This window comes from Anaerolinea thermolimosa (genome assembly GCF_001050195.2).
Lineage (GTDB): Bacteria > Chloroflexota > Anaerolineae > Anaerolineales > Anaerolineaceae > Anaerolinea > Anaerolinea thermolimosa.
Genome location: NZ_DF967965.1, coordinates 2,143,205 through 2,200,441 on the forward strand (window position 1 = coordinate 2,143,205; position 57,237 = coordinate 2,200,441).

Here is a 57,237-nt window from a genome sequence, read left to right on the forward strand (position 1 = left end):
GTATCATCGGTCAATAGCCGGGGCGTGGTGGGCATCTCCGGGCGGGTCATCGATCAGGAAGATGTCTTTCGCGCACTGGATGCCGCTCAGGCCGTGGCCATCCCGCACAACCGGGAAATTATCCACGTCATCCAGCGCAATTTCGTGGTAGACGGTCAGGATGGCATACACATGCCCATTGGCATGCATGGATACCGGCTGGAAGTGGAAGCCCACATCATTACCGCTTCAGCCTCCACCATCGAAAACCTGCGTCAGTGCGTCCAGGCTTCCGGTGTTGAAGTAGTACAGTTTGTCCTCAACCCCCTTGCCTCTGCTGAAGTGGTTCTCTCTGATACAGAGCGCCAGATGGGAGTTGTGGTGTGCGATATTGGTGGAGGCACAACCGATATGGCCATTTACATTGATGGCGATATCTGGCACACCATGGTGCTCGGGATCGGGGGAAATCATATCACCTCAGATATTGCCCACGGTCTGCGCCTCTCCATTTCTCAGGCCGAAGAGGTGAAAAAACAGTACGGTCACGCCATCCAGAGGGAAGTGGGAGAAAACGAGACCTTTTCCACCCGCATATTTGGAGAAGACCACCCGGTGGAGGTTCGCCGCCGTGATCTGGCCATGATCATCGAAGCCCGCGTTGAAGAAATTTTCGATCTGATTTTACAGGAAATCAAACGCTCCGGGTACGATGGTCTTCTACCAGCCGGGATGGTCTTAACCGGCGGGAGCAGCCAGTTGTCTGGCATTCGCACTCTGGCAAGTGAAGTCCTGGGCTTACCGGTTCGGGTTGCCCGCCCGGAAAACCTGGTGGGGCTGACCGACCAGCTTCATTCGCCAGCCTATTCAACCAGCGTGGGCCTGCTCAACTGGGCCATGATGATGAGCGAAGCCGCCCCTTCGGTGGGGCATCGCCCGCGCAAGAAAGGAGGTTCCGTTTGGGGAGATCAATTCATCAACTTCCTGAAGCGGCTTTTACCGTAATTCGACCAAAGGACGATCTAAAGGAAAATCGGTTTCTATTGTAAAATTACCGAGGAGGCACATACCATGGACATGAATCAACCACTACCCGAATCATTCGCCCGCATCAAAGTCATCGGGGTCGGCGGAGGTGGCTGCAATGCTGTCAACCGCATGATCGAAGAAGGCTTGCAGGGCATAGAGTTCATCACGGTCAACACCGACGGACAGGCGTTGCAGCTCTCGAAAGCTCAAACGCGTGTACGCATCGGAGAAAAGGTCACCCGCGGCCTTGGCGCTGGAGGTAACCCCGAAATGGGGCGCAAAGCCGCCGAGGAATCCGCCGAAGAGCTGTACGAAGTGCTCAAGGGCAGCGACATGGTGTTCGTCACAGCTGGCATGGGTGGAGGCACAGGCACCGGAGCGGCTCCCATTGTGGCACAGATCGCGAAGGAAGTCGGCGCTTTAACCATCGGGGTGGTCACCCGCCCCTTCACCTTTGAAGGGGCTCGCCGCGCCAAAGCCAGCGAAGAGGGCATCATGCGCCTGAAAGAACACGCCGACACACTGATCGTCATCCCCAACGATCGGTTGCTCCAAATGGTGGATAAACGCGCCAGTCTTCAGGACGCCTTCCGCCTGGCAGATGACGTTCTGCGCCAGGGCATTCAGGGCATCTCCGAACTCATCACCGTTCCCGGCTTAATTAATCTGGACTTCGCCGATGTGCGCTCTATTATGTCCGAAGGCGGCGCTGCCCTCATGGCCGTAGGCCATGCCTCCGGGGAAGAGCGCGCCCGGGTTGCGGCAGAAATGGCCATTTCCAGCCACCTGCTCGATATCACCATCGATGGAGCCCGCGGTATCCTCTTCAACGTCACCGGCGGTCCCGATCTCACCCTCTTCGAGGTCAACCAGGCCGCGGCCATCATTAAGGAGACGGCACATCCCGATGTTAACCTGATCTTCGGCGCAGTGATCGATCCAAAGATCGGAGATGAGATTCGCATTACAGTAATCGCCACGGGTTTTGATAGTAGCGGGGTCCGGCCAGCTGACCGGCCGATCAAGCTCGAGGATATGCAGACCCCGCAGCGTCTCCGCTCGAACACCGGAACTCCACAGCCAGCCGAACGTCCTTCGGCTACCACTCCCCCTGCCAATCAGGCCCAATCTGATTTCCAGCGAGTGGTCAATACCGACGACTTCGATATTCCGGCCTTCCTGCGGAACCGCAAGCGGTAACGCAGCTCATTGAGCGGTAGGGGGCCGCCGGGAACAGGTTCTGTCCGTGGTACCCTTCTCCCTTCCGGGGAAAATCAACGGGTAAAGTGCCTTACCCGTCTTTCCCATTTAACTGTAACTAGCCACCCCCTGAGTTATTGTCAGGGGGTGGCTTTTCTCTGGCCGGGTGTTTCATCCCGCCAGATTGAATGGCTCAGCCCAGTCGGTTGATTTTTCTTTAAGCCATTCTTTTCTTCTGGCGCCAACCTCTTTCAGGCATCCCTACATCTGGGAAATTCCACCCCGGCTGCGTATTTTTCCCTTTATATACCCGGCCTTTTTGGGTTCTCTATGGACTCATTTCAGCTCAGTCCGCCCCTCTGAAGCCACAGGAAATCTCAACCAAATATTAAGGTTAAGAATGCACAAAACCGCTTGAACCGATCGATCTTTTGTGCTAGAATAACTTCACGTCGTATATATACGGCTTCTCGCAAATACTACCGCCAGATATGGGGGTAGTGGTTTTTTCTCTCGACCCAAAACCGCTATACACCAGGAGGAAATAAATGCGGTGTCCTTACTGCCAGGGTGAAGATTCGAAAGTGCTGGATACCTCGCATGATAACCGCGGTATCGTTCGCCGCCGTCGCGAATGTACTACCTGTCATCAACGTTTCACCACCGTAGAACGCCCTCTGCTGGCGACCCCATTGATCATAAAAAAAGACGGTTCGCGTGAGGAATTCGACCGGGAAAAGCTGCTACGCGGCATTCGTATTGCCTGTGCTAAACGTCCCGTGCCAGCCTCAGCTATTGAGCGCCTGGTTGGAGAGATCGAATCGTCACTTCAACGCATGGGGCGCGCTGAGGTCAGTTCACGTGTCATCGGCGATATGGTCATCAATGGGCTGAAAGAGCTGGATCACATCGCGTACATCCGTTATGGGATTGTTTATTTACAGCTGGATGATCTCCGCGCCATCCGCAACGAGATCGACCGATTACTCAAAGATGAGGAGACAAGCAATGGAAACAAGCGAACAATCTGATCTATTACGTAGTGGCCTGATTCCCATCCCCCCTCTCCCGCCCGATCTTCCAGCGGTTGAGCTAACCGAAAATGCCCGACAGGTACTTATCCGACGGTATGTCCGCCGTAATGACGACGGTTCGCTGGCCGAAACCGTGGAAGAAATGTTCTGGCGGGTCGCTTATAACATTGCCCGCATTGAAGAAACCTGGGGCAACCCCGATATTCTTGAACGCGCTCGCGCCTTTTATCTTCTGCTCACCAGCAAAAAATTCTTTCCCAATTCTCCCACCTTCACCGGTGCCGGCACACCCCTCGGCCAGCTGGCAGCCTGCTTTGTTTTACCCATCGTTGATGACATGGGCCGTGACCCGGCAGGCATTTTTCAAACCCTGCGTGATGCTGCCCTCATCCAGCAAACGGGTGGAGGCAATGGGTTCTCATTCTCTCGCCTGCGCCCCAAAGGCTCAGTCGTTAAAACTTCTTCGGGCCAGGCAACCGGCCCGGTGGGCTTTTTAAGGGTCTACGATCATGCATTCGGAGAAATCGCCCAGGGTGGCACGCGTCGCGGAGCCAACATGGGAGTTTTACGGGTTGACCATCCAGATATTGAAGAATTTATCACCTGCAAGACCGATGAAAATGCCATCACCAACTTTAACATTTCAGTTGGAATCACCGATGCTTTTATGCGGGCTGTACGAGATGACACCGAATGGGAATTGCGTTTCCCTGACGTGACCGATCCAAGATACCGTACTTTCAGAGGCACACTGGAACAGGCCGAAGCCGCCGGATTGCCCATCCGCACATACCGGAAAGTACGCGCCCGCGATTTATTTAATAAAATTGTACGCCAGGCTCATCATAACGGTGAACCGGGCGTTCTTTTCCTCGATGCTGCTAACCGTTCCAACCCTGTTCCCCACCTTTACCCGCTGGAGGCGACGAACCCGTGCGGAGAACAATGGCTTGGCCCGTATGAAAACTGCTGCCTTGGCTCCATTAACCTGGCCCAGCACCTCGGCAAGAACGGCAGTGTGGACTGGGAAACCCTGCGGCAATCGGTCGTTCTGGCTACCATCTTCCTCGATGACGTGGTGGAGGCCAACGCTTATGTGCCTGCTGTTCCTCAATTGAAAGAAGCCGCTCACCGTGCCCGGCGCATCGGGCTGGGTATTATGGGGCTGGCCGATTTGATGTACCACTGCGGAATCCGCTATGGTTCTCTGGAAGGCCAGGAATTTGGCGCTCAGGTGATGGAGTTCGTGCGCTACCATTCCATGAAAACTTCTATCGAACTGGCCCAGCAACGGGGAGCCTTCCCTGCCATCCGCGGCTCCATTTATGACCCCGATCATCTCATTTGGACCCCTCCACAATCCATTGTTCCCTACACTCATGACTACGGCCGTCCATCAGTGGACTGGGAGTCGATCGTGCAGGGCATTCGTACATACGGCATTCGTAACGCTGCCCAGACCACCATCGCCCCTACCGGCACCATTGCCACCGTGGCCGGTTGCGAAGGGTACGGGTGCGAACCAGTTTTTGCCCTGGCGTATATCCGCCATGTCAACGACAACGGAAAAGACCTGCAATTACTCTACGCCTCTCCAGCCTTTGAGGAGGCCATTCAAAAAGCCGGCATTGACCCTGAAACCCGCGAAGAAATTCTCGAACAAATTATGACCGAAGGAACCTGCCAGCACGTCACGGCGCTCCCGGCTCACATCCGCGAAGTTTTTGTCGTCTCCAGCGACATCACTGCGGAAGAACATGTGCGCATGCAGGCCGCACTTCAGGCTTTCGTCGATAACAGCCTCTCAAAAACAATTAACTTCCCCCCTGAAGCCACCGAAGAAGATGTGGCCACCGCCTACATGCTGGCCTGGGAACTGGGCTGCAAGGGCATTACGGTATATGTTACTGGCTCACGCGAAAAGGTCGTGCTGGAAACACGCGCAACAGCCAGTAAAAAACAGGAAAAAGAATCCCCTGCTCCCCAGCAGCTGCCGATCTGGCATGAGAGTAAAAAACCCCGCCCCCAAATTTTACCGGGATACACCCTCCATGTAGACACCCCGCTTGGAAAAACCTTTGTGACAGTCAATGAAAACGGAGGGGGGCAACCTTTCGAGGTCTTCCTCAATTCGGCCAAAGCTGGTTCCGATATTGCCGCCGTCACCGAGGCCATTGGCAGGCTGATCAGTTACATACTGCGGATGGCTTCTCCAGTAGAACCGGTGGAACGCCTGCGTGAGGTGGTGCGCCAGCTCAGCGGCATTGGCGGCGGGCGCTCCCTCGGATTTGGCCCTAACCGCGTTCGTTCTTTGCCGGACGGCATTGCCCAGGCACTGGAAAAATATCTGGACTTATGGAAAGAACGGCGCGAGGCAGGCGCTACCCATCCACCCATGGCCCATGGCAATGGAAGCGAACACCACCCCGGCCAGACACCCGCCGCGCAACCCCCTTTGCTCACCCCGCTGGGAGATCTTTGCCCGGAATGTGGGCAGGCCTCGGTGGTCAACGAAGAGGGATGCCGAAAATGTTATTCCTGTGGCTATAGCGAGTGTTGATCCGGCTTCGATAAGCTGACCGTCCTGTATCCCTCAAAAACTGCCAGCACTCAAGGAATTGGGGTTGCTGGCAGTTTTATGTGGCTAACACGATTCTCACTTTTCTATCTGAAGAATTTTTTATGCCTTTCCAGGCACCGCGTCCGGTTGGTTAACTCTATGAGGTAACTCATGGCTTCTTCTTATTGAAACCATTTTGTAAGTATCCTATACTAAAGCAAAGACCACAGAGGGTGGCCTGAGAGTTCTTCAACCATGGCCATTCAACCTAAAACGATCAAAAAACGGGCAGGCAGCGCTCACCGGGTGAAATCTCCCAGGGAGCGTACCCTCCAGGCGGCCATCATCACCGGATTATGTGCTATCCTTGCCGTGGTGGTTGGTTTTTTTCTCGATCTCTTTTACTCACGCCCCAAGCCCATTCTTATTCTAACCCCCACCCAGGCACAAGCATCTACCTCCTTGCCCCAGCCGGATGGAATGCTCCACACAGATACTCCACCATGGCTTCCTGCCAATTCCCTGACCCAATCCTCTACACGCCCCGCTCTGAAGACACCTTCCCTTCCAGCCAGCCATCCCATCAGGATCTTACAGCAATTTCAGGGGCCGGGATCTTCTGCCGAGGGAATCGCCTGGGATGGTGAGACATTGTGGATCTCAGAGCCGACTACCATTTTCAACCTTAATGAAAACGGAAAAATTCTCAGTGCCCGGCCTGCCCCGGAGGTTACCCCTGGAGGCATGACCTGGGATGGTGCCCATCTCTGGTTATACACCACCAACTATTCTTTTATGTACGAGCTGGATACCGGAGGTCCAACCATTCGCTCCCTCCGATCCATCAAAGCCCCGACCATCGTCATCGGGGGTAGCATTACACATGATCTGGCATGGGATGGCGAACACTTCTGGTATGCCAATCAGTACAATCTCTATGAATTTTCCACCACAGGTGAGGTTATCCAAAATCTGGCATTCCCGCAGAATATTACCGGCCTCGATTGGGACGGCAGTCACCTCTGGCTGGCATTCAGTCATCCCATGCAAGAGGATTCTTTTCAGGTGATCGATCCATCCGGTGAGACACTGGGTACCTTCGAGGCGCCGGTCAAAAACATCACCGGGATGACCTGGGGTAAAGGAACTTCGTTATGGGTCATCGCCCATGAAGATCCCGGCTTTGTCACCCAGATCTATGAACTTGATACCACCGCCGCCCTCCGAATGATCCCCCGTCCCATCGACCGGGCGTGGGAAGCCCGCCTGATCTCTGCTGAACGACGGGAAACCCTTCCGGTTTTCTCGGCCAGTGGTCAACCCGGCCGGCTAAAAGCTCCCGACAATGGGCTGGTCTTCTATATAGTGCAGGTCGAAATATACAACCCGCATCCCGGAGCTGTCATGGATCCAACCGCTTTAGAATTAGTTGATGACCAAAACCGGTCTTTTTCACCCGTTGGGATTCAAGACCCCCTCTCCGGGAATTACTACTGGGGCAATTCAGGCCAGACCTGTAATGTGTTAGTTGTTTAGATTCTAGCACAACTCCCCCAAAGTGTCCAAGAGTAATTCGAAGGTGATGTAAACATACGAATTTTTCATTTTGTGGTATAATTAATATAAAGATAATAAATATTTTGCCGAAGTCACAGAAATAAAATAAGTAGTTATTGCCACAGTTATAGAGGGAAAATTTATCCCTGCCCGCACTGGATAGCCCGAAGATTAAAATAACATTAGAGCTTTGTTAAAACCGCTGGTAATAGGATGATCAAAGTGGGTAGCTACGTTCTATATTAATAGAGGGATAAATCAAAAAAGGGGGGAATATGTCTAAAAATTAGTTAACCTGGAGGTGATTATGTTAGTGATTATCTTACTCAGTATTTCTCTTGCGCTTACTTTTTTCAACCTGGGGTATTTCTTGGGGGCAAATCGCTCGAAACTATTCAAATAAGTTATTAAATTCCAAATTATTTCAAGGGGCAAGCAGAAAGGGGTTAGTTATGAGGTACACATGCAGTTACAACCCATTTACAATGATACTAAATTCAGGCAGAAACTTCGGTTTCCGAGATTAAATATCAGTACAACGCTTACCGACATGGATTTTGTAATAGAAAAATCAAATATCCTTTTTGTTTTTGGGGAAGTAAAAGAAACTGGAAAAGATTTAGCCTGGGGGCAAAAAATACTTTATGAGAGAGTGATAGATGCCATTAATTACAATCCTGAAAAACGGGCAATCTTCCTTCAGGTCTGGCATCATAATCCACCACCAGATGATATCCTACTTGAAGACACAGTGGTGGTAAAAGCATATAGTAGATGTGGCTGGCAGTCTTTTGACCCCCCCATAAATACGGTTGCGTTTATAGAGTATTTGCTGGAAGATACCATAAAAGAAGAAAACAAAAGAAGGCTCAGCCTCCAGACAGAGATTGTTATGCATCCTGTTTAAAGGGGAGGGTTTTATGACTTATCGATGTGCAATATGTGGCAATTACATAAAGCAAGTCAGGTATGACCTTTGCCCGGCATGTTTTAAGAATTATGGAATAACAGACACCTGGGTAAGAGAATTAATTAGAAATGAGAGGCATCTGGAAACAATAGAGAGCCACGAAATTCCTTTTACAGACCTCTTCCCAAATGTACAAAGGAAAGTGGATGAATGTTAACGTTTTGTTAACGTTTTATAAGAATCGCTGAATAGAGGCCAGGTTATCCCTATATATATGATAGAGGGAGAAGAAAAACTAAATTTAGATTTTCGGGACTTTTCAAAAATCAGTTAGCCCATTTTCCCACTTTCTTCTGATTTTTATGCCTTCAGAGGGGGATGCAGAAGGCACGTCAGAAAGACGTAAAAACAGCCGTGGATGGTACGGACGGGATTAAAACCTTCCCGTGAAACCGGTTACATACCAGACCTCATACTTTTTGTCTGGCGGACACACCCGATAATAAACAGCAGACGCAATACAGCCAGCATCGTAGAAAATGGGGGGTTAGACTCCCCCCGCCCGGCTTCTTAAGAGATAGGGGTTAATCCAGCGTCCACCTTGAAGCCCTGCACGCACCGGCCAACAGCCCAGTTTACCTGGTGAGGTACGGTTACCCCTAGCGGTTATACTGCACCGCCCTTTCTCAAAGGTAAGTCGTGGAGGAGTTAACAACATCATACAGAAAACTAACGAAAAACTAACCAGCGGAATTTTATAGTTTTTCAGCCTTTGGCTTCTTCTGTATGGTGCAGGCAACCCCTCTACGATGGGAGACCTGTATCTATTTACTGAAATTAAGCAATTTCGGTAAATAGATTAGGCTCAAACCTGAAAAATTCTTAACGCATTTGCTAACGCAAATGCTAATTTTGCTGATTTTCGCAGAAAAATTAATTAATCTCTCTTTTTTACTTTAAATCTTAATAGACCCTGGCTTTACTACAGGTCAATTGGGGGGATTCTGTCTTAAATCAAAAAGAGGTAAAGACATCATTTTTAAGCGACTTATCCCTATATAGTAATAGGGGAAGAAATCATTTGAAGAGGTAAACATTTATGAATCTCAGGCAAAAAGCATTTGTAGATACTTACATAGCTGGATTACTGGGGGAAAAGCTTTCTGCTCCTCAGGCGTATCTCAAAGTATATCGGACGAAGAGTCTGAAGGTAGCGGGGCGTGAAAGTCATCGGATATTACAGCGGCCTGAGGTAAAGGAATACATCCAGCAGAAGATGAGTGAGCTGGCGATGAGCGGGAATGAAGTACTGGTGAGGCTGGCGGAGATAGCCAGAAATGGGACAAACACAGAGAAGTTAAAGGCGCTGGAATTAATTGGGAAAGTACACGGGTTATTCACGGAGAGAGTAGATGTCACCAGTGGGGGAGAGAAGCTGAGTTTCAAGGAATTTATTCAAAGTTATGGCAACATCCGACTACCAGGATAAGAGCTTTGAAGCTTTCTGTGAGCAATTCCTCAAAATTGTGGATAAGCAAAACCGGGTAATTCCCCTCAGGCTGAATGCTATCCAGAAAAAGCTGATTGGAGAGCTAACGGGAAGGGATATTATTCTGAAGCCGAGGCAGACAGGAATTACCACCCTCATCCAGGCCTTTATCTTCCGAAGTATGCTGGAGGAAAATACCAGAGCCGTCACTCTCACCCATCTGGATTCGAGCACGGAAAATATTCGTAAAATTCAGGATACCTTTTATCAACATTTCCCTTTCAGTGATTTAAAGCGGGGGAGCAACAATCAGGTTACGGTAACCTATCCGTTATTTAATTCAAGTCATACTACCAGTACGGCAGGCAGTCTGGATTTTGGCAGAGGGGGGACATTCACCATCTTTCATGGGAGTGAGGTAGCTTTCTGGAAAGACCCTGAGAAAATCATCAGCGGGGTAGCTCAATCAAGCAGGTGGATTATTCTGGAGAGCACTCCGAATGGGGCACAGGGCTGGTTTTATGAGAAATGTCTGGAGGCTTTATCCGGTAGAGGGGGGTGGAGACTGCATTTTTTCCCCTGGTATGAATTTGAGGAATACAGGGATATACCGGACTTCAAAGAGCGGAAGCTTCAGGAATTGGGGAGGTTTTTCTATCAGGAATATCCTGAAACGGTAGAGGAGTGTTTTTTGAGCAGTGGGGAGGGGTATTTTGATACGCTGGACTTATCCAGGACATTTACAGCCCCAGCTAACAACCAGTTTGTGTACGGGCATGTTTATTCAGCCGGACTGGATTTTGGGCAATCGAATGATTTCACCTTTTTAACGGTGATAGACCGCACAGAAAACTGTCAGGTGGATTATCTGCACTTGAATAAACTTCCCTGGAGTCAGCAGAGGCATGAAATTATCAAGATGTATCGAAAGTGGCATCTGACCTCAATACGGGCGGAAGAAAATTCGATAGGCAACGTCAACATTGAAGAATTAGAGAATGCCGGTTTAAGGATAGAGCGTTTTACCACCACCAACAGAAGCAAAAATCAAATTATGCAACGGCTTTATGATGCTCTGGAGAATGGACTGAAGCTGATAGACTGGCCGGTACAGAAGATGGAATTGAGAAACATGGTATCGAAACAAACAAAGTCCGGTCTGTGGACGATTGAAGCGGCTTCCGGTCATGATGATACGGTGATGGGACTGGCGTTAGCCGTGAGTGCAAAAATAAATTCAGAAAGAAGAGCGAGGAGTTGGAATTAATGATGAATGATTTAGAGATTGCGTATGAAAGTCTGAAAAACAAAATTCCTCTGTACAACCAGCTGTACCATTATGCGGAAGGTCATCCAGGGTTGAAGTACTCCACCGAGCGTCTGAATCGGGCATTTGGACGGCTGGCCTATTTTGCACAGGACTGGGGGCATTTAGTCATTCGGGTTATTCTGGACAGGTTGATTTTAAAGGGTTTTGATGCCGGAGATGAATCTGTAAATGGACTGTTAGATGAGTTGTTTCTCTCCACCGGAATGAATTTAGAAGCCAGGAATATCCATGAATCCTTACTGGTGACGGGGGAAGCTTTTCTCATGGTTGATTTTGTGGACGGGAAGCCTGAAGTCTACGCCAATGACCCACGTATGTGTGAGATGATTTACGATGCAGAGAGGCCGAGGGTCAAAAAATTTGCATTAAAAAAGTGGGAAGATGGGGGAAAGTACTTTATCAACCTGTATTATCCAGACCGGATAGAGAAGTATCAGGCAGATGCGGATTATCCAGGGAGTTACCGGCTCAAAGAAACCCTTTCCAACCCCCTGAATGAGATACCGGTTTTTCACTTTAAAAATTCCAGCCACAAGATACAGGGGGAATTGAGCGAAGCCACCCTGTCCATTCTGGATGCCATTAACAAGCTTTTCAGTGATTTGATGGTAGCGGCTGAATTTGAAGCTTTCAAGATGCGGGTTTTTATTGCTCAATCTGACCCTGGAGACATTCAGGTGGGGCCGGACATGAAAATCTGGCTTCCTGCTACTGAGGGAGAAGGCCAGGGGGCGCAGGTACTGGAATTAGGTGGGAGCAGTCTGAAAAACTTTTTGGAGCCACTGGAGAGCCTGGCAACCATACTGGCAACAACTACGGGGACACCCAAGCATTACTTACTTCCCTCAGGAAGCAACCTCTCTGGAGAAGCTCTGATGATACAGGAGAGCCCGCTGGTGAAAAAGGTGAATATGAAGCAGGAATTATACAGTCCGGTTTGGCAGGAAGTAGCCGCATTTTTACTCCGACTGCTGGGGATAAATTACAACCAATCCGAGATTAGTTGTGTCTGGGAGAATCCAGAAACGATGCTTCCGGTGACAGAAGCACAGACGATTCAAATTCTGGCCAGTGCTGGAATACCATTGATTTCCGCTTTACGCTGGATGGGAAAAGATGAAGCGGAAATCAGGCGGGTAGCGGATGAAAAGAATCAGGAAGATTTGCAGAATCAAAATGTTTTAGCCCAGTCTTTATTGAGATTTAATCAGCAATGACCTACCAGGAAAGAGTTAAAGAGCACATTCTGAAATGGCTGAATCAATTACAAAGGGCTGAGAAAGAGGAGATGCTTTATCTGGTGTCTCGATGGCAGGAAGTAGAAAAAGTCCTCTCTGAAATGATTCTTGATTTAGCTCAAAAAGAGGGATTAAGCCGAAACCAACTCTATCGTCTGGAAGAATATCAGAAGTTTTTGAATGAATTACAGCGGCAGATAAAATATTTTTCTCTGGATGTGGGGCAGAAAATCATTCAACAGCAGAAGTGGATAGGTGGCTTTGAAATTATTCCTGGAGGTTTATCCCTGAGGCAGGGAAATTTGTGGATTGGATTATCCAGAGAAGGTACACCCATTTATGAATTGTTGAAAGAGAGCTATCCAGAAACGGTTATCCGCATCACGAATACCTTACTGGAGGGAATCAGTCTGGGGTATGCCCCTGAAAAAACGGCCAGACTGATGAGAGAAGATTTAGCAGGGAATTTAAGCAGGGCATTGAGGATAGCCCGCACGGAGCAGATGAATACCTTTCGTGAGGTATCCAGGATGCAGATGGAGCAGGCGGGGGTGGATAGCTGGGAATGGCTGGCTGAAGAGGATGCCTGTGATTTTTGTCTTTCTCAGGCAGGGAAGCGATTTCCCACTGAGCAGGGGATGGAAACTCACCCCAATTGTCGTTGTGCCATGTTACCTGTAATTGAAAAAAGGAGCGATTCCAATGGATGAATTTGAGAATTGGTTGGAAAACCAGGATGAGACCGTAAAAATGCTGATTCAGGAGCGATTCACCAGGCTTGAAAACACGGTAAAAGCTACCCGACAGGAGCGCGATACTCTGTCCAGGGAGTTGAAAGAGTTGAGTAAAAGAGTTGAAGCTGATAGTGAAGCAGGAAGAAAGCTATCAGAAATCCAGAAACAGCTTGAAGAGGCAGAAAAGAAAGTGCATTTTTATCAGGAAGTCCACAAACAGGGAGTCAGTAACAGTACTGCGGCTTATGCCCTGGTTACTGCATTTAATCTGTGGGATGAATCGGGAAATCCAGACTGGAAGAAGCTAAGAGAGATTGCCCCTGAGCTTTTTAAGACTGCACTATCCAGCAATGCCGGAAGTGGGACTTCCTCCAGATTAACTGAAGATGCCAATCAGGCTATTCGTCAGGCTTTAAAACATAAATAAAAGGAGAGTATCAATATGTCCGATTATGACAAGTATATCAGTACAGGGAATGTAGGATTAACCCCTGAGCAATTGGGAGAAATTATTGCGGAAGCTACCAGACAATCTGCCGTGCTATCCCTGGGCAGACGGTTACGCAACATGACCACTGGTGAATTGAAATTAAAGGTGTCCACGGCTTTACCGGAAGTGTATTTTGTAGGGGAAAAGGGTAAATCTCAAACCTATCCCCCCGATGCCCTGAAAAAGACCACCAAGTCCGAATGGGAAGATGTTTCTATTTATGCCGGAGAGCTGGCGGCGATTGTTGTGATTCCAAACAATGTTTTCAATGATGCAAACTTTGATATTTTTGCCGAGGTGAAAGCCCAGATGCCGGGAGCAATCGCCAAGACCATTGACCGGGCGGTTTTTTACGGTCAGGCAGGGGTGGATGTACCGGATGACTGGAGCAATGGTATTTTTGTCAATGCTCCTGCATCTCATAAGATTACGGCTGGGACGGGGGCAGATGTTTATGATGACCTGCTGGGTGAAGAAGGGGTTTTTGCTGTGGTGGAAGAAGATGGCTATGATGTCAACGGGATTGTTTCTGCCACCACCATGAAGGCAAAGCTTCGCGGATTGAGGGATGGGACGAATGGTATGCCGTTATTCACCATGTCCATTCAGGATGGGCCGCAGTATGCTCTGGCGGGTGTGCCCATGACCTTCCCGGAGAATGGGGGTTTTGACCCGTCAGAAACCCTGCTGATTGCCGGGGACTGGAATAAACTGGTGTATTCCATTCGTCAGGACATGGCTTTTGATGTCTTTGATACGGGGGTCATTCAGGATGCTTCAGGGAATATCACCCATAATCTCATGCAGGAAGACCTGACTGCATTACGGGTGACCTTTAGAATGGCATGGGGAATGCCTTTACCGGCACAGCAGGCCAGAGTGGTGGCTTCCGGGGTGTATCCGTTTGGTTTTTATGTCCCTTCCGGGGTTTAAATAAGTCACAGGAGAAGTTGTAGATGAGTGCAGAGATTGAGAGATTAAGAAGGATGATTGATGATGTCCAGTCTCAGGAATATTCCGATGAGACTTTGACATACTATCTTGAATTGGCTCACGGGGATTTAAACCAGGTAGCCGGGGAAATATGGGCTGAGAAGGCCATGAAGCTCACCCTGACTCACTACAACTTCTCTGCAGACGGGGCATCTTACGATTTGGGAGAAGTGATTGAGCAGGCAAAGAGAAACAGTCAGTATTACATGAGCAAACGCAAAGCCAGGACTTCACGCTGGATAAAAGACCCGCCGGAGGTAGAAGATGCTCAACCTTAATCTATTGCAGGAAGTCCAGGAAGCTCACATGCCGGATAGATGTACCATTCAGCATGTGACTTCTTCCGGTTATAACACTTTTGGAGAAGTCATTACCCAGGTGGTGATGGTTTCCGGGGTAGTGTGTGGACTGGAGATGACTGGAGGGACAACACAGTATCACGGGCAGTATTTTTCTACTCCGGTAGATGCAGTACTGAGATTACCGGTAGAAACTGAAATTTATCCCAATGACAGGGTAGTGATAACCCTGCATCGTCAGCAGGAAGCCCACGAAGCCTTTGAGGTAGTCAGCTATCCTCAAAAAGGGAATACTGCCATGCGGATTTATCTCAGGCGGGTGATAAGCTGATGGAAATAGAAGGGTTAGCTGAATTGCTGAAGCAGATAGAAGGTCTGGGGAAAATACCTTCTTCTGATGCTCTTTTAAAGGGGGCAATGGTTTTACAGGGGTTATCCATGCAGAATGCACCGGTAAAAACCGGCTTTCTGAGACAGTCCCATGAAAGCACAAAGACCGAATCGGGAGCCCAGATGATAGTCCATGCCGAATATGCCGTTTATCAGGAATGGGGTACGTCTAAAATGCCCGGGAAGGGGTTTGTACGCAGAGCTATTGATGAGGGGAAGAAGGCAATCCTGGATGAGATTCGCAATGCAATACAGGAGGAAATCAAGAAGTTATGAGTACAGAAGAAAAACTGGTAACCCTTTTATCAGGTATGAAGGTATTTCCTCTTCTCAAACCGGAAGGAGAAGTATCTCCCTGTGTACTTTATCAGCGAATCAGCACTCAGGAAAGAAACCATCATGGGGGAAAGGGACTGAAGCTTTCACGTTTTCAACTCACCTGTCTGGACAGTACCAAAGCCGGAGTAGTTTCTCTGGTAGAAGAGGTCAAAAACCGGCTGGATTTAAATCAGACCACCTGGTTATTCTCATGGCTCATCAATCAATATGATGACCTGGAAGAGAATTTTTTCAAAACAATTTTAGAATTTTATATTTTTGAGGAGGATTAACATGGCCACTACAAATTATGGTGTCGTTTTATCTTTAAACAGCACTCCCATTGGGGAAGTGGTGACAATTGAGCCACCTGAAATCTTGAATCCGGCCCTGGAAAGCACCAGTCATGCCTCAGGGGGATACAGAGAGTTTATCTCTTCCAATCTGGTAGAGGTGGGGGAGTTTACGGCCACCATTCACTATACTGTCGCCAGTGGGGTTTATAACCCTCTGACCAAGTTGACCAGTGGGACTGCAGATAACTATGCTATCAGTTTCCCAAACGGGGCTAATTGGAGCTTTAATGCCCTGGTTACAGGGGTAAAGGTGCAGGAAGCGGATGCTCAGAATCCTGACACGCTTAAAGCTGAAATTACCTTTCGGCCTACGGGCACGCCCACATTGAGTTAAATAGCTATGAAAGAAGAATTTTCCTCTCGATTAAGACGGAAATCAAAGAAAGTACAGGTGCAGGGGTTTGAGGTGGAAATCAGGGAGTTAAGCGGCGGGGATTATCTGGAAATTACTGAAAAATCCATGCAGGGGCAGGGGGTTAATTATAAAGATTTTCTCAATCTGGCGCTTCTGAAAAGTGTTTTTGTAAATGGAGAGCCTTTATTTGAGGGGGAAGCTGACCTGCAGGAAATCCCGGCTTCTGTGTACAGTGAGCTTGTAACGGAAATCACGCAAATCAACGGGTTAGAAAACCCAAAAAAATCCTGAAATCCCCCCTGCATTTCTTTGTATACCGTTTAGCCCTGTATTTAGGGAAAACGGTTGGGGAATTGCTGGAAGAAATCAGTATGCAGGAATTACAGGGCTGGATGGAATTTTATACCGCAGAGCCTTTCGGATACAGCATGGAGAATTACCGGACAGGGATAACTGCTTCTGTGATAGCCAATGTCCATCGGGGGAAAAATACGAGAAGTTATCAGCCGGAGGATTTTATGCCCAGACCCCGACATAAATATCAATCCTGGCAGGAGCAGTATCAGGTAGTGAAAGTCCTGAATGAATTGTTTCATGGAGAAAACAGGAGAATGTCATGAATTTAGAAAAGCTGGTAGTCCCGCTTGAATGGGCGAAAAGTAAATTTGATAGTGAGTTAAGGAATCTCAAAAGCAATCTCCAGGATTTAACCAAAAAAGGACTTGTACTGGCGGGGGCTGGCATTGGGGGTTTTACAACCGCCGCTGGCGTTGCCTTGAATAAAACGCTGGAATGGGGGGAAACGCTAGACAGTATTCAAGACCACCTGAATAGCACCGGGGAAGAAGCCGCTGGACTGGCCTTACTGTTTGAAAATGTGGGTGGAAATGCTGACCAGCTTACCTCGGCTATGGATAAACTGACCAGGGGTCTCTGGGACAGTCAGGGTGGACTGGGGGAAACCGGAAAAGCTCTGGAAAGTCTGGGGATTACCCTGACCGGAAATAACGGGGAAGTCAAGGGGGCAGTCCAGCTTTTTCAGGAAATTGCTGATGCTCTTTCTCAAATGCCGGAGGGACTGGAAAAGAATACCCTGCTGATGGAGTTGTTTGGAAAGAGCGGAGTAGAGCTTGGGGATGCCTTATCTCTGGCGGCCAATGGGGGATTACAGGAATTTATTGACAAGGCGGATGGTATGGGACTGGTTTTTGACCAGTCCCAGATTGATAAAACCATTGAATTTAACCAAAAGATGGGGGATTTGAAAGGGTCTCTGGATGGAATAACGGCTCAGTTTGGGATTCTGATTTTGCAGGGATTAGACCCGGTGATTACAAAGTTTAATACCTGGCTTCAAGATTCCAACAACCAGCAGAAAATCAAGGATTTAGCCACTGCGCTTTCTACGGATTTACAGGGGGCGATTGAGGGGATTGGAAAAGCCATAGATTTTGCCGAAAAGAATCAATGGGTACTGGATTTAACTGGAGGGTTGTTGTCTCTGGCAGGTACATTGCTGGTGACGGGAAAGATTTTAGGGGTTTTTGGGTTGACTTTAGCCGGACTGGGTGCGCCTGTGGTTGCTCTCATCGGGATGATTGGAGTGTTGATTTATACCATTATCCGCTTTGGGCAGGATGCCTGGAATACTCTGGTGATGATTTCAGCGCTTTTCCGTTATTATGTGGGGGATTTAATCCGCAGGAATATTGAAACACTGATAAATGTTATTCAGGGTATTGGAAGAGCCATTCAGGGGGTGATTGGATGGATTGACCGGTTTATCAACAAGCTGGGCAGTATCAAAATACCGGCTCTGCTTAAACCTGGAAGTCCTACTCCCTTTGAGATGGGTTTAAGGGGTATTGGGGAAGCTTTGCGGGAATTAAGCTCTGAAAACCTGCCTGCCTTTCAAAATGAGCTTCAGATAGGATTGCAGAAAGATTTAAAAATTACCTCATCCAGGGAGGATAATGATGCCATTCTGGAGGCCATTCAATCATCAAAGATAGATGAGGTGAAACTGGCCTACGCCCTGAGAAGTATTGTATTGAGGATACCATGAGTGTTTATCCAGATTCTATCCGTCTTTACCGGCTTAATGTATTGGCCTGGGAAGAGATTACTCATTATGTTATTCAGGAGATTGAGTTGGAGTGGGGATTTGGGGAAAACAATCCTGCCACACGTATTGCCGACATTGGATGGATGAAATTCAAGCTGAATAACACCGGTGGGGAGTTTAACAACCTGGATAAGAATTTTATCCGACTGGTGATTACGTATGATGGGGATGAATATGTCCGCTTTTACGGCCAGGTTACCGACATTAAACTGATTCCGTCTATTAAAAAGTTGAAGGTGGTGGAGGTTACCGTATCGGACTGGCTTGACCAGTTAACCAGAGTCCCGCTGAATAAAATTAAAGATTCAACGAAGCGGTTGAATCTCATTTACCGCACGGGGAAAAGGTCAGATGAAGTAGTCCAGTATATTCTCAATACTGCTTTTATTCCCCCGCAAAATACCAGGATTCAGCCCGGAATAAATACATTTCCGGCCATTTTTGATACCCTGAGTGATTCCACGTATGGATACTCTGAATTATCAAAAGTAGCTCTTTCGGAGTTAGGCTATCTGTATTTGAGAAAAGACCGGGTTTTTGGGGAAACTCTGGTGTTTGAGAATATGCGGGGGGGAGTTACGGATGAAACTCCCATTCCGGTACAGAAATCTTTATCGGGAAAGCTATCTCTTGAAGATGGGGATTTTCTGTTGCTGGAAGAGGGAGATTTTTTCCTGCTCAATGAGGCTCAGAGTTTTCTTCTGGACAATACCATGACGGATATTGTTTTGGAGTATGGTGATTTTTTCAACCAGGTGACTTTTAAAGCCTATCCTAAGAGGGTAGATACCTCTCCAACCGTCTTATTCAGTCTGGAAAATCCACAAAAAATAGCTTCCGGGGAGACCCTTACCCTGAGAGGCAGTTATAAAAATGCTCAATCCGGCACACGGATAACCGGAAAAGAAATGCTTCAACCCGAAGCCACCACGGACTATATGATGAATAGCAAGGCGGATGGGACGGGCACCAATCTAACGTCTTATCTATCGGTAACGGCGGAGTATGGGACAAGTGAAGTCATTTTTACCCTGAAAAACAATTCCAGCGGTACAGGGTACATTACAAAGCTTAACTGTCGCGGCTATGGAATTTATGCCTATGACCCTGTTGAAAGTATCGCTGAAGATACCTTATCTACTCAGCGATATGGTTATAAAAGTTTACAGATTGACCAGCCATATCAGGTCAATCTTGATTACGGTAATTTATATGCTCCCTCCCTGCTGTATGAGTATAAAAACCCGGCCATTGAGTTGAAAGAGGTTTCATTTATTGCCAATCTGAATACTCAGCTCATGCTGGCCGGTCTGAGTCTGGATATTGGGGATGTGATTCGGATTAAAAACACTCAGGCGGGGATTGACAGACCATACCGGTTGCAGAAGGTATCTGTGAAAATCAAACCTGGAGGGATTATGGTTATTCGATGGGTGGTAAAAGTTGTACATTCTCTGATGCTTATTCCACTGCTCTTTCAGGGGGCAGGTTACAAACAGGGGGTTAATTTTGGTTATTTACCTCATACAGTTAATCTGAATCAGAAGAGCTGGAATGTCTGGGTTAATCTCAGCAGTCTTTCCTCTCCCAATGCCATTATGAATATTTTCAACGATGAGGCTGGCTCCAGTTTAAGGATTCAGAATGATGGGAAAATCCGTTTCTACGAAAAAGGTGAAAGCTGGCCTGGTGTCTGGACTTCCAATACCAGTGTCAGTCTGAATAGCTGGCATATGATTACTGTAACCAGAAATGGGGGTACACCTGCGGATAAACCAAAAATTTATCTGGATGGGTATGAAGTAGCCATCACTGAAGAGGTAACTCAAATTGGTAATCTCAAAGACATGACCGGCTGTATTACCATGCTGGGGAATATCAAAACGGCCACGGTGGATTACAGTTTTGAAACGGATGGCTCGATTACAGATGCCAGAATTTACAATCGGGTTTTGTCTCCGGCAGAAATTCTAACCCTCTACAATGCGGGAATAGGCGGGGAAGTGGTTAAAGAAGGCCTGGTATTTCATGCTCCTTTTGTCATGGATGTGGAAACTTATGGCTATCCCTGGAAAGGGGTTGTTTTTGACAGGATTTACAGAATTGCCGGTATATATCATGAAGTAAACCCTCTCTTTGGAGGAGGATTATGACCAGTAAAAAGATTACAGAATTAAATGCAGTTACCTCCCTGGTGGATACGGATTTGTTTCCGGTTGTGCAGGATGTACCTACCGTACCGGTTACAAAGAAAACCACCTTTTTAAAAATCAAGGAAGCTCTGCTTGCTTATTTCAATTACTACTACACTCAGATTGATGGCTGGATTCCGGCTGTTGTACCCTGGACGTATGCCAGCGCAACCACCTTTACCGTCAGTGGGGATGTCACCACCTTTTTTCCCAAAGGGACAAAGATTAAACTGATTCAAACCACTGCAAAATATTTTTATGTTACCAGTGCTGTATATGCTTCCCCCAATACCACGGTTACCGTTACAGGGGGGAGTGATTATACCCTGAGCAACGCGGCTATCACGTCTGCCTGGTACAGTTATGCAGAAACACCACAGGGGTTTCCAGACTGGTTTAACTGGACACCTTCTTTTACCGGTTTCAGTACTAATCCTGTTGGGACACACCGTTTTAAAATCAGCGGAAAAGTTATATTTCTCCAGATTTATCATTACACCCCAGGTACAAGCAATAGCGCTTCCTTTATAATGACTGCTCCGGTAAAAGCAGTCAATCTACCCAATACATACTGGAGTACTCCAATCAGGGTTATGGATAATAACACCATACAAACGAGTCCAGGGTTTATATATATTGGCGCTGACAGTGAAAACCTTGTAACTGGTAAAACAATGGCTACCGGTGGTGGATTTACTGCTTCTGGTAATAAAAGTATCACATCACTGAATTTTTTTTATGAGATATAAACAATGGAAGACCATGACCTTCTCATCACCCTTAACCAGAAAGTTGACCATATCCTGAAGATTGTTGAGGATACGGATAGAAGATTGCGCTCCGTGGAGATTGATAAATCCGCCATTCAAAACGAGGTGGATACCCTCAGTGATGAAGTTGAAAGACTGAGGGTTAAATCCGACACCTGGAGTACGATTAATTCTATCGGAATCGCCTTAGGTACACTTCTGGGTATCCTGAAATAAGAAGTCTGCCGGGGAAGCAGATTCCATGACCCGCTGTAAGTCCTCATTGTTGATATTCAAATAGCGTTTGGTTACCTCAATAGAAGTATGTCCTAACAGCCTGGAGATAGACAGGATGTCAATCCCTCTCCGGTACAGGGTCAATGCAAAATATCTCCTGAAAGAATGCAGTCCACGATGGGTAACCCCGGCTCTTTTGCACAGTCGTTTGATGATTTCCCGCAAGCCAAAAAACGCCAGCTTCTCCCCCCGCTGGTTGATAAACAGAGGAGACTCAGGAGTTACCTCTCTTGTAGAAAGGTACTCCTGCAGGCTTTTTCTTGCTTCTTTCCCTAACCACACAATCCGGGGTTTATCTCCCTTACCATGCCGGATAAGCACCTGCCCGCTTGTAAAATGAATGTCTTTTATCTGAAGGGATAATAATTCATTCGCCCTGCAACCTGTATCTATCAAACACTTGATAATGGCCGTATCCCTCAAATTGGCCACTTTCAGCAGTTTCTTCACTTCTTCCTGTGTATACTCCGGTAAAGGGGCCAGTTTACTGGAGGGAATTTTTACTTTGTCTATCGGGTTTTTTACCAGAATTTCTTCCTCAACCAGCCAGTTTAAAAAAGATTTGATGACCCGATAACTGCAGTGTACTCCCCCTCGATTGCGATGTGTCCCTAACTCCAGAAAGTATTCCCTCAAAGTGGTTGCGTTTACTTCCCTCTCACCCAGCCAGTTTTGAAATAACCTCAATTCTGACTGGTAAAGAGAGATTGTTTTTAGAGACCTCCCTTTGATTTTTCTGTCCTGCAGGAAAGATGTTAGATGGGTTAAAACAAAACCAGACATGAAGAAAATCCTCCCTGTCTGGCCTGAAAATACAGCCAACCGCTTTAGAATTAGTTGATGACCAAAACCGGTCTTTTTCACCCGTTGGGATTCAAGACCCCCTCTCCGGGAATTACTACTGGGGCAATGAGCCTATGGAAGGTATCTTCTCCGTATGGAAGAAAGACCCTCCCTCGATATATCTTGAATACCTCGTCAAAGAAAACTATCCCAACTCCAGAGTTACAATGGATGGAGAAATTCTTTCCATGGGAGAGAATTCGCGGTGGCCCCAATTCGTTTTGATTTGGGCTTTGCCTGAACAATCTACAGAAGTCACCTTGCAATATAGACCAATTCCTGCCCAAAATCCATAAACCTGAACTCTATCCAGGAGATATCCTTATTTGAACTTATCCATCATTCCGTCCCCGTCAAAAATGATTAAAGCCGGGCTTGTTGGGTTGTTCCTCGGGCTACTGAACGCCTGTCACAGCACCCCCACTGAAATTGCACAGCCAACTCCCGCCTCTCCTTCTCTTCCCGCTCCCTCCCTGACATTTACCGTAGAGTGGACCTCTTCCCCCACGCCTCAACCCTTTCCAACCACTGTCACGCCCACCCCCACCTTCACTCCCCAGCCAACAGCAACGTTGACAACGACCCCTACCCCAGCATATAAAATACTGCGTGGAGAAGTCATCGTCGAGCAGGCCGTCTGTCATTATGGTCCCGGCGCTCCCTATCTCTACAAGTATGGAGTATATCAGGGCAATAACCTCGAAATTCTGCGCCGCGTTGAAGGGAGCAACTATGTAGAAGTTCGTGCAATCGGCGGAACCAATGCCTGCTGGGTAAAAGTGGATTACCTCAGAATCCAGGGGAACTGGCTCGATCTCGAGCCCGTATCAGCCGATCAGGTCGTCCTGCCTCGCTCGCCCTATTACCAGCCACCCACCGGGGTGACCGCCCGGCGCAACGGAAACGTGGTCACCGTGAGCTGGTATGGCATCGACCTTCGCCCCGGTGACGACTCGGAACAAACCCCGTATATTGTTGAAGCCTGGGTCTGTCAGCAAGGGAAATACATTTTCCTCCCCGCTGGTACAGCCCGAAATGCAGTGGACATCATCGACGAACCCGGCTGCACTCAACCTTCACGTGCCCGCCTCACGGCTGTCGAAAAACACGGCTACACCGCCTTTGTCGAAGTCCCCTGGCCACCTGCGAGCCAGTCAACACCTGACCAATAACCCAACTCTTTCCTTTCTGGAGGTTTCCCCTGATTAATTACGTTTTACGCCAAAAGCTTTATGGTACCTATCTGGAATGCGAACCTCAAGGCGGGGTGATCCAGACCGAATCCGATGCGCTCGATCTCATTGCTGCGTGCGGCGAGAACGAAACATCGAACCTGCTCATCCACGCCGAGAATCTCCCCGAAGCCTTTTATGATCTACGTACAGGGTTTGCCGGAGCCATTCTGCTTAAATTCAGCAATTACCGCCTCCGTGTGGCAGCCATCCTTGATCCGGTGAAATCTTCCCGCGGACGTTTTGGAGAAATGGCCCTTGAGACCAACCGGGGAAACCAGTTTCGGATTTTCCCCGATGTGGAATCGGCTGAAACCTGGTTACTTCACCCCTAGAGAAGGTAATTTCTCTGCCCGATCGCAACATGGCCACCCCTGAGCGTCAAAAGCTTATCGGGCAGAAAACCCGGTTATAATTGTGCCAGCTGCACACTTTCTCTGAGGTAATTCCCAATGAATTTTGACCGACCGCATCGCCGATTAAACCTGCTGACCGGCCAGTGGGTGCTGGTTTCTCCACATCGCGCCAAACGCCCCTGGCTTGGTCAGGTCGAAAAAGTTCCCCCTGAGAACCTTCCTCAATACGACCCCACCTGCTACCTGTGTCCCGGGAACAAACGCTCGGTTGGGGTCGTCAACCCGCCCTACACAGGCACTTTTGTATTCGACAACGACTTCGCCGCACTGCTCACTCCCGAAGAGAACGGCGATGATCAACGCACTACGGGCCTCTTCGTTGCCGAAGAAGAAAATGGCATCTGCCGGGTCATTTGTTTCTCTCCTCGTCACGATCTTTCTATCCCCGAAATGACTCAGGAAGAGGTTGAAGCCGTTGTGCGAACCTGGAGCGACCAGACCCTTGATCTGGGTCAAAAGGATTTCATTCAATATGTGCAGGTGTTCGAGAACAAAGGCGCCATGATGGGCGCTTCCAACCCACACCCGCACAGTCAGATCTGGGCTACCGGACACATTCCCAATGAGCCAGCAACGGAACTGGAACGGCAGGCGGTTTATCTGGCAGAACACGGCTCATGTCTGCTTTGCGATTACCTCGAAGCCGAACGCCGTTCTGGAGAACGGATCATCGCCGTCAATGACGACTTTACCGCTGTGGTGCCCTTCTGGGCGATCTGGCCTTTTGAAGTCCTCGTCCTGGCAAACCATCATATCGCATCCATGCCTGATCTATCACCTCGCCAGGTCAGCGGGTTGGCCGATATTCTGCGCCAGGTTACCACCCGGTATGATAACCTTTTCGAAATCAGTTTCCCTTACTCCATGGGCTTTCACCAGGCTCCTTTTGACGGAAAACCCCACCCCGAACAACATTTCCATGCCCATTATTACCCACCGTTGTTGCGATCGGCAACGGTGCGCAAATTTATGGTAGGCTTTGAAATGTTGGGTATGCCTCAGCGAGATTTAACTCCCGAAACCGCCGCTCAGCGCCTGCGTGAACTTCCCTCCACCCATTATCGCCTGCGATAATCAAGCCAGCCCTGTCCTGATCAAAAACTGCCCTGGCAACGCACCAGGGCAGTTTTTTCAATCAAGTACCATCTCTTCTTTCCCGGCCAGCCTTTCTTCAATCCGCTGTACCACCAGTTCCAGGTGACGTGAGCTGTGGACAAAATCCAGGTTGTCGGAACGCAGAGTCAACACCGGACATAAATCGAAGGTTTGAATCCAATCTTCATAAAAGCTTTCGAGAAGCATCAGATATTCCTCTGTGATCCCGGTTTCCATATCACGCGCCCGGCGGCGAATCCTTTCCATTAAAACTCCTACGGGGGCCTTGAGGTAGATCAGAAGCGACGGCGCCGGTAAACTGCGCACGACCAGGTCGAAAACCCGACGATACGACCGGTAATCCAGCTCGCTCAAATTTCCAAGGTGATGAAGCGCCCGGGCAAAGATATAAGCATCTTCATAAATACTCCGGTCAATGATCGCCGGGCGCGGATCATTCCACATTTCCAGGTGTTGTTCAGCCCGATGGCCAAGAAAGAAAATCTGCAGGTGGAATGACCATTTTTTCATATCTGCATAAAAATCCGAGAGGTACGGGTTATCACCGACTGATTCATAAGCCGTTCGCCAGCCCAAACGCTCACCCAGACGCTCCGTGAGTGAGGTTTTCCCACAGCCGATGTTCCCCGCAACCAGGATCAATCGTTTAGCCATATCTTGCTCCCAGAATATATAGACTCAACCATAATTTCTTGCCTGTCTCCCTGTCCATTGTACACCAGGAAACGTTCAGCTGCTTTCCAGAGAAATTCAGCTCTAAAGATATTCGCGATATAATACGATCATCTCTCATCTCCGGGAGGGAAACTTTGCCTGACGAAAACCGGTCCGTAGAGGAACAGGTAGACCTGTTAGTGGTTGTATTCCTGGCGTCGGAGCAGGTAAGCGAGCTCTCTGGCGCACTCATCAAGAACAACTTCCGCGTTACCCTGGTGAACGCCAGTGGAGGATTATTACAAAGCGGCATTACCTGCCTCTTCATCGGGATTAATCGTTCACGGTACGACGTGCTGATCGAACTGATTGGCTCCATCTGTCATACCCATCGACGCTTTATCCCCGCCGGAAGCACACTTGCGATACCCGAATCCTTTCCCCCCCTGATGATCGAAGTTGAAGTGGGCGCTGCCCACGTGTTTACCCTTGAGGTAGAACACTACGAAACCTTTTAAATCATCCTCATGCCTCCTCACGCATCCCTCCTCAACACCTGGCAACGATTAAAACGTAACACGGCACTCCTCATCGCTGGGGGAGCCTGGGCAGTGCAATTCCCAGACACCATTCAGCGTAATTTGCGCTGGTTTTTTATGGATGGTGTACTCGCTTCAGGTCAGGATGCCATCCATGTAACCTACCTCACCCTCTTTGTGCTCGCTCTGGGAGCCAACAAAGCTCAAATTGGCCTGATGTCCTCGCTCGCCAGCCTCAGCGCAGTACTCCTGTTACTGCCTGGTGCAATGGCGGCTGAGCGAGCCCGTCAGAGAAAATGGGTGGTCATTGCCACTGGCGGGGGGATAACCCGGCTGGGCATTTTAGCCCTCGCCATTTTACCCTTCATCACCCAGGGGCCGGTTGCCGTCACCCTTGCTATCGCTATTAAAGTGATGATGGACGGGTTCGGGAACTTCAGCCTGCCCGCATGGACAGCCCTGACTGCTGATATTGTCCCGATCTCCTGGAGAGGTCGTTATTTTGGGAACCGCAACATGGTCATGAGCATAACCAATATGGCGGTCACCCTTCTGGCTGGTCAGATCATAACCATGGCGGCCTCGCCTTTGTCCGGCTATCAGGCAGTTTATGGTCTGGCCTTTCTCTTCGGATTAGGCTCCACCTTCTGCTTTGCTCACCTCCTGGAACCTCCCCGCCAGCCTGCTCCTGTGACGTTAAATGCCTACAGGCCTGCCGCCCTTCTCCAATCTCTGCGAGAAGATGCCAACTTCAGAAATTTCTGCATCTCTCAAATGGCCTGGAACTTTTCGTTGAATATTGCCGGGCCGTTCTTCTCGGTCTATCAGGTAGAACAGCTCAAGGCCACTCCGGCTATCGTGGGCATTCTCAGCATCGTGTCCAGCCTGGCCGGTCTTCCAGCGTTGCGACTTTTTGGCAACCTCAATGATCGGCTTGGTGCTTATCGAGTCACCCTCCTCTCCGGTATGCTCATCCCCTTTGCCCCAATCCTGTGGATCTTTACCAGCTCTCCCTGGCACCCCCTGCCGATCAATATCCTCTCCGGTTTCCTCTGGGCCGGTTACAACCTGGCTTCCTTCAATCTCCTGCTCGCCATTACCCCTCCTGAATTACGGCCGCGATATTCTGCCCTTTACCAGATCGCCATCATGGTGTCTGCGGCCATCGGGGCCGCCCTCGGGGGTGGCATAGTACAACAGTGGGGCTTCCCCGCAATTTTCCTCCTCTCAGGGATCGGACGGATGATCAGCCTGTTTCTCTTCTGGCGCACCGTAAAGCCGCCTGAGCTCTCTTCTTAACCACATCTTTTTTCAGGTCAGCAAAACCATGGAACCAACCGTGAAAGAGATTCACTTTACCCCCACAAGAACCTGTTCCCGGCAGATTCACATCCTGCTGGAAGGTACAACCATTCGTCAGGTTGAATTTGAAGGCGGCTGCGACGGCAACCTGCAGGCCATTTGCCGCCTTCTGGTCGGCCTGGACGCCACAGAAGCCATTCAACGCCTCCGGGGTATCGATTGTGGCAACCGTGGAACATCCTGCCCCGACCAGCTGGCACGCGCCTTGCAATCCTCGCTCTGAAAGGTGAAACCATACCCTTTTTCATAGCCAGCTCTGCTGGAGAGATCATTTTTGTTATGCGGTTGTAATGAAAAAGGATGATTTCACACTTTATAATCCAAATAAAATGGTTAGTCAGATCAATCCAAAAAAATGACAATCGACCGTAAGACTATTGAACCCACTATGATGCAAGAAGATCCCTTCTGGCAAATTGACCCGACGCTTGTGCTCAACCCGCCGCCGGCCTATGCCCGATATAAACTCATCATGAGTGCTTTTTTCAATGCGGCGCATTCGGTCTCTTTCGGGCCTTCCAGGGGAAATTTACATCGGCATTCCTATCACCTGAGGGTTACTGCCATGGCTTCTGCCCTCGCGCCCGATAATAGCCTGGTGCCATACGAAACCCTGCGGCAAATCATGACAAAAATCACCGCCGCATATGAAGGTACGATTCTCAATAACCTGCCACCTTTTCGTACCATCCAGCCTACCACAGAGGCTCTTGCGGCTATCGTGGCCCAGCAAATCGAGCGGCTGGCACGTGATTTACCCATCAAAATTATTGAAGTCACCGTGATGGAATCGCCTACCCAGGGAGTTTCTATTCAATTAAATCCATCATAAGCAAAACTGCCATGCCGTCAAACTCTCAACCTCATCGTGCGTTTGGATATGTGTTGAGAGGGGGTTCCATCATCACCGTGGTAATCCTGCTGGTTTACTGGCCTCTCTGGCAGGCCATGAACCGGCCCGATTTGCTTCCCTGGGGATCCGATACCCTGGGGCACCTGCTGCGATACCAGTTCATCCAGCAAAATATCCTTGATGGCAACTGGTTTCCTCAGATCATGCCTGAATGGTACATGGGAATGCAGTTATTACGGTATTACGCCCCCCTCCCCTATTACTTCCTTTTCCTTCTGCATACAGTTCTGGGAAACCCGGTTGCGGCCCTTCATGGATTTGTTATTTTCTGGGCACTTTTTGGCAGCCTTTCATGGCTCCCCCTCCAGCGCTTTCTGGGAAAAACCTCCGCGGTCGTCGGCGGCATTCTGTTTACCTTACTTCCCGATCTCATTCGAGTTGCTTTCTCCGAGGGCAACCTGCCACGGGTCATGGCCTCGGGCCTCACGCCATTGCTCTTATTTTTTGCCCTCTCGGTTCTCCTGTACGACGAACCACGTCCCAAAGAGATAGGAGTTGCTTTACTCCTCACCCTCCTTACTCTTACCCACGCCATGATCGCTGCCGTGATTGCGGTCTCATTAACCCTGCTGGCTATCCTTTTATGGGTCTCAGGCAGGACTTCTTTGCATCGGGTTGGCCGGCTAATTCTCTGGATGATCCTCGGAATCGGCCTGGCCGGCGCATGGTTGCTTCCAAGCCTTACGGGAGGGATCACCGAACTGGAAGCCGGTGCCGTGAGCCGCGGGTTAGCCTCGGTGCCCTGGGCTGATTTGCTTAACCCCTTCTCACGACTTAAAAATATTGAGACCCCTTATGTCAGTCTTGTGCTGATTCTGGCAGTCCTCATCAGTCTCCTCGCCCCATGGTCACGCAGTCGGTTGGTGCTTGCAACCGGTCTGAGCGGCATCCTGTTAGCCTTTCTCGCTACCCCCCAGCTAACCCGGGTGGTGAGCGCCTTGCCACTTTCCTCCCTCCTGTGGCCAATACGCTTCCTCGGAATGGCCAGCCTTTTCCTCCTCTTCGCCTTCGCTGCCAGCCTCCGTGCATGGTGGTCAAAATCACCCCCGGTCACCGTATTCCTGATCGCACTGGTAATGGCCGACTGTGGCCTTTCAACGCGACTCATCTTTCTACGTCCCCTCAATCCCAACCTGGCCAGTATCGGACAAACCATGGCTACACGATCGGGCTGGCGAGAAGCCACCCTCGATGAAAGCCGCCTCGGTTCAGCCGCTTCCTGGGTCTTTACCGACCAGGCACAACGCGAGCAAATTTTTGGGTGGGGGTATCAGGGAGCGCGTACCGCTCTCAATGTCGCCAGTCTGAATGAGGCATTGTCTCATGGCAGCTTTGGCTATCTTCTCGACCGGCTCAACCTCTACGGAGTGGATGACGTGGTCATTCTGGATACTCTGCCCCACGCCAGAGAGCTGGAAAATCTGTTTCCCCGCGAAGGCTTCACCCTCGCATTACGATCCGACCACCTCGTCTATTACCATCGTGAAGGACAACCCCGGGCTCTCAGCACCGCCTGGCACGCGCTGGCCATTGGCCGAAGCGCTCAAAATTACACCTTCCTTTTCCCACAGGTCATCCTTGGTAATTCTCCCTATCTGGACGACTATTCTCTTGAAGATCTTACCCGTTACCCGATACTGATCCTCGCTGGAGCACAATGGCACAACCGAGTCTCTGCTGAAAACGCCGCTCGCGAAGCAGTGAAGCATGGTGTGCGCGTTTTTGTAGATCTCACCCTTGCCCCGGTAGATCCCCTTTCCCAAATTCCGCGGTTTTTGGATGTTTGGGGAGAAACGGTCATCCTCTCCCCCGATCCTGTACAGTTATCGGGTTGGAGAACGCCTCTTCAGTTAGCTCCCTTTGGGTCAGAGGGAGAACTCTGGCACACTTTCCTTCCCCAGAACCTGCAACATGAGGTCATTACCTTTGATTACCTCGGCAAGCGTGCCGTGCTCGCTGGATATAATGAAATAGAAGGTGGGCAAGTCTGGTTCCTGGGGGTCAATTTAGCCTACCATGCGCTGGTTGATCAAGATGAGGCGGCTGTCAGTTTATTAAGCGAGCTGATCGGTCTTCCGGCCGAGCAACCCACAGCTTACCAGCCAATCCCGCTTGAAAATTATCATGCCGGGGCCTCCGGTTATTCCTTTGACTATCTCCTGGATCATTCGCAGGAACTGGTTATCCCCATCGCAAGACACGACGGCACCTTCATCCTGCTGGATGGTCAACCCTGGCCCTTAACCTCGGTGGAAAACCTGATTCTGTTTTCTGCCCCCCCCGGACGCCACCATGTTGAAATTGGTTACCGTCCCACCTCCATTTACCAGAAAGGTAAATTACTATCCTTCGCCAGCTTTTTTGCAGGTGCAGGGTTGATCCTTTTACGGCCTGCAGGACGAAAGCAGAGGCATTGATGAACAGGCAAACAAAAGGTAAGAGGTTCTCACTGGTTATTATTTTTATTATTTGGGCAAGCCTGATCAGCCCTGGAGCTGTAAAGGCTGCCGCAGATATCATTTTGGATGGTGCATTTGGAGACTGGGCCGGTCAAATATGCATTCCCGATCCTGCAGGAGATGCTGCCAGCCAGGAAAGTGATCTCCTCAATTTCTGCTTTGCCAACAACCCTGACGATCCCACAGCCTATTTCATGGTAGAACGTCCCAACAGCAAAGGCTGGATGGAAATCTGGCTTTACCTGGATACTAATAATAACGGTCTTTACCAGGAAGCTACAGATCGAAGGGTACGGGTCAGTTACAAGCCTCAGGGGAACCATTCCAGCGTCGATGTATCCCTTTATACCGGTTCAGGAAATTTTATAGGAAATATCGCCACTGGAATGGACTGGGGAGAAAGCATGCACGATAACGGAGGGCGAGTCGAGTGGGGTGTATCTCTCGACAGCCTTGGCCTTCAAGCCGGGCAACCGATCCGCATGTTTGTTCAAACCATGCTGGGTGGAACCATTTCTGATTCTACGGTCGAAGTGCAATGGAGCCCGGCCAATGCTCTGGGCATTCCCATTCTTGCCGGGATTCTACTGGTGGGTTCAGCCTGGTTTGTCTATCAACGCCAAAGTGTTCGAGCTTGACAATGCCCGGTTACGTTTTTTTTCTCCTCCTCTTTCTCTACCTGGGGATCATCTGGTTTCTTCGCCGGTATCGGATCTGGCTGTTGTATTATGTCCTGGGTACCGCCGGTCTGGCCTACTTACTCACCCTGTTCCTCACCCGCTTCTGGGATATGCGTAGCCCGTTGGCCGGTTCTGTGGCTATGAGTGTTCACTTTCTTCTCGATTTGATTCACATTGAGACACGCGTGGTAGAAAATGCCCCGGGTGCATTGCTCGTGCTGGTATTAACCCAGCGAGTCGGTTGGACGGTCCTCCACATCGGGGTAGAATCCTCTGGCCTGCTGGAAATGATCGTCCTCTCCAGCCTGATCTCCTTTTATCCAGGCTGGCCAGCCACCCGCCGAATCATCCGTGGAGCTACAGGCCTCATCCTCACCTGGGGGGCCAATTTGTTTCGGATGCTGATTATTGCTACCCTGTTACATTTTTTCGGGAAAGAAGTGCTCGTCTTAGCGCATACTTTCCTGGGTAAACTGGTGTTCTTCATTCTGACTCTGGCCATCTACTGGGCACTGATAACCTTTCCTTCGCTGAGAGATATCGAAATTCATCTGACCCGTTACAGGTTTACTCGGGTATGAATCCGTACCTTCTGGCGCTGGCAGTATTTTGGGGTGTATGGCTCCTTGTGCCCATCCTGGTAGACGGGGTGAGTATGGGGCTGGGGCTTGTCGGAGCAGTGATCAGCCGATGGCTCTCCCGCAGGCAATCTCTCGAGCTGGATTTTTACCCCTCTGTTTCCATTATTATCCCGGTACACAACTCGGCAGACACTCTGCGTGATTGCCTGGAGTCGCTGGAACAGCAAACTTATCCCCTCCACCTGATGCAGATCATTCTGATCAACAACGGAAGTACTGATAATTCCCAGCAAGTGTTTATGGATTTTCAGGCAACCAGCCGCCTCAATCTTTACTGGCATTCCATCCAGGTAGCAGGGAAATCCTGGGCTCTCAATGCCGGCATTCACCTGGCCGAGGGGCAGTATGTTTTCAATATTGATTCCGATGTTATTCTCCACCCCACAACTATCGAGCGTTCAGTGGCTCACTTTGAACGCGATCCCAGCCTGGGGGCGATTACCGGCTTTATCGAAATCCTACCGGAGGATAACGATCATCCCTTCTGGTTTCAACAGATCCTCAATTGTGAATACCTGGAATACCTCACGGTTTTCGGTGTTGGGCGTTCTTACCAGTCCCTTTTCCGTTCCATCTATACCCTTTCCGGGGCATTTACTGCCTTCAGGCGTGAAGCCCTGGCTGCCACACTCCTTTACAACGCTGAAACAGTCAGTGAAGATACCGATTTAACCTTTCAGCTATACGAAAGAACGCCGTCCTTTCGGGTCTCTAACTTCCCGGATGTGCGTGTTTTCGTACAACCCATCACCTCCCTTTCTGCGCTTTATTCTCAACGCGTGCGCTGGCAGCGTGGCCAGTTAGAAGTCAGTGCCCTCCACAGAAACCTGATTCGCAAACGTGCGCGGAACCTGCTTGGCTTTTCACCAGCCCGCACACTACTGGTAGATCACACCCTCGCTTTTCCCCGACTGGTGTGGATGTTTTTCCTGCCTGTTCTCATGACCTTTGGGTATTCATTAACCCTGTTGCTGACCGCTTACATTCTCATGTATCTTTTCTACCTATCGGTTGAGGCCGCCTGGGCAGTTGCCGCTTACGCATTTGCAGACACTTCCACCAGAGCTTACGTCAGACGCATATGGCCCACCATCTTCCTCATGCCCCTGTATCGGATGATGATTTTCTTCTTCCGCTTCAGCGGGTTTCTCATCACCCTCACGGAACCCGGGACCTGGCGTATCACCAGTCCCATCTGGCAAATCCAGGCCGGATTGATGGATCTGAACCTTCGTCTCCGTATCTTTCTCCGTTCGCTTCGCCGTCAGGAACGATAGAGGATTCCCGATCCTGTACTTTATTAGAGGAACCAGATTGGGTCACCCGCTGGCAGGTAGTGAATGGGAACGTCAGGCAAACGTTCTCCCAGCCATTCTACCAGGTAAGCCATACCCGCTTCCTCGCTTCGTTCGTGCCCCAGGATGATCAGGCCTTTGGGATGACCACAGGCAACCGCATCACGCACATATTCAGCCGTTTGCCATTCGGGAGCTTCTCCACAAATCAACACATCAACATCCGGCCTGCCAAGGGCTTCAACCTGCATTTCTCCCCAAACCGAACCGGGAATCAGCGCCGCTGTTTGACAAACCAGTTCTCGAGGGCCAGCCACACGCAGCACTGGCGCAGACAGCTTTTCCTTCAAAAAGAATACCAGTTCCTCCAGCGTTTGAGCAGGCAGGTGAAGCAAATAGGGTATAGACCCATCCTGGTAGGGCTTCCAATCCAGTTTACGCAATGTTCCTTCCAGAATACCATCCGGCTGAATGGCATGCCAGCCGTCGTGGAAGCGCCACACCGTGATTCCTTTCTCCTCTAAAAGCCGCCGCTTCGAGAGATACACCACGTCCTTCTGAAGCCACTCCACCTCATCCCGATGATTAAAAAAGGTAGGCTCGTGGGTGATGATCAAATTGGCTCCCACTGCCGCGGCTTCCTCTATCACTTTGCAGGTCGCAATGAAAGTCGTGACGATGCCCGTCAGCGGGCGAGCCGGGTCACCGATCTTGAACTGATCCACCGTATCAGCGGGGATCTCTCCCGGCACTTCTTGCTGAATGCGATGAATAGCTTCTTGAATGGTAATCATAGGGGGTTCCTCCTTATTCTTAATCAATTATAGTGCGGAACGCTCAGGGCTCAGCATTGACAGCCAGTTCACCCGGAAGTAAAGTTGGCTTATCTTAATTTCTGGAGCGACCATGTCCATTCAAACCCTCACCACCTATCATCTCGTCAAGAGTGAAGACCTCAACCATCACGGCACCCTTTTTGCCGGGCGTAACGCCGAATGGTTTGTGGAAGCCGGTTTTATTGCGGCTTCTGCCCTTGCCCGCCCGGAAAATATCGTCTGTTTAAAAATCCACGGCATGTCCTTTACCCGTCCCGTGCAACGGGGTGAGGTCATCTGTTTCGAAAGCCAGATCGTCTTTGCCGGGCGCTCACGGCTGGTGGCCCATGTCAAGATGAAAGGGAAAAGTGAAGAAGACGTGATCGTAGATGGCTTTATTACTTTCGTGCACGTAGATCAAGATGGGAAACCCCTTCCCCATGGTGTCATCATCACTGCCGAGACCCCCGATGAAATCAAGCTGCAAGAATACGCCCGAAACTTGCGGTAACAGCCTGTAATCAAAAAGGGTGGCTGTTAAAGCCACCCCTGAAATTGACCACGGACTTAAAACCTTCAGCTGGCCGGAATGTAGGTAACCGAAGTCCTCTGGAAGGAAGCCACCGGCAAAACATCAACCAGCTCATATTCGCGGGTTCCCAGCCCAAGTTTCTCGGCATATTCGACCACTTTATAGGGGTCTTTGTACGGCCCATGGAGCCAGCGCAAGGGATGCCCCACCCGGGTGTGAACCTCCATCGAGGTGGGAATGTTCTCCTCAATGAGCGGATATTTCGCGGTTTCATCAAGCACGGCCTGTTCCAGGGCCACAATATCATCGGAACCAAAAATCCCGGCATCGCGAAGAATGGGCATGCTGGTGAAGCCAAAACAATCACATACCGGAGTCATATGAGTCGCCAGAACAAGGTGCACCGCCTTGCCAGGTTCAAATGTGGAAAGGGTAATACTGGTACTGATGGCACAGGCTTCCTGGAAGGTGTGAAAATTGACCGGATCAATTTTCAGGCTCCCCGGAGGCGCCACCTGTAAACAACGCCCGCACTGATTGCACCCCTCAAAATGCAGATGCAACCCGCTTTCATTCTCACGGTCCTGAACAATGGCTCCAAAGGGGCAGGACTCAATAATAGCTTTACGTACCGCCGGGTCCGGGCACTTCTCAGGGAACCAGTAGGGATCAAAATGCATGGCATCGTGCATGGCCGAGCGCGTCTTTCCGGCCATACAACCCAGGGCAAGATTCTTAATCGCCCCGCCGTAGCCACAGCTCGGGTGCCCCTTGGCATGGGCGAAATTCACCAGGAAGGTTGCATCCTGGATGGCTCCGGCCAAGTGCCATTCTTCAATGTTCTTGTAAGGGCGGTGATGCGGATAGAAGTAATTTTCCTTCAGCCCGGCTGCCGGATAAATGGGGCAACCCAGTGTTTCTGAGGTATATCCGCGCCTCTCAGCCCCTTTGACATCCCACTCAATATCAGCCACCACTGGCTGCCCGCCCCCTTCCTTGATCGCATCCACTACTTTACGCACGAATAAGGGGTGCACAGTCGAGTAACCAATATTCGAACCGGTGTGCATTTTGAGAACTACCAGTTCATCTTTGACTCGATCACGCAAATGAAGCTGCTCCAGAATCAAATCCAGTTTTGCCGGGAGCGTCTCGTTTGCGTCCAGTTTCGCCTGACGCGGCGATCCCCAAAAAACCTTGCTTGCCATAATACCTCCAAACTAGATAGGATAGAGTTAATTATACCTGTTAACCCGGGATGACATACCAACACCAAAGAAAAAGGCTTTCCCAAGAGCCTCTTCAGAAAAGAATAGATATATTTTACAAAAGTCGGGTTATCCCTGCCCTTCTTCCTCTGCATCGTAAGCATGGTGCAGGCCCAGATCTTCGCTTTGTAACATGGCCTGTTGCATTTCGGGGATCATGGTCACACCGTGCCGGTACTGGAAAGGCCACATCGAACGCAAATGGAAAAAGGCCACCCGGTCGCCATCTTTCAACGGATGGTTGAGATCAGGCTGAAGACCGGGCATCGCACTCAGGTTTCCATTGATAAATGTAATTCCTCGCTCATTGGTATCCATGCCCAGGGCTTTTAGGAGATCAGCCAGGCAACTCCCATCAGGGAGTTCCACCTGCGGGTTTGCAAAAACACGTTCGTTCTTATCACCCCCATACCGGGCAAGTTCACCGTACAGCCATGTGTCAATGTGAATCATGGTAGGCACCCACCTCCAATGGGCGGAAAAATTCCAGCTTCATCCCCTTCCGAAAGGGTGTAATCCAGCTCTTCCACTCGTCCGTTGACAAAACAAACCTTTACTTCCTCTACTGGAAGTCCCAGTTGATGGATCAAATCACGCAGGGTTGCTCCCTCCGGGAGCTCCAGTTCAAACGGCATTCCGGGCAGAGCGCCCGGGCGATATCTTCCAAACGAGGCAAACAGCTTAACCTGGATTTTCATGGGCAACGAATAATATCCTGCGCCCACAGACAATCAGCACAGGAAGGATTCCATCCCCAGCATCCTTCGTTATTCTCTCGCAGATCACATGTGGTTCGAAGATCACAATCCGGGCAGGAGGGAAAATGGAACATACGTACCTCACTGCGAAAGCGAACATATTCTTCCGACATCCAGATTTCCGCCAGCGAATCCCGGCTCACGTTTCCCAGCAGGTACCGGCTGACACGTTTCTTGCGCCCATCGATGGTGAAGTAAGTATAGTTATGCGAAAGGGCATAGCAGGGTGATACCCCACCGTCCCAGCCAATCACCATCGTACGGTCGTTGACAAACCGGCAGCGGCGCTCGGCTCCCCAGTGCATGCGCGGCAAGTCGAGTGTTCCCCACATCACCCAGGCATCTGCTCTCACCGGGAACCCCCCAGATTTCATCGGCTCCTGAGGTTCATGCCCATAAAGAACTTCTTCACGCATGGCCTCGGTGTAGGGAAGCACATTGCTCACCAGCACCCTGGAGGCGTTCAGATGAGAGGCCAGACCGGTTAATTGAGCAAGCTCTCCCACATTCGAACGCAGGGCTACAAATTCGATCCCTAGCGCCGGTGTTAACGAGCCAAACCGGCGTTTTAACGCATTCAATTGCCGGATGTTTTCCAGCACCCGTGAAAGGGCTGCTCCTCGTACCCCGGCGTAGGTCTCAGGAGTAACCCCATCGATCGAAACCACCAGGCGATCCACTCCCAGGCGAATCAATTCTTCTGCCATCTTAGGCGAGAGCAGTAAGCCGTTTGATCCAACCGTTACTGCGATATTTTGTCTGCGGATGGCCTCAATCATCTCCAGAATATGGGGGTGAGTCAGCGGTTCACCAAAACTGGTGAACACAACCCGTTTTAACTCGGGTAATTCAGGTAATCGTGAAACAATCTGATCGAAAAGAGCCTGTGGCATAAGCGCCACCGGATCTTCCCAGACATTCCGAATACAGGTCTGGCATTGTAAATTACACCCTGTAGTGGCTTCGATGTACAGCTTATGAACATCCGGTAGACGTGGGTGCAGGATGATGTCGCCTTCCCGCTCGTTGAGCCAGAAGTCTACCCCCTCTGGGAAATTCCTTCGTTCCCAGAAATCTTCCGGGAGAATGACCCGATAGTTTTCATCGATCTTAATTTTCGGCATACATCAACCCGGTTTCTGTGGGGGGCCTGATGGCCCCCCACATGCTTCACAACCCTTTACAGCTCAGAGAAAACCGAATCAAGGGCTTCATCGGGAACATCAAAGACCTGGTTGTGCGGAGGAAGCGGTTCGGTTTTCATAAATTCGGGCATCCGATCAGCCTCTTTACCAATGCCTGCCGCTTCATTGAACTTCCGCTCCGTCTTGAGGATCTGAGCTCCGTGCTTGAGGACATCATCCGCTGTCCAATGGGTGCCCAGCACCCCGTTAACTTCATCGATCATACCCTGGTAACCGCTTGCGATATCCAGAATGGCAAAGGCAATGAACAGACAGTGGCCGGTTGAATCGATGAATGCAGTGGTCGCCTGGAAAGCGCGGCTTAAAGCAGCTTTACCTTCCGGGCTGAGGGGGTCTTGCTTGCCCATCACGCCCAGAATTTCGGGTGCAATGGTGTACCCGGCGGTGTGATCGGCCCCCATCGTGGTGGTGGCATAAGTAATTCCGATGCCCTTCACCGCGCGCGGTTCATAGGCCGGCATCGATTGCCCCTTGACCACTGGCACCCTGGTAACCCCGTAGACTCGACCGGTGGTTGCTGTGCCCGCGCCCAGGATGCGACCCAGCGGCGTACCTTTCCCCATTTCATGGATCAGGTTAATCGCACCCTTGCTATCTCCAAAGGGAATGACCCCGGCTTCCATGGCCACAGCGATCGTCGTACCGGTTTCAATAGTGTCAAGGCCATACTCATTGCACAGTTTCACCATTCTGGCCACATCATCGAGGTTATCGATGCCACAATTAGCCCCCAGCGCCCAGTCCGACTCATATTCCACGCATGAGGCGATTTCCTCCCCATTTTCGTCGTAATACGTATTGGAGCATTGAATAATGCACCCCGGGCTGCAGGCATGGTTGTAAATTTCCTTGCCCTTTCGTGTCTTCACAGTCTCGAAAATGGCCTCACCGGCAATTTTTGGAGCTCCCTCAAAACGCCCGCTGGAGAAGTTGCGCGTGGGTAACCCGCCTGCCTCATTCATGATGTTAATTAATACCGCTGTACCATAGGTGTTCAGCCCACCCTTGGGTTTGGTAATGGCATGAGATCGCAGGGCATCGATCATCTTCTTGCGCCCTTCTTCAAAGAGCGCTTTATCGGCAATCTCAACCCCCGGTGCCCCGGCACGATCGAGCACCACGAACTTTAAACCTTTAGAAGCCATTACCGATCCCAGACCACCGCGCCCGGCGTAGCGGGTAGGGCGCTTCTCCTGGTCATTGAAAACCACACCGGCGTTCGAATACCCGAGCTCCGCAACCGCCCCCACACTGCACACGGAGATGCGCTCACCAAATTTCTCATAAATGGCGGGGAAAACCTGAGAAAGCTGCTTTCCAGTGTACTGCGTGGCATCGAAGAACTCAACCTTTGGTTTGCCATCCCAAGTAATGTGAATACCCCAGTATTCATCCTTCTTGGAGGGCTTCCCCTCAATGATCAATCCGCCAATTTGCATCACCGCTAAATCCGCCGCCCACGAGGAACCAGCGTTGGCCTCCTTGATCCCACCCGTGAGAGGAGATTTTCCACCTACCGAGCAACGTGCCGAGGTAGGAGCACTCGTTCCGGTAACAAACCCTGGGGCGAACACCAGTTTATTGTTCGGCCCAAGCGGATGGCACAGGGGCGGAACTTCAGCCGCCACAACACTGGATGTGAACCCCCGTCCTGCCAGGTGACGATAGGCTTCCGGAATATCCGTCACCTGATAGGTTCGATCAGTCATGTTGACACGTACGAGATACATAGGTTTTCCTCCTGCGAAAGAACGGAAAGCGAGAAAGAACTCCAACCAACTGTGGAAAGAGAGTATGAAGGATCAACAATCCGGAACGGGCCACCTCCTTTCTCGCACTTATGATCCAGTCCCCTCATCAAAGCAACAAGAGGACTCACCGTGGTAGTCTGTGCCACAGCAAGCCCTCCTTTGCGCAATGGCGGGCAATGGAGATTGCTCCCCATGCCTTATCGTTCACCTATCCCGGTGGGAATCAGTGAATCGGAGGAAATTAAAGCCCCAGGATAAACAATTCAGTCATCTTGAACATTAACAATCTTAATCAAGATCATAGCCAGATTTACTTCACCTTGTCAATAGGAAATTCATCCTGTATTTTCTGATTCCGCAAATCGGGCTCAGCCAAACAATTCTCTCAACCTGAAGCGTGGTGATTCAGGATTGTAATAACGCCGGGTCCACGAGTCATCCTCCAGGAGGAAAACCCCCGGCAACTCCTCCCCCTCTGCCAGCAGGCGAACCCGGTTCGCCTGATAACGAAAATAGAAGTGGTTGAAAAGGCGCATGAACTCCCCCAGATAAATCTCAGCCACCCGGCGGTCTCCGGCAATGACCAGGGTATTCTCATCATTGTTTTTTATGGAAGCCTCGCTGAAATTCGCCGAGCCAGTAATTGTCACTGGCAGATCAGTCAGAGGATCAATCAGCATGAACTTGGTATGAATGTATTGCACATGCAGGTTGAAACCCGTCAGGCGTTCAGCCGCCCACTGATACAATGGATCGGGGCCAAGCCGTGAACCCACAGAAATATGCACATCCGGGTCAGCGGTATAAACCTCCATATTGTTGCCTTCCTTTTCAAGGAACAAAAAGCGAGGAATATCGCGATCTTTATGCAACACAGATGCCAGTAGCGGATTAACCCCAAAGGCAGCTGTAAGGAATGCAGCCTGAGATGCGCCCTCCAGGCGGGAAGCAAACCAGTTTAGCAGGTGGAGATCTGGTCTGGGGCTGAACATCGGTGTACACCCCGGGTCGGGCATCTCTTGTAAATTGGGAGTCAACTCTGCCACCCGCAGGCGCAGCGTTTTTGCATCAGGGTCACTCGCCAGCAAATTCCAGTAATCCAGGTAGGTGCGCGCAACCCGGCTATCTCGAACCACATGGCCCACATTCGCCTGCCCGAAAATCCCTCCCCGGGTGAAATTGGTCGAACCGGTCCACACCTGCACCGGACGCCCGCGTTTGAGTAACACGATAAATTTATTATGAGAGATGTACGATTTTGAAGCCGTCCGGGGAATCAATATGGAGGCCGGCAGCCCCACAGCATCGATGGCCTCACGGGTAGCCTGGAGAGGGGGATCTTGACGGGCATCATAGATGATCCTCACGTCAGCGCCCGCTTCATAGGCAGCTTTGAATGCCTTTAACACCGGAAGGTAGTTAAATTCATACACCGAGGCGTACAATCCCCGCCCCGGCCCATCTGCCTGAGCAATGAAGCCCAGCAAGGCTTCCTCCAGACCTCGAGAGAGCCAGATATAGGCCTTTCGGTCGGGAACTTCGTCAGGTGACCGGTTGCCGAATTTCCAGGCATACGCCTGAGAAGCCGCAACCCCCCGATTGAAGTAAATGGCATGTTTCCCGCGATCCTCCCGGTCAGTGTGAATGCGCACCCGCACCGCCTTCCCCGGCCGGAGGTTTTTTGGCTCACCATAACACGGAACCACCTCGTAGGTATAATCGTGCGCAGGCTTGGCTGTATAATCGCCCCACAAAAAAGCCTGCACCGGGTGTTCCATAAGGCTGTAGGTCTGTCCCGGTTGTGGAGCAGGCACCACCGATCGAAAAGTTTTAAATCCTCTCAACCAGTAACTTTCCTTCTCGGTGTGATCGGTACGCCTGATCGCAAAACCCAGCAATCCGTGTCGGGCATCTTCTGTAGCGTTAAAACCCAAGGTCACCACGTGTGTACCGGAAATTGCCCGCACCGAAATCCCTTGCTGGCTGACCCTTTTTTGCATCTCCATCCTCCCAACCGCAATCTTTTACCGGTAAAGTATAGTAGAAAACTCAAGAAATCGCCAATCGAAACAGACCCGGTAGATGAGTATAATGAAAGCACTTCTCCCTGGAGAGAAAATTACCAAAGCCCATCTTTTTTGCAACTTACCTCCATCCCATGCGTATATTGAGATAGATAGAAGACAAGGAGCGCGCGGGTGAATAACCTGGAAGCAGAATGGCTCCAACAGGCCATTCATGGCGATGACAACGCCTTTTCATTGATCGTGGAGACATATCAGAGGCCAGTGTATAACCTGTGCTACCGCATGCTGGGTGACCCTCAGGAGGCTGAAGATGCCGCTCAGGAGACCTTCTGGCGCGCCTACCAGGCGCTGAATCGTTACGATCAGCAGCGCCCATTCGCCACCTGGTTACTTTCAATCGCGGCACACTATTGCATCGACCAGCAACGGAAGCGCCGGTTCCCCACCCTGGCTTTAGATTTACTCCCCGAGGAAACCATCCCCGATGCCACTCCCAATCCCGAAAAGGTATTCCTTGAACTTGAACATCAGGGACAAATTCAACGTCTGCTGGCCCGTCTCAGTCCTCCTGACCGGGCAGCCATTATTCTGCGTTACTGGTACCAATTTTCGGAGGAAGAAATTGCCCGGAGCCTCTCTTTATCGATAAGCGCGGTGAAAAGCCGGTTGTTCCGTGCCCGCCGCGAGCTGGCTCAGGCCTACGAGGCTCCCGCCGCCAGCGCCCTCCCCGAAAGGAGAAAAAATGAATCACCAGCCTTATGAACGGTGGATCTTCGAATCCGACTCTTTAACCCACGCCGAGCAGGAGGCCCTGGCCACACATCTGGCCACCTGCAAGGAATGCGCCCGGTTGCGCCAGAAGTGGTCTCAACTGGAGGAAGAAGCCCTTTCCTCTCCAGTGATGCTGGCACCACAACCGGGTTTTACACGCCGCTGGCGCCACAGCCTGATAGAACGCCGTCAACGGGAACAACGCCGGCAGGCGTGGCGATTCTTTCTCTTTCTGGTGGCCGCCACGACTCTGGTCTTCTTATCACTCGTGTGCATTCTATTACTCACCACCTCGCCCACCGAGTGGATTCAGGCTGCCGTTCACACCCTGGCAACAACCGCCAGCACATTCGCCGCGGCTCGCGGCCTGGCCTTTACCTGGCTTAGCCTTGCACCTGCCAGTTTGAACATCATTATAGGAATCGCTCTGGGCCTTTCTTTCAGCATCCTGGTTTTGATCTGGACTTTTGCTATCTGGAAAACTGCACTAACAGGAGTATGGAATCGATGAAAACACGACAATGGTGGTTTCTTCTGGCAATCTTAATCGCCACACTGGCTCTGGCTTCGGCCTGTGCTCCAACCTTCCGCAGCGAAGGAGATGGCCTGGTCGTCGGGCAAAGTTACCGTCTGCGTTCAGGTGAAACCCTCAATAACGACCTCACTGTAGTTGGCGGCTCGGCAGTTCTTGAGACGGGCTCTACAGTCAATGGCAATGTTGCCATCCTGGGTGGATCTCTGTCTATTGATGGTGAAATCACAGGCGACGTCTCGGCAATGGGTGGAGTCGTTTCGATTGGAGATACCGCCATCATTAATGGGGATGTGCTCTCTCTCGGGGCTACCATCTCAAAATCTGAAAAAGCGATCATTCGCGGGAATATCGGCGCGGGACGTCCCGGAATCAACCTCCCCAGTGTGAGCTCACAGGTTTCCAACAGTGTAAATTTTCTCTGGCGGCTGATCGCCCCGATCTTCCAATCGATGGCAATTGCCACCCTCGCGGTTCTGGTTTCGCTCTTTGCCCTGCGCCCCATGGAACGCATCCGCACCACGATGCTGACGCAACCGGTACTGGCCGGTGGTTTAGGACTGCTCTCAATCGTCGTGTTACCCATCCTCCTAGTGCTGGTGGCCATTACCATCATCCTCCTGCCGGTTAGCCTGCTGGGGATCCTCGGTCTGGCCATCGCTCTTCTCCTTGGTTGGATCTCTGCCGGCTTGCTGGTGGGCGAACGACTTGCTGAAGCGTTTAAAACATCCTGGAGCCCCCCGGTAAGCGCCGGGATCGGCACCCTGATCCTTTCGCTTGCCGCCGCATTAGCGAACGGGATCATTCCGTGCATCGGCTGGATTGTTCCTTTCCTCGTCATAATCATCAGTCTTGGAGGTATTATCCTGACCCGCTTTGGAATGACCTCCTATCCACCACCTTCCACCTCATCGATTTCACCTGTGCCGCCACCCGATGCCGGTTCGATTACTCCTGAATCCCCCGCCTCCTGAATCTTCTACAAGGAGAAGATGCCCTATGAAAAATCCTGCGTTTATCTTGCTGAGCCTGCTGGTGATCCTCTCTCTGGCCTGTTCCATCACCGTTAATATTCCTACCGCAAAGGTCGGTGAAAAACAAACCGTCACTATTCAAGAAGATTACCCCGATTTACGCCCCGCCGAGCTGGTGCTCCGCATGGGCGGAGGAAAATTGACCCTCCAGGGCGGTTCGCAACATCTGGTTGAGGGCACAGTGGAATATAACGTTACCGATTGGAAACCTACCATCTCCCGGGATGGCCGCGAAGTTCGCATTGACCAGAAGGTGGTCGGTAGTATTCCATCAGGAGGGAACGTGATCAATGACTGGGATTTACGGCTGGGGAATCAGCCTTTAGATCTCACCATCGAAGCAGGTGCTTACGAAGGAAAACTCGACCTCACAGGTATTCCACTGGTTCGGTTGAAGATATCAGATGGCGCTGGTCAGGCTGACCTTGTGTTCTCTTCACCCAATCCAGTGCGGATGGATTCCCTCACGTATGAAACTGGAGCGTCTAATATTAAGTTAAAAGGGCTCGGGAATACCGATGCTGATGTAATCAACTTCCGCGGAGGGGCAGGAAATTTCTCCCTTGATTTCTCAGGTCAGCTCAAACGGGATATGCGGGTTTATGTAGACGGCGGTCTTGGCAACATCACCTTGCGCGTCCCCAGGACTTCCAACTGCCGGATTATTCTTTCCTCCAGCCTCAATACCATTTCCACCGAAGGCACCTGGATCGTTAACGATAATGAATACCGCACTACCGGAGAAGGGCCCCTTCTGCGCATTGAGGTCAAAGTAGGCGTGGGTAACCTCAACCTGATCAGCGAGTAAAAACAGCACAGAAACCAAACCTTTGGGTATAATCGGCGCTCAGGGATGCACCACACAGCATCCCTGAGTCTTTCTTATGAGCACTAATTTCTGGCTTACCCTGATCATTGCTCTGGTTACCTACATTGGCATCGCCATCGGACGATGGCCCGGGCTGATGGTGAACCGCACCACCCTTACCCTGATTGGGGTGGGGATGCTTCTCGCGCTGAAACAAATCCATTTCAATCAGATTCGCGAATTTCTCGACCTCGATACCCTGATTTTACTTTTCAGCATGATGATTATTAATGCCAACCTTCAAATGGCAGGTTTCTTCCGGCTGGCGGGCAGCAGCCTTCTCAAGCTTACCCGTAATCCGCGCACCTTCCTCGCCATTGAAATCATGCTCAGCGGGGTTCTGAGTGCTCTTTTTCTTAACGACACCATCTGCCTGATGCTCACCCCGCTGGTGCTGAGCCTTTTACTGACCCTCGAACGAAACCCTATCCCCTACCTGATCGCCCTGGCATGTTCTGCCAATATCGGCTCTACGGCCACCCTTACCGGCAACCCTCAAAATATGATTATCGGGATCGCCTCGGGCATTCCCTATGCCCAGTTTTCTGCCAGCCTCACGCCGATTGCCCTGCTGGGGCTGGGGGGAGTCTGGCTGGTACTTGTGCTGGCTTACCCGCAGGAATTCAGGGGCCAGCCGTTCAAAGAAATGCCTCCCACCAACATCCTGGTAATACGCCCCATGCTGACCAAAACCCTGGTGATCATCGCCGGGCTACTGACCGCTTTTCTGGCGGGCGTGCCCATCGCATACGCATCTTGTCTGGCAGCATGTCTCCTTCTTTTCACCCGCCGGGTTGATCCGGCAAAGGTGCTCGCAGAAATCGATTGGAGCCTGCTCGTATTCTTTGCGGCATTGTTCATCCTCACCGGCGCTCTGGAAACCAACGGCGTGACCACAGAAATTTTCAAACAAATACCGATCTCACAGCAAGCCAATGCCTGGAGTCTGACAGCCGTCACAGTCATTCTCAGCAACCTGGTCTCCAATGTCCCGGCAGTGATGCTGCTGAGACCGCTTGTATCCAGCCTTTCAAACCCATCCGCTGGCTGGCTGACTCTGGCGGTTGCCTCCACCCTCGCAGGGAATCTGACACTACTTGGCTCGGTAGCCAATCTGATCGTAGCCGAAATTGCCGCCCGCAGGCAGGTCAACCTTGACTTTTGGGAATATACCCGTTCTGGCGCCGTGATTACGTTTCTTTCTCTGATCATCGGCGTCCTCTGGTTGCAAACGTTTGTCTGGCATTAACTGGGGTCAGGCCTGATACAAGCCCAGGTCTTGAATGAGGGCATACACCGCATCAGGGACAAAGTATCGAAAATGTCGCCCCTGTCTGACGCGCTCACGGATATCACGCGAGGCAATCTCAAGCAAGGGCGCTTCGACAAAGTGGATTTTCACGGCTAGGCCCGGCAAAAAGCGCTCCACTCCCCCCAGATCAACACGGTCACCTGGCCGGTGCATCACCCCTATGCCATCCAGCGAAGCAATGAACCGTTGCGGGGCATGCCATTTAGGTAAATCATGAAGTGAATCCCCGCCCAGTAAATAAAACAATTCGCTCCCGGGATACTCTTTCCTGAGGATTTGGATTGTATCCACAGCATACTGCGGACCCGGGCGGTCAATATCTACCCGCGAAATTTCAAAACGTGGGTCAGCATCAAGAGCAGCGGTCAGCAAACGCAACCGTACATCCAGGGGAGAGATCGGTACCCCCGTCTTGTGAGGAGGATCAGGGGTGATGACCCACAGCACCCGGTCCAAACCCAGTTGCTCGGCAGATTCAGCGGCCAGAATAAGATGCCCGATATGAGGGGGGTCGAAAGTGCCTCCAAAAACACCTAAGCGCATGATTCAATCCTGCCATTCCAGTTCGTAATCACCAATAAAGACCGAATCCCCCTCCTGCACCCCGGCTTCACGAAGGGCTTTATCTACCCCCAGCGTCTCAATCAACTTTTGGAAGCGACGCACCGGCGCATCATACTCCCAGTAAGTCATCTCTGCCGCCCGTTCCAGAGCCGGGCTGTGCACGCGCCAGCCTTCTGGTATGCGCTCAATGGTAAAACTTCGTGGATCTTCGCCCATGCGGTAAACGGGCAATTCAGCCGAGCGAGGTAAGGTTGGTTCAGGAGCAGTCTGGAGCAATTCTGCCACTTTCCAGAGCAATTCTTTCGTTCCAGTGCGCGCCAGTGCTGAGATTGGCATGGCCTGATACCCGCGCTCCTCCAGCATTTTCTTAATTTCTGGCCATCGTTCGGCCACTTCGGGCAAATCCATTTTATTCACAGCCACAATCTGTGGTTTCTCGGCCAGTTTCTCATCGTATAGCGCCAGCTCAGTATTGATCTGAGAAAAGTCAGCCAGCGGGTCTTCAGAGGTTCCGTCCAGCAGATGAATCAACACCCGCGTGCGTTGAATATGACGCAGGAAGGTATCTCCCAGGCCCACTCCCCGATGAGCACCTTCAATCAGGCCGGGGATATCTGCCAGAACAATCGTTGTATTTATATCCAGTTCAGCCACGCCCAGATTCGGCTCGAGCGTGGTGAAGGGATAATCGGCAATTTTTGGATCAGCATTGGTCACAGCTGCCAGAAGGCTCGACTTTCCCGCATTCGGCATTCCAACGATGCCCACATCAGCGATTAGCTTAAGTTCCAGCCGCAGATTGCGTTCTTCGCCCGGCTCACCTCTTTCAGCCATTTTGGGGGCCTGATTGCTGGGAGTGGCAAAATGCTGGTTGCCACGCCCGCCGCGCCCCCCGCGAGCTACTACAAGTTGCTGACCATCCCGTGTGAGGTCGCCAAGCAATTCGCCCGTTTGCTCATCAAAGACCATGGTGCCCATCGGAACAGGAATAATCAACGGCCGGACCGATTTTCCGGTCATATTATTGGGCCCGCCGCGCCCGCCGTTTTCCGCCTCGTACCGGGCCCGATATCGAAAAGCCGCCAGGGTGTTCAGCGTTCGCCGGGCTTCGAGAATGACATCCCCTCCCCTCCCGCCATCTCCGCCATCGGGGCCACCATGGGGTACAAACTTTTCGCGGTGGAAGTGCACCATGCCATCTCCACCCCGCCCTGCTCTCACAAAAATGATGGTCTCATCTACAAACATACGCTTATTTTAACGGAGAAATCCAACCGCAGACGGGATTGCTCCCCAGGCGGTTGGATTTCTCTCCAGAAAAGATTACTTACGACCGAACTTTTCGGTCAGGATGCTCGCCAGGTCGGGCTGGCCAATCTCTGCCAGCTCATAACGGACACGCTGAATGGGCTTATCGATGCGAATGACCCGCGTCAAATCAATCGGCGTCGCCGAAATGACCAGGTCAACCGGGGCATTGGCAATGGTCTGCTCCAGATCACGCATCTGAGCCTCGCCATACCCCATGGCCGGAAGGATCGGCCCGGTGGACGGATACTTCTTATAAGTTTCAACAATCGTCCCAACCGCATACGGCCGGGGGTCAACAATTGCCGCCGCACCAAATCGCCGGGCTGCCACCCAGCCTGCTCCGTAGGCCATTTCTCCATGGGTCAGGGTCGGACCATCTTCGATCACGAGCACCCTCTTTCCGCGAATGGCGGATGGATCAGTCACAAAAAGCGGTGATGCGGCTTCAACAATGATGGCATCCGGGTTGACCGAGTAGAGATTCTCACGCACTCGAATCACATTCTCCGGAGCGGCAGTATCTACTTTGTTGATGACAAAGACGTCCGCCGAACGCACGTTGGTTTCACCCGGATGATACGTCAACTCATGCCCCGGGCGATGCGGATCAGCCACGACGATCGCCAGATCAGGTTTATAAAAAGGAAAATCATTGTTACCACCGTCCCAGAGCACGATATCCACTTCCTGCTCTGCCTGACGAAGGATTTTCTCGTAATCGACTCCGGCATAGACAATGACCCCATTATCCAGATGAGGTTCGTATTCTTCCCGTTCTTCAATGGTGCATTCATGGCGGTCAAGGTCGCTGTAATCGGCAAAGCGCTGAACACTCTGCTTCACCAGGTCACCGTAAGGCATGGGATGGCGAATCGCCGCCACCCGGTAACCAAGCTCGCGAAGGATATGAGATACCCGCCGGGTAGTCTGGCTTTTTCCAGAACCAGTGCGGACAGCGCAAACAGAAACCACCGGTTTGCTCGATTTCAGCTGTGTCTCTTTCATTCCCATCAGCCGGAAGTCAGCCCCGGCAGCCAGCACCACCGATGCCTTATGCATCACATATTCATGCGGAACATCACTGTAGGCAAAAATAACCTGATCGACCTCAAAATCCCGGATCAATCGTTCCAGTTCCGTCTCAGGGTAAATGGGAATCCCTTTCGGGTAAAGTTTACCGGCCAGTTCAGCAGGATACTTCCTTCCCTCAATGTTAGGAATTTGCGTGGCCGTGAAAGCAACCACCTGATAATCAGGATTATCACGGAAATAGACATTGAAATTGTGAAAATCGCGTCCAGCGGCCCCCATGATAATGGTTCGAATCGGTGTCATGTGTTTGATCACTCCTTTATCGAGTTACAAAATCAACCATTGATCTTCCTTCCGAGCCACTCAGGCTCAGAACCTACCCTTCACTTACATAACCTCCGGGGCAGTAATACCGAGCAGTTGCAGGGCATTGGCAATCACCTGCCGTGACGCAGCTACAAGGCGTAAACGCCCGCTGCGCACCGGTTCCTCTACCGAGAGAACCGGACATTCATTATAGAAATCAGTAAAAGCCCTGGCCAGATCATACGCAATATTGGCGATGTGCAATGGCTTAAGCTCAGCCGCCGCACGCTGAACTTCTCTTGGAAAGCGCGAAAGAAGATCAATGAGTTGAATCTCGGCCTGCGCCAGGCTGTACCGGTAAGGCATTGGAGCAGGCAGGTCTTCCACTTTGGCGACGCCTGCCTTACGTAAAATACTGTTCGCCCGCACATGTGCGTATTGAATATAAGGCGCCGCCTGTCCATTAAAATCAAGCGCGGCCTGCCAGTCAAAAGTAACAATCTTGGCATTCTCCCGCGCCAGCATGGGGTATTTAATGGCCCCAATACCAACCGCCCGGGCCACTTCCATTTTCTGATCGGCAGACAGCTCAGGATTCTTTTCTTCCACCACCTGAAGTGCACGTTGAATGGCCTCTCGAATGAGGTTTTCCAGCAAAACCACCGTTCCCTCGCGTGAGGCCATCACTACATTACCGGGCAGGGTGACAATCTCATACGGAACATGCTGACAGCGAGTGGCCCACTCATAACCTGCCAGCTCAAGGGTCTTAAAAACCTGCTGAAAATGCAACGACTGGCGCACATCCACCACATAATAAGAGCGGACCAGGTCGGGATAATCGGTAAATTTCTTTTTGGCCAGTGCCAGGTCTTCGGTAGCATAAAGCGCGGTGTTATCAGAACGCAGGACGACCAGCACACGGTATTTCTCTTGCTTGAGTCCAAGCAGTTCGTCAATCTTCACAATTACCGGGCCGTTGGGGCGTTCATCCTGAGCGATTCCCTTGGCGATAAGCTCGTCAACCATTTCCTTACCGGGATGCTCAACCATGCTATTGAAATAATACACATCAAAACGAATGTCGAGCTGCCGGTACATCTCATCGAAACCATCCAGTGACCACTGTCGGGTTTCTTGCCAGAGGCGCACCACCTCAGGATCGCGCTGGTCCCAGCGGGCATAAAGAGCGCGAACTTCCGCTTCCAGTTCGGGGTTTTCTTCCAATCGCCGGACGGCTTCGGCATACATATCACCCATCCAGCGTGTAATATCCTTTTCAGGGCGCTCACCGGCATGGTATTTCATGTAATTCCAGAGCCACTTAATGACGTGTAAACCGATATCCCCGGGGTAGTTAGCACGCACCACGTCATAACCGGCAAACTCAAGAATGCGGCAAAGCGTATCTCCAAGAATGGCTGAGCGTAAATGCCCCACATGAAACGCCTTGTGGGTATTGGGCTGAGAGAATTCCACCATCACCCGCTCATGGAGACGCTCACCCCGCCCAAAATTGATCCCCTGCTCAAGAACAGCATCGATCACCCTTTGAGCATACGTGGCGGTTGAAAAATAGAGGTTAAGATACCCCCGAACCGCTTCAACCCGCTCAAAACCCTCAGGCGTGCCCAGGAAGGCAGCAATCTGTTCGGCAAGTTCAGTTGCCCGCTCTTGAACGTTGGCCTTCAACCCGGCTGCGCGAATTTCCTGAGCCGCCAGTTGAAACAACGAGGTGGAAATGCCCCAATGCCCATCGAATGGTATCCATCCCCAGGAAAGCCTGGGCTCAGGCAGGCCCCTCTCCCTGCAGAAGGCGAGGATGCGCTGATTTACCTGCTTTTGCTCGGCTTCAAACATCCGGTACTCCTGAAACCCCTTGGGCATCCGCTGCGGTTCCCTCAGCTGGCTATGCCCTAAAGAAAAAAGCGGGAGTCAATCCTCCCGCTGCCGTCGCCCACTGAAAGGGCGTTTCTTGTAGCGACAAAGCTCACCCGGAAAGATTACCTCCGGGGATCGAACAAGGATTACTTTGCCAGAGCTGCAAGGCGCTTCATCAGGCGGCTCTTGCGGCGAGCGGCGTTATTTTTATGAATGACACCTTTCTCGGCAGCCCGGTCGAGGGCACTGACCGCCCGAATGACAGCCTCTTTGGCTTCTTCCGGCGAGGCGGTCTCGATGGCAGTGCGGGCTTTGGCTACAAAAGTTCGGGCACGCCCCCGGTAAACCCGGTTGCGAAGCCTTCGCTTCTCATTCTGTCGATTTCGCTTAATTTGTGACTTGATGTTCGCCAACTTACAAATCCTCCAGATAAGTTCCACAATCGCGAGGTCAGATTTTACCGCAGTGTGGTGTTTTTGTCCAGTTCTCCGCCGGTCAGTGAACGTTTTTACCGCAGACCTGCACTTTGCAGGCATGAGCCCTGACTCGGTATTCAGGGCTCATGCCTTTTTAATCCTGAGGCCTATTTATCCTGCAGGGCGGCCACACCGGGTAAAACCAACCCCTCAAGCATTTCGAGAGAAGCTCCACCACCGGTAGAAATGTGAGTGATTTTATCGGCCAATCCCGATTTCTGGATCGCCGAAGCCGAATCCCCACCGCCCACGATAGTCACTGCCGGGCTCTTGGCCATTGCTTCTGCAATGCCAAAAGTACCTTTGGCAAAAGTAGATACCTCAAACACACCCATCGGGCCGTTCCAGACAACCGTCGCCGCGCTACCGATTACCTTGCCGTAGGCCTCCACCGTTTCCGGGCCGATATCCAGGATCATCCAATCGTCTGGAATAGGTCCAACCGGCATCACTTTCGTTTCTGCCCCTTCTTCCATGGATTGGGCAATGACCACATCTACCGGGAGACGTAATTTCGTGCCGCCCGAGGAGAGAAGCTCGCGCGCCAGATCGAGCACATCATCTTCCACCAGCGACTTACCTACCGGATAGCCCTGCGCCTTGAAGAAGGTATTGGCCATACCACCACCGATCAGGATCGAATCGGCTTTGCCCAGGAGATTCTTGATCACCCCAATTTTGTCGCTCACCTTGGCGCCTCCAAGGATGGCCACAAATGGGCGTTTGGGGTTTTCAATCGCCTGAGAAAGATACTGGATTTCTTTCTCCATGAGGAACCCGGCAACTGCTGGCAGGAAACGCGCCACCCCTTCTGTAGAAGAATGGGCACGATGTGCGCTTCCAAACGCATCATTGACATAAATATCGGCCAGCGCGGCCATCTTCCGGGCCAGTTCAAGGTCGTTCTTCTCTTCTTCAGGATGGAAACGCGTGTTCTCCAGTACGAGGATCTCACCCGGTTTCAGGCTGGCGGCTGCCTTTTCTGCGCTTTCGCCCACACAATCCTCCGCAAAGGCGACTGGCTTACCCATCAACTTGCCCAGATATTCCGCCACCGGTTTCATGGAGTATTTGGGGTCAGGGCCACCCTTGGGCCGGCCCAAATGCGAGAAAAGGATCACAGCCGCACCCTGTTCGAGGAGGTACTCAATCGTTGGCAATGCGGCACGCACCCGGGTATCATCCTGAACCACACCATCTTTAATCGGGACGTTAAAATCGACCCGCACAAGCACTTTCTTGCCTTTTACGTCAATATCCCGTACAGACTTCTTGTTGAACATAGACCCTCCCGTTGGACCGTCGAGATTCCCCTCAACGGATGTTTCTACACCCAGGGGTTCGATTTCATCAGATCGCCCCTGGCGAACGAAAACCTGGCGGTTAGTTCAGTCCGGAAACCGACCCTAACCGCCAGATAATCATCCTTCAGGCTGTCTGGATAGCCTGTTCATTCGTTTAGAGTTTCTTGGCAAGTAGAGCCGCCAGATCAGCCGTGCGGCAGGAATAGCCCCATTCGTTGTCGTACCAGGTGACTACTTTCACCAGATTGCCGCCCATAACCATGTTCGAGGGCAGGTCAACAATGGATGAGCGTGAGTCACCCTTGAAATCCATGGAGACCAGGGGATCCATGTACTCGCCGGTGGTTACACCCAGGATGCCCTTCAGCGCACCATTGGCCGCCTCCACAAACGCGGCATTCAATTCTTCCTTGGTGGTCGGTTTCTCGACCGTGGCTACAAAGTCCACAATGGAGACGGTGGGTGTGGGAACGCGCAGAGCATACCCGTCGAACTTTCCCTTCAATTCAGGGATCACCAGCGCCACTGCTTTAGCAGCCCCGGTAGTTGTGGGGATGATATTAAGCCCGGCAGCGCGCGAGCGGCGCATTTCTTTCTTATGCCCCTGATCGAGGATAACCTGATCATTGGTGTAGCTGTGAATGGTGGTCATGACCGCATTCAAGATGCCGAACTTCTCATGCACAATCTTGGCCGCCGGGGCAAGGCAGTTAGTGGTGCACGAAGCGTTAGAAATGACATGATGCTTGGCAGGATCGTATTTATCTTCATTGACACCCAGCACCACGGTCAGGTCTTCATTCTTTGCCGGGGCAGAAATAATGACTTTCTTGGCGCCGCCCGAAACAATATGAGCTTCGGCTCCGGGTTTACCCTTGGCCGGATCACCTTTGGCGTCCGTGAAAATCCCCGTGGATTCGATCACAATCTCCACTCCCAGGTCTTTCCAGGGAAGTTTAGCGGGGTCTTTTTCAGCCAGCACCTTGACAGTATGGCCGTTGATCACCAGGTCATTTCCAACCACTTCCACGCTACCAGGGAAGATCCCATAGTTCGAGTCGTACTTGAACAGATGAGCGTTGGTTTTGGCGTCAAACAAATCGTTGACAGCCACAACTTCCAGCTCATTGGGGTAACGTTCCATGATCGCCTTTAAAACCTGGCGTCCGATACGTCCGAACCCATTGATACCGATCTTTGTACTCATTCGAATAAACCTCCTCAAAAAAGGATATCAAATCACTGGAACATGCCCGCAGGCATGTTGAACGAAAACAAACCGAAAAAGCCCCTATCCTCTCCACGAGGGCCCCGCCTCAGAAATGAGAGCGCGGGGTAAAAACCAAGCTAATTATAAACGAAAATCAATTTTCGGAATTGTTCAAATTTTCACGATTTATCAAAGGACCGGTCCGTTCATAGAACAGGTCCATGATCACCTCAGACAGCCGTTTCGGATCGTGCCGCCACGGGTTGGAAGGATCGGCCAGGTCACATAGATATAAAGGATACCTGTCGCTCATCTCATCGTTGGGTTTCACCCAGTTAATTCCTTCTGGAAGAGTCCCCGAGTACTGGTTATTGCAAAGGATGAGATCGAATATCCCCTCTCCCACATGTTTTTCGATGCTTCGAACATGCTCAAAGCAATCGAAGCCGTCAGTCTCTCCCCGCTGAGTTGCCACGTTACAAATATAAAATTTTAATCCACGGCTGGCGCGCAAGGCTTCAGCAATATCAGGCACCAGCAAGTTCGGCAGAATACTGGTGAATAAACTTCCAGGTCCAACCAGAATCAGATCAGCATTTAAGATTGCCTGAACTGCTGGTGGATACGCCAGGGGGTTATCCGGCTCCAACCAAACCCGCCGGATACGTCCATCTGCTTTTGGAATCTGGCTTTCGCCTTTCACCAGCATTCCTTTTTCCGCATGGGGCATTTCCACATCGGCCACTAAACGGACGTCATGCAACGTGGATGGCAAAACCTGACCGTGAACTGCAAGAACCCGGGCAGACTCAGCCACGGCTTCTTCGAAACTACCCGTAATCTCCGCCAGAGCGGTGATTAATAAATTTCCCAGGGAATGACCACTCAAACCGTTCCCCGTGGCAAAGCGGTATTTAAACAATTGTCCCATCAAGGTTTCGTCATCCGCAAGGGCGGTCAGGCAATGGCGAATATCTCCTGGAGGTAACACCCCCAGGCTTCGCCGCAGTTCTCCAGATGACCCACCATCATCAGCCACCGTGACGATAGCAGTCAGGTTAAAAGTGTATTCCTTCAATCCGCGCAGCAGGGTAGAGAGGCCCGTCCCCCCGCCAATCGCCACTACACGCGGTCCACGTTCCCGTCTGCGGTACACAGAAATTGAGTCAACCACATGTTTGCCCGGTTGAAGAAATGGCTTCAACAGGGAACGATTAAATCCCCAGAGTCCAAGGATTAACAGGGTAATTCCCAGCCCGCCGAAGATCAACACCCTCAAAGGGCGAGTCAGAAACCGCAAAGCCAGGAAGGAAAGCGCCGGCAACCACCAGGTTTCAGGGGCGGTGCGGTAAACATCCAGGAGCAACATGGCTACCCCCACCCCAAGCAAGACATTTCCCGCCAGAATAAGGGCCAGCCAGCGCTTGACACCAATGCCGGGTGTCAGCCAGCGTAATTCCCGACGAACCGCTTTCCAGAAGCTACGCACAGGATCAGTTTTTTTCATCATTCGTTATCAATATATCAGCGATTGAATAACCCGTCAACGGATTACGCCAGAACCTGAAACAGCAATGGCCTTACGACGAACAGGCGTTGTCGAGAATCGGCGGCGCAACACTCACTTTTCAGAATTATTAATCACAGGCCAGCTTTAAGTCAATTAAATTAACTCAAATTGTGATATAATCACCGCGTATGGATACCTACCTCGCAGTCGATATCGGCGGGACTCAACTGCGCGCTGCCGTGTATCCGGCAGGAGCTACCCGCCCTCTCGCGCAGAAACGCATCCTCACCCAGGCGAAAGATCAGGCACCCATCGATCGCCTGCTCGATTTGATCCAGTCCGTCTGGCCCACCGATCACAGGGTTTGCGCCATCGGCATGGCGGCCCCTGGCCCCCTTAATCCGAAAACCGGCGTTTTATTTGCCGCACCCAACATCCCCGGTTGGGTTAATATTCCTCTCGCGCAGATCGTCCAGTCCCGTTTCAATGTCCCCACTTTTCTGGGGAATGATGCCAACCTGGCTGCGCTCAGCGAATGGAAATTTGGCGCCGGGCAAGGCTACCACAACCTCCTGTACATTACCATCAGCACCGGTATCGGCGGGGGTGTCATTGAAGACGACCGCCTGCTTCTCGGGCACCAGGGTCTGGCAGCCGAAATTGGGCATATCACCGTCCTCCCCGATGGCCCACTCTGCGGTTGTGGTCAGCGCGGCCACCTTGAAGCCCTTGCATCCGGCACTGCCATTGCGCATTATGTCGCCGAACAGCTGGCTCTCGGGGTTCCTTCCTCCCTTTCTCAAATTGCCAAACCCTCAGCGCGCGATGTAAGCCTCGCCGCCGATCAGGGAGATCCTCTCGCCCGTTCGGCCCTCACCCGCGCAGGCACTTTCCTGGGGCATGCCATCGCCGATTTTCTCCACCTCTTTAACCCTCAGATCATTGTTCTGGGTGGGGGGGTCTCTCAAAGCGGTCCATTATGGATGGAAGCCGTGC

General features: G+C 51.1%; 58 protein-coding genes (2 of these 58 only partly in view). 41 read left to right on the forward strand and 17 right to left on the reverse strand.

Going from position 1 to position 57,237, the window contains the following annotated elements; translation table 11 throughout:
* The 23 genes from ftsA to ATHL_RS09830 all read left to right on the forward strand — a co-directional run.
* Window positions 1–984 carry the 3' portion of a cell division protein FtsA gene (ftsA, locus tag ATHL_RS09720; protein WP_062192822.1) on the forward strand. Its footprint begins 252 nt before the window's first position, so the window shows 984 of its 1,236 coding nt (coding positions 253–1,236); its start codon lies beyond the left edge, outside the window; it ends in the stop codon at window positions 982–984.
* Between the two features lie 66 nt (window positions 985–1,050).
* Window positions 1,051–2,208 carry a cell division protein FtsZ gene (gene ftsZ / locus ATHL_RS09725; protein ID WP_062192824.1) on the forward strand — a complete coding sequence of 386 codons (1,158 nt, stop codon included), beginning with the start codon at window positions 1,051–1,053 and terminating at the stop codon, window positions 2,206–2,208.
* A gap of 548 nt (window positions 2,209–2,756) precedes the next feature.
* A complete protein-coding gene (gene nrdR, locus ATHL_RS09730; RefSeq protein WP_062192827.1) occupies window positions 2,757–3,239 on the forward strand; it encodes a transcriptional regulator NrdR in 483 nt (160 codons plus the stop codon).
* Window positions 3,217–5,802, forward strand: coding sequence for an adenosylcobalamin-dependent ribonucleoside-diphosphate reductase (locus tag ATHL_RS09735; protein ID WP_062192831.1), 2,586 nt, complete (start codon window positions 3,217–3,219; stop codon window positions 5,800–5,802). The genes nrdR and ATHL_RS09735 overlap by 23 nt, the downstream gene beginning before the upstream one ends.
* A 255-nt stretch (window positions 5,803–6,057) precedes the next feature.
* Window positions 6,058–7,338: an SMP-30/gluconolactonase/LRE family protein gene (locus tag ATHL_RS09740; protein ID WP_062192833.1), complete on the forward strand. Its 1,281-nt coding sequence runs from the start codon at window positions 6,058–6,060 to the stop codon at window positions 7,336–7,338.
* A 484-nt stretch (window positions 7,339–7,822) separates the two neighbouring features.
* Window positions 7,823–8,266 (forward strand): hypothetical protein, encoded by a 444-nt coding sequence (locus ATHL_RS09745; protein WP_062192836.1) that lies wholly within the window; start codon window positions 7,823–7,825, stop codon window positions 8,264–8,266.
* Between the two features lie 1,102 nt (window positions 8,267–9,368).
* Window positions 9,369–9,758, forward strand: coding sequence for a terminase small subunit (locus ATHL_RS09750; RefSeq protein WP_062192838.1), 390 nt, complete (start codon window positions 9,369–9,371; stop codon window positions 9,756–9,758).
* A complete protein-coding gene (locus tag ATHL_RS09755) occupies window positions 9,733–11,025 on the forward strand; it encodes a phage terminase large subunit family protein (RefSeq protein ID WP_062192841.1) in 1,293 nt (430 codons plus the stop codon). Before ATHL_RS09750 ends, ATHL_RS09755 begins: the two co-directional genes overlap by 26 nt.
* Window positions 11,025–12,305 carry a phage portal protein gene (locus tag ATHL_RS09760; RefSeq protein WP_062192844.1) on the forward strand — a complete coding sequence of 427 codons (1,281 nt, stop codon included), beginning with the start codon at window positions 11,025–11,027 and terminating at the stop codon, window positions 12,303–12,305. Before ATHL_RS09755 ends, ATHL_RS09760 begins: the two co-directional genes overlap by 1 nt.
* Window positions 12,302–13,036, forward strand: coding sequence for a minor capsid protein (locus ATHL_RS09765; RefSeq protein WP_062192847.1), 735 nt, complete (start codon window positions 12,302–12,304; stop codon window positions 13,034–13,036). Before ATHL_RS09760 ends, ATHL_RS09765 begins: the two co-directional genes overlap by 4 nt.
* The gene (locus ATHL_RS09770; RefSeq protein ID WP_062192849.1) at window positions 13,029–13,487 is read left to right on the forward strand and encodes a hypothetical protein; all 459 of its coding nucleotides are present in this window, start codon (window positions 13,029–13,031) and stop codon (window positions 13,485–13,487) included. Before ATHL_RS09765 ends, ATHL_RS09770 begins: the two co-directional genes overlap by 8 nt.
* A 15-nt stretch (window positions 13,488–13,502) precedes the next feature.
* Window positions 13,503–14,483: a phage major capsid protein gene (locus ATHL_RS09775; protein WP_062192852.1), complete on the forward strand. Its 981-nt coding sequence runs from the start codon at window positions 13,503–13,505 to the stop codon at window positions 14,481–14,483.
* A 23-nt stretch (window positions 14,484–14,506) separates the two neighbouring features.
* On the forward strand, window positions 14,507–14,821 hold the full coding sequence (locus tag ATHL_RS09780; protein ID WP_062192854.1) for a hypothetical protein: 315 nt from the start codon (window positions 14,507–14,509) through the stop codon (window positions 14,819–14,821).
* Window positions 14,808–15,173, forward strand: coding sequence for a hypothetical protein (locus ATHL_RS09785; protein ID WP_062192857.1), 366 nt, complete (start codon window positions 14,808–14,810; stop codon window positions 15,171–15,173). Before ATHL_RS09780 ends, ATHL_RS09785 begins: the two co-directional genes overlap by 14 nt.
* Window positions 15,173–15,508, forward strand: coding sequence for an HK97-gp10 family putative phage morphogenesis protein (locus ATHL_RS09790; protein ID WP_062192859.1), 336 nt, complete (start codon window positions 15,173–15,175; stop codon window positions 15,506–15,508). The genes ATHL_RS09785 and ATHL_RS09790 overlap by 1 nt, the downstream gene beginning before the upstream one ends.
* On the forward strand, window positions 15,505–15,843 hold the full coding sequence (locus ATHL_RS09795; protein ID WP_062192862.1) for a DUF3168 domain-containing protein: 339 nt from the start codon (window positions 15,505–15,507) through the stop codon (window positions 15,841–15,843). Before ATHL_RS09790 ends, ATHL_RS09795 begins: the two co-directional genes overlap by 4 nt.
* A 1-nt stretch (window position 15,844) precedes the next feature.
* Window positions 15,845–16,240 carry a phage tail protein gene (locus ATHL_RS09800; protein ID WP_062192863.1) on the forward strand — a complete coding sequence of 132 codons (396 nt, stop codon included), beginning with the start codon at window positions 15,845–15,847 and terminating at the stop codon, window positions 16,238–16,240.
* A 6-nt stretch (window positions 16,241–16,246) separates the two neighbouring features.
* Window positions 16,247–16,552 carry a hypothetical protein gene (locus ATHL_RS09805; protein WP_062192866.1) on the forward strand — a complete coding sequence of 102 codons (306 nt, stop codon included), beginning with the start codon at window positions 16,247–16,249 and terminating at the stop codon, window positions 16,550–16,552.
* Window positions 16,553–16,632: 80 nt separating this feature from the next.
* Complete coding sequence (locus ATHL_RS09810; RefSeq protein WP_062192869.1) at window positions 16,633–16,881, forward strand: phage tail assembly protein T; 249 nt, start codon at window positions 16,633–16,635, stop codon at window positions 16,879–16,881.
* Entirely contained in the window at window positions 16,878–18,326 is a 1,449-nt protein-coding gene (locus ATHL_RS09815) for a phage tail tape measure protein (RefSeq protein WP_062192871.1), read from the forward strand. Before ATHL_RS09810 ends, ATHL_RS09815 begins: the two co-directional genes overlap by 4 nt.
* On the forward strand, window positions 18,323–20,539 hold the full coding sequence (locus ATHL_RS09820) for a LamG domain-containing protein (RefSeq protein ID WP_062192874.1): 2,217 nt from the start codon (window positions 18,323–18,325) through the stop codon (window positions 20,537–20,539). Before ATHL_RS09815 ends, ATHL_RS09820 begins: the two co-directional genes overlap by 4 nt.
* Window positions 20,536–21,327, forward strand: coding sequence for a hypothetical protein (locus tag ATHL_RS09825; RefSeq protein WP_062192877.1), 792 nt, complete (start codon window positions 20,536–20,538; stop codon window positions 21,325–21,327). The genes ATHL_RS09820 and ATHL_RS09825 overlap by 4 nt, the downstream gene beginning before the upstream one ends.
* A gap of 3 nt (window positions 21,328–21,330) precedes the next feature.
* The gene (locus ATHL_RS09830) at window positions 21,331–21,564 is read left to right on the forward strand and encodes a hypothetical protein (RefSeq protein ID WP_062192889.1); all 234 of its coding nucleotides are present in this window, start codon (window positions 21,331–21,333) and stop codon (window positions 21,562–21,564) included.
* Here the strand turns inward: ATHL_RS09830 and ATHL_RS09835 are convergent.
* On the reverse strand, window positions 21,535–22,407 hold the full coding sequence (locus ATHL_RS09835) for a tyrosine-type recombinase/integrase (protein WP_062192890.1): 873 nt from the start codon (window positions 22,405–22,407) through the stop codon (window positions 21,535–21,537). The two genes, ATHL_RS09830 and ATHL_RS09835, sit on opposite strands and share 30 nt — an antisense overlap.
* A 386-nt stretch (window positions 22,408–22,793) precedes the next feature.
* Here ATHL_RS09835 and ATHL_RS09840 point away from each other — a divergent pair, with 386 nt between their 5' ends.
* The 3 genes from ATHL_RS09840 (at window position 22,794) to ATHL_RS09850 (ending at window position 25,189) form a co-directional block, all read left to right on the forward strand.
* Window positions 22,794–23,639: a hypothetical protein gene (locus tag ATHL_RS09840; RefSeq protein WP_062192893.1), complete on the forward strand. Its 846-nt coding sequence runs from the start codon at window positions 22,794–22,796 to the stop codon at window positions 23,637–23,639.
* Window positions 23,640–23,710: 71 nt separating this feature from the next.
* The gene (locus ATHL_RS09845) at window positions 23,711–24,034 is read left to right on the forward strand and encodes a DUF4180 domain-containing protein (protein ID WP_272897355.1); all 324 of its coding nucleotides are present in this window, start codon (window positions 23,711–23,713) and stop codon (window positions 24,032–24,034) included.
* Between the two features lie 117 nt (window positions 24,035–24,151).
* Window positions 24,152–25,189 (forward strand): UDP-glucose--hexose-1-phosphate uridylyltransferase, encoded by a 1,038-nt coding sequence (locus ATHL_RS09850; RefSeq protein ID WP_062192897.1) that lies wholly within the window; start codon window positions 24,152–24,154, stop codon window positions 25,187–25,189.
* A gap of 57 nt (window positions 25,190–25,246) precedes the next feature.
* Here ATHL_RS09850 and ATHL_RS09855 read toward each other — a convergent pair whose 3' ends face one another.
* Window positions 25,247–25,885, reverse strand: a complete 639-nt coding sequence (locus ATHL_RS09855) for a deoxynucleoside kinase (RefSeq protein ID WP_062192899.1) — start codon at window positions 25,883–25,885, stop codon at window positions 25,247–25,249.
* A gap of 155 nt (window positions 25,886–26,040) precedes the next feature.
* Between ATHL_RS09855 and ATHL_RS09860 the strand changes: the two genes are divergently transcribed.
* From ATHL_RS09860 to ATHL_RS09895, 8 genes are all read left to right on the forward strand, one after another.
* Entirely contained in the window at window positions 26,041–26,403 is a 363-nt protein-coding gene (locus ATHL_RS09860) for a cyclic-di-AMP receptor (RefSeq protein ID WP_062192901.1), read from the forward strand.
* A 9-nt stretch (window positions 26,404–26,412) separates the two neighbouring features.
* Window positions 26,413–27,723: an MFS transporter gene (locus tag ATHL_RS09865; protein ID WP_062192904.1), complete on the forward strand. Its 1,311-nt coding sequence runs from the start codon at window positions 26,413–26,415 to the stop codon at window positions 27,721–27,723.
* A gap of 40 nt (window positions 27,724–27,763) precedes the next feature.
* Window positions 27,764–28,009 (forward strand): TIGR03905 family TSCPD domain-containing protein, encoded by a 246-nt coding sequence (locus ATHL_RS09870; protein ID WP_236822363.1) that lies wholly within the window; start codon window positions 27,764–27,766, stop codon window positions 28,007–28,009.
* Between the two features lie 132 nt (window positions 28,010–28,141).
* Window positions 28,142–28,618 (forward strand): 6-carboxytetrahydropterin synthase, encoded by a 477-nt coding sequence (locus tag ATHL_RS09875; RefSeq protein WP_084001335.1) that lies wholly within the window; start codon window positions 28,142–28,144, stop codon window positions 28,616–28,618.
* Window positions 28,619–28,629: 11 nt separating this feature from the next.
* Window positions 28,630–31,116 carry a 6-pyruvoyl-tetrahydropterin synthase-related protein gene (locus ATHL_RS09880; RefSeq protein ID WP_084001336.1) on the forward strand — a complete coding sequence of 829 codons (2,487 nt, stop codon included), beginning with the start codon at window positions 28,630–28,632 and terminating at the stop codon, window positions 31,114–31,116.
* Entirely contained in the window at window positions 31,116–31,796 is a 681-nt protein-coding gene (locus ATHL_RS09885; RefSeq protein ID WP_062192914.1) for a hypothetical protein, read from the forward strand. Before ATHL_RS09880 ends, ATHL_RS09885 begins: the two co-directional genes overlap by 1 nt.
* Before the next feature lie 2 nt (window positions 31,797–31,798).
* The gene (locus ATHL_RS09890) at window positions 31,799–32,419 is read left to right on the forward strand and encodes an exosortase/archaeosortase family protein (RefSeq protein ID WP_062192916.1); all 621 of its coding nucleotides are present in this window, start codon (window positions 31,799–31,801) and stop codon (window positions 32,417–32,419) included.
* Window positions 32,416–33,756: a TIGR03111 family XrtG-associated glycosyltransferase gene (locus ATHL_RS09895; protein WP_062192919.1), complete on the forward strand. Its 1,341-nt coding sequence runs from the start codon at window positions 32,416–32,418 to the stop codon at window positions 33,754–33,756. The genes ATHL_RS09890 and ATHL_RS09895 overlap by 4 nt, the downstream gene beginning before the upstream one ends.
* A gap of 23 nt (window positions 33,757–33,779) precedes the next feature.
* On the opposite strand, the gene ATHL_RS09900 is transcribed toward ATHL_RS09895, so the two are convergent.
* Entirely contained in the window at window positions 33,780–34,568 is a 789-nt protein-coding gene (locus tag ATHL_RS09900; protein ID WP_062192920.1) for a Nif3-like dinuclear metal center hexameric protein, read from the reverse strand.
* Window positions 34,569–34,680: 112 nt separating this feature from the next.
* On the opposite strand from ATHL_RS09900, the gene ATHL_RS09905 reads away from it, so the two are divergent.
* Window positions 34,681–35,100: an acyl-CoA thioesterase gene (locus tag ATHL_RS09905; RefSeq protein WP_062192922.1), complete on the forward strand. Its 420-nt coding sequence runs from the start codon at window positions 34,681–34,683 to the stop codon at window positions 35,098–35,100.
* Between the two features lie 65 nt (window positions 35,101–35,165).
* Here ATHL_RS09905 and ATHL_RS09910 read toward each other — a convergent pair whose 3' ends face one another.
* The 6 genes from ATHL_RS09910 to ATHL_RS09935 all read right to left on the reverse strand — a co-directional run bounded on the left by ATHL_RS09910 (window position 35,166) and on the right by ATHL_RS09935 (window position 42,103).
* A complete protein-coding gene (locus tag ATHL_RS09910; RefSeq protein ID WP_062192925.1) occupies window positions 35,166–36,329 on the reverse strand; it encodes a DUF362 domain-containing protein in 1,164 nt (387 codons plus the stop codon).
* A 129-nt stretch (window positions 36,330–36,458) separates the two neighbouring features.
* Window positions 36,459–36,842, reverse strand: a complete 384-nt coding sequence (locus ATHL_RS09915) for a MoaD/ThiS family protein (RefSeq protein WP_062192928.1) — start codon at window positions 36,840–36,842, stop codon at window positions 36,459–36,461.
* The gene (locus ATHL_RS09920; protein ID WP_062192930.1) at window positions 36,839–37,087 is read right to left on the reverse strand and encodes a MoaD/ThiS family protein; all 249 of its coding nucleotides are present in this window, start codon (window positions 37,085–37,087) and stop codon (window positions 36,839–36,841) included. Before ATHL_RS09920 ends, ATHL_RS09915 begins: the two co-directional genes overlap by 4 nt.
* Complete coding sequence (locus tag ATHL_RS09925; protein ID WP_062192933.1) at window positions 37,084–38,271, reverse strand: tungsten cofactor oxidoreductase radical SAM maturase; 1,188 nt, start codon at window positions 38,269–38,271, stop codon at window positions 37,084–37,086. The genes ATHL_RS09920 and ATHL_RS09925 overlap by 4 nt, the downstream gene beginning before the upstream one ends.
* 56 nt (window positions 38,272–38,327) lie before the next feature.
* On the reverse strand, window positions 38,328–40,082 hold the full coding sequence (locus tag ATHL_RS09930) for an aldehyde ferredoxin oxidoreductase family protein (protein ID WP_062192936.1): 1,755 nt from the start codon (window positions 40,080–40,082) through the stop codon (window positions 38,328–38,330).
* A 389-nt stretch (window positions 40,083–40,471) separates the two neighbouring features.
* Complete coding sequence (locus ATHL_RS09935) at window positions 40,472–42,103, reverse strand: phospholipase D-like domain-containing protein (RefSeq protein WP_062192938.1); 1,632 nt, start codon at window positions 42,101–42,103, stop codon at window positions 40,472–40,474.
* Window positions 42,104–42,301: 198 nt separating this feature from the next.
* On the opposite strand from ATHL_RS09935, the gene ATHL_RS09940 reads away from it, so the two are divergent.
* The 5 genes from ATHL_RS09940 (at window position 42,302) to ATHL_RS09960 (ending at window position 46,584) form a co-directional block, all read left to right on the forward strand.
* Window positions 42,302–42,892, forward strand: coding sequence for an RNA polymerase sigma factor (locus tag ATHL_RS09940; RefSeq protein WP_062192941.1), 591 nt, complete (start codon window positions 42,302–42,304; stop codon window positions 42,890–42,892).
* Window positions 42,873–43,412, forward strand: coding sequence for an anti-sigma factor family protein (locus ATHL_RS09945; RefSeq protein ID WP_062192944.1), 540 nt, complete (start codon window positions 42,873–42,875; stop codon window positions 43,410–43,412). The genes ATHL_RS09940 and ATHL_RS09945 overlap by 20 nt, the downstream gene beginning before the upstream one ends.
* Window positions 43,409–44,407: a bactofilin family protein gene (locus ATHL_RS18880; protein WP_062192947.1), complete on the forward strand. Its 999-nt coding sequence runs from the start codon at window positions 43,409–43,411 to the stop codon at window positions 44,405–44,407. Before ATHL_RS09945 ends, ATHL_RS18880 begins: the two co-directional genes overlap by 4 nt.
* Window positions 44,408–44,432: 25 nt before the next feature.
* Complete coding sequence (locus tag ATHL_RS09955) at window positions 44,433–45,275, forward strand: toast rack family protein (RefSeq protein ID WP_062192950.1); 843 nt, start codon at window positions 44,433–44,435, stop codon at window positions 45,273–45,275.
* Between the two features lie 76 nt (window positions 45,276–45,351).
* Window positions 45,352–46,584, forward strand: coding sequence for an anion transporter (locus tag ATHL_RS09960; protein ID WP_062192953.1), 1,233 nt, complete (start codon window positions 45,352–45,354; stop codon window positions 46,582–46,584).
* Window positions 46,585–46,590: 6 nt separating this feature from the next.
* Here the strand turns inward: ATHL_RS09960 and nadD are convergent, their stop codons facing one another.
* From nadD to ATHL_RS10000, 8 genes are all read right to left on the reverse strand, one after another.
* Window positions 46,591–47,190 carry a nicotinate-nucleotide adenylyltransferase gene (gene nadD / locus ATHL_RS09965; protein ID WP_062192956.1) on the reverse strand — a complete coding sequence of 200 codons (600 nt, stop codon included), beginning with the start codon at window positions 47,188–47,190 and terminating at the stop codon, window positions 46,591–46,593.
* A 3-nt stretch (window positions 47,191–47,193) separates the two neighbouring features.
* On the reverse strand, window positions 47,194–48,459 hold the full coding sequence (gene obgE / locus ATHL_RS09970; protein ID WP_062192959.1) for a GTPase ObgE: 1,266 nt from the start codon (window positions 48,457–48,459) through the stop codon (window positions 47,194–47,196).
* Between the two features lie 75 nt (window positions 48,460–48,534).
* Entirely contained in the window at window positions 48,535–49,857 is a 1,323-nt protein-coding gene (locus tag ATHL_RS09975) for a cyclic 2,3-diphosphoglycerate synthase (RefSeq protein ID WP_062192962.1), read from the reverse strand.
* Window positions 49,858–49,941: 84 nt separating this feature from the next.
* Window positions 49,942–51,720 (reverse strand): arginine--tRNA ligase, encoded by a 1,779-nt coding sequence (gene argS / locus ATHL_RS09980; RefSeq protein WP_114679489.1) that lies wholly within the window; start codon window positions 51,718–51,720, stop codon window positions 49,942–49,944.
* A gap of 167 nt (window positions 51,721–51,887) precedes the next feature.
* On the reverse strand, window positions 51,888–52,154 hold the full coding sequence (gene rpsT, locus ATHL_RS09985; protein ID WP_062192968.1) for a 30S ribosomal protein S20: 267 nt from the start codon (window positions 52,152–52,154) through the stop codon (window positions 51,888–51,890).
* A gap of 170 nt (window positions 52,155–52,324) precedes the next feature.
* Window positions 52,325–53,500 (reverse strand): phosphoglycerate kinase, encoded by a 1,176-nt coding sequence (locus ATHL_RS09990; protein ID WP_062192971.1) that lies wholly within the window; start codon window positions 53,498–53,500, stop codon window positions 52,325–52,327.
* 175 nt (window positions 53,501–53,675) lie between these two features.
* Complete coding sequence (gap, locus tag ATHL_RS09995; protein ID WP_062192974.1) at window positions 53,676–54,728, reverse strand: type I glyceraldehyde-3-phosphate dehydrogenase; 1,053 nt, start codon at window positions 54,726–54,728, stop codon at window positions 53,676–53,678.
* Between the two features lie 157 nt (window positions 54,729–54,885).
* Complete coding sequence (locus ATHL_RS10000) at window positions 54,886–56,241, reverse strand: gluconeogenesis factor YvcK family protein (RefSeq protein WP_062192976.1); 1,356 nt, start codon at window positions 56,239–56,241, stop codon at window positions 54,886–54,888.
* 188 nt (window positions 56,242–56,429) lie between these two features.
* Here ATHL_RS10000 and ATHL_RS10005 point away from each other — a divergent pair, with 188 nt between their 5' ends.
* Window positions 56,430–57,237: the 5' portion of an ROK family protein gene (locus ATHL_RS10005; protein WP_062192978.1), read on the forward strand. The gene runs 137 nt beyond the window's last position; 808 of the gene's 945 nt are visible here — the first part of the coding sequence; its start codon is at window positions 56,430–56,432; its stop codon lies off the right edge, out of view.

Excerpts from the sequence above, each read along its gene's own strand:
- ftsZ (WP_062192824.1), top strand. The coding sequence starts at position 1,051 with ATGGACATGAATCAACCACTACCCGAATCATTCGCCCGCATCAAAGTC.
- nrdR (WP_062192827.1), top strand. The coding sequence starts at position 2,757 with ATGCGGTGTCCTTACTGCCAGGGTGAAGATTCGAAAGTGCTGGATACC.
- ATHL_RS09735 (WP_062192831.1), top strand. The coding sequence starts at position 3,217 with ATGGAAACAAGCGAACAATCTGATCTATTACGTAGTGGCCTGATTCCC.
- ATHL_RS09740 (WP_062192833.1), top strand. The coding sequence starts at position 6,058 with ATGGCCATTCAACCTAAAACGATCAAAAAACGGGCAGGCAGCGCTCAC.
- ATHL_RS09745 (WP_062192836.1), top strand. The coding sequence starts at position 7,823 with ATGCAGTTACAACCCATTTACAATGATACTAAATTCAGGCAGAAACTT.
- ATHL_RS09750 (WP_062192838.1), top strand. The coding sequence starts at position 9,369 with ATGAATCTCAGGCAAAAAGCATTTGTAGATACTTACATAGCTGGATTA.
- ATHL_RS09755 (WP_062192841.1), top strand. The coding sequence starts at position 9,733 with ATGGCAACATCCGACTACCAGGATAAGAGCTTTGAAGCTTTCTGTGAG.
- ATHL_RS09760 (WP_062192844.1), top strand. The coding sequence starts at position 11,025 with ATGATGAATGATTTAGAGATTGCGTATGAAAGTCTGAAAAACAAAATT.
- ATHL_RS09765 (WP_062192847.1), top strand. The coding sequence starts at position 12,302 with ATGACCTACCAGGAAAGAGTTAAAGAGCACATTCTGAAATGGCTGAAT.
- ATHL_RS09770 (WP_062192849.1), top strand. The coding sequence starts at position 13,029 with ATGGATGAATTTGAGAATTGGTTGGAAAACCAGGATGAGACCGTAAAA.
- ATHL_RS09775 (WP_062192852.1), top strand. The coding sequence starts at position 13,503 with ATGTCCGATTATGACAAGTATATCAGTACAGGGAATGTAGGATTAACC.
- ATHL_RS09780 (WP_062192854.1), top strand. The coding sequence starts at position 14,507 with ATGAGTGCAGAGATTGAGAGATTAAGAAGGATGATTGATGATGTCCAG.
- ATHL_RS09785 (WP_062192857.1), top strand. The coding sequence starts at position 14,808 with ATGCTCAACCTTAATCTATTGCAGGAAGTCCAGGAAGCTCACATGCCG.
- ATHL_RS09790 (WP_062192859.1), top strand. The coding sequence starts at position 15,173 with ATGGAAATAGAAGGGTTAGCTGAATTGCTGAAGCAGATAGAAGGTCTG.
- ATHL_RS09795 (WP_062192862.1), top strand. The coding sequence starts at position 15,505 with ATGAGTACAGAAGAAAAACTGGTAACCCTTTTATCAGGTATGAAGGTA.
- ATHL_RS09800 (WP_062192863.1), top strand. The coding sequence starts at position 15,845 with ATGGCCACTACAAATTATGGTGTCGTTTTATCTTTAAACAGCACTCCC.
- ATHL_RS09805 (WP_062192866.1), top strand. The coding sequence starts at position 16,247 with ATGAAAGAAGAATTTTCCTCTCGATTAAGACGGAAATCAAAGAAAGTA.
- ATHL_RS09810 (WP_062192869.1), top strand. The coding sequence starts at position 16,633 with ATGCAGGAATTACAGGGCTGGATGGAATTTTATACCGCAGAGCCTTTC.
- ATHL_RS09815 (WP_062192871.1), top strand. The coding sequence starts at position 16,878 with ATGAATTTAGAAAAGCTGGTAGTCCCGCTTGAATGGGCGAAAAGTAAA.
- ATHL_RS09820 (WP_062192874.1), top strand. The coding sequence starts at position 18,323 with ATGAGTGTTTATCCAGATTCTATCCGTCTTTACCGGCTTAATGTATTG.
- ATHL_RS09825 (WP_062192877.1), top strand. The coding sequence starts at position 20,536 with ATGACCAGTAAAAAGATTACAGAATTAAATGCAGTTACCTCCCTGGTG.
- ATHL_RS09830 (WP_062192889.1), top strand. The coding sequence starts at position 21,331 with ATGGAAGACCATGACCTTCTCATCACCCTTAACCAGAAAGTTGACCAT.
- ATHL_RS09835 (WP_062192890.1), bottom strand. The coding sequence starts at position 22,407 with ATGTCTGGTTTTGTTTTAACCCATCTAACATCTTTCCTGCAGGACAGA.
- ATHL_RS09850 (WP_062192897.1), top strand. The coding sequence starts at position 24,152 with ATGAATTTTGACCGACCGCATCGCCGATTAAACCTGCTGACCGGCCAG.
- ATHL_RS09855 (WP_062192899.1), bottom strand. The coding sequence starts at position 25,885 with ATGGCTAAACGATTGATCCTGGTTGCGGGGAACATCGGCTGTGGGAAA.
- ATHL_RS09865 (WP_062192904.1), top strand. The coding sequence starts at position 26,413 with ATGCCTCCTCACGCATCCCTCCTCAACACCTGGCAACGATTAAAACGT.
- ATHL_RS09875 (WP_084001335.1), top strand. The coding sequence starts at position 28,142 with ATGACAATCGACCGTAAGACTATTGAACCCACTATGATGCAAGAAGAT.
- ATHL_RS09880 (WP_084001336.1), top strand. The coding sequence starts at position 28,630 with ATGCCGTCAAACTCTCAACCTCATCGTGCGTTTGGATATGTGTTGAGA.
- ATHL_RS09885 (WP_062192914.1), top strand. The coding sequence starts at position 31,116 with ATGAACAGGCAAACAAAAGGTAAGAGGTTCTCACTGGTTATTATTTTT.
- ATHL_RS09890 (WP_062192916.1), top strand. The coding sequence starts at position 31,799 with ATGCCCGGTTACGTTTTTTTTCTCCTCCTCTTTCTCTACCTGGGGATC.
- ATHL_RS09895 (WP_062192919.1), top strand. The coding sequence starts at position 32,416 with ATGAATCCGTACCTTCTGGCGCTGGCAGTATTTTGGGGTGTATGGCTC.
- ATHL_RS09900 (WP_062192920.1), bottom strand. The coding sequence starts at position 34,568 with ATGATTACCATTCAAGAAGCTATTCATCGCATTCAGCAAGAAGTGCCG.
- ATHL_RS09905 (WP_062192922.1), top strand. The coding sequence starts at position 34,681 with ATGTCCATTCAAACCCTCACCACCTATCATCTCGTCAAGAGTGAAGAC.
- ATHL_RS09910 (WP_062192925.1), bottom strand. The coding sequence starts at position 36,329 with ATGGCAAGCAAGGTTTTTTGGGGATCGCCGCGTCAGGCGAAACTGGAC.
- ATHL_RS09915 (WP_062192928.1), bottom strand. The coding sequence starts at position 36,842 with ATGATTCACATTGACACATGGCTGTACGGTGAACTTGCCCGGTATGGG.
- ATHL_RS09920 (WP_062192930.1), bottom strand. The coding sequence starts at position 37,087 with ATGAAAATCCAGGTTAAGCTGTTTGCCTCGTTTGGAAGATATCGCCCG.
- ATHL_RS09925 (WP_062192933.1), bottom strand. The coding sequence starts at position 38,271 with ATGCCGAAAATTAAGATCGATGAAAACTATCGGGTCATTCTCCCGGAA.
- ATHL_RS09930 (WP_062192936.1), bottom strand. The coding sequence starts at position 40,082 with ATGTATCTCGTACGTGTCAACATGACTGATCGAACCTATCAGGTGACG.
- ATHL_RS09935 (WP_062192938.1), bottom strand. The coding sequence starts at position 42,103 with ATGCAAAAAAGGGTCAGCCAGCAAGGGATTTCGGTGCGGGCAATTTCC.
- ATHL_RS09945 (WP_062192944.1), top strand. The coding sequence starts at position 42,873 with ATGAATCACCAGCCTTATGAACGGTGGATCTTCGAATCCGACTCTTTA.
- ATHL_RS18880 (WP_062192947.1), top strand. The coding sequence starts at position 43,409 with ATGAAAACACGACAATGGTGGTTTCTTCTGGCAATCTTAATCGCCACA.
- ATHL_RS09955 (WP_062192950.1), top strand. The coding sequence starts at position 44,433 with ATGAAAAATCCTGCGTTTATCTTGCTGAGCCTGCTGGTGATCCTCTCT.
- ATHL_RS09960 (WP_062192953.1), top strand. The coding sequence starts at position 45,352 with ATGAGCACTAATTTCTGGCTTACCCTGATCATTGCTCTGGTTACCTAC.
- nadD (WP_062192956.1), bottom strand. The coding sequence starts at position 47,190 with ATGCGCTTAGGTGTTTTTGGAGGCACTTTCGACCCCCCTCATATCGGG.
- obgE (WP_062192959.1), bottom strand. The coding sequence starts at position 48,459 with ATGTTTGTAGATGAGACCATCATTTTTGTGAGAGCAGGGCGGGGTGGA.
- ATHL_RS09975 (WP_062192962.1), bottom strand. The coding sequence starts at position 49,857 with ATGACACCGATTCGAACCATTATCATGGGGGCCGCTGGACGCGATTTT.
- argS (WP_114679489.1), bottom strand. The coding sequence starts at position 51,720 with ATGTTTGAAGCCGAGCAAAAGCAGGTAAATCAGCGCATCCTCGCCTTC.
- ATHL_RS09990 (WP_062192971.1), bottom strand. The coding sequence starts at position 53,500 with ATGTTCAACAAGAAGTCTGTACGGGATATTGACGTAAAAGGCAAGAAA.
- gap (WP_062192974.1), bottom strand. The coding sequence starts at position 54,728 with ATGAGTACAAAGATCGGTATCAATGGGTTCGGACGTATCGGACGCCAG.
- ATHL_RS10000 (WP_062192976.1), bottom strand. The coding sequence starts at position 56,241 with ATGATGAAAAAAACTGATCCTGTGCGTAGCTTCTGGAAAGCGGTTCGT.